The sequence below is a fragment of the Clostridium subterminale genome (assembly GCF_039521425.1).
In the GTDB taxonomy this organism is placed as follows: domain Bacteria; phylum Bacillota; class Clostridia; order Clostridiales; family Clostridiaceae; genus Clostridium_J; species Clostridium_J subterminale.
Window position 1 is genome coordinate 173,015 of record NZ_BAAACI010000007.1, and the last position, 57,671, is coordinate 230,685.

General features: G+C 29.3%; 50 protein-coding genes and 1 pseudogene (2 of these 51 running past the window's edge). 6 read left to right on the forward strand and 45 right to left on the reverse strand.

What is annotated here, in order from left to right; translation table 11 throughout:
• The 19 genes from ABDZ93_RS14505 to ABDZ93_RS14595 form a co-directional block, all read right to left on the reverse strand.
• Positions 1-287, reverse strand: partial view of a DUF4358 domain-containing protein gene (locus tag ABDZ93_RS14505; protein WP_343827163.1) — the 5' portion only. 187 nt of this gene lie to the left of the window's left edge; only the first 287 of its 474 coding nucleotides appear in the window; the start codon lies at positions 285-287; its stop codon lies beyond the left edge, outside the window.
• A gap of 9 nt (positions 288-296) precedes the next feature.
• A complete protein-coding gene (locus tag ABDZ93_RS14510; RefSeq protein ID WP_343827164.1) occupies positions 297-1,085 on the reverse strand; it encodes a GDSL-type esterase/lipase family protein in 789 nt (262 codons plus the stop codon).
• A 385-nt stretch (positions 1,086-1,470) separates the two neighbouring features.
• Positions 1,471-1,998, reverse strand: coding sequence for a QueT transporter family protein (locus tag ABDZ93_RS14515; RefSeq protein WP_343827165.1), 528 nt, complete (start codon positions 1,996-1,998; stop codon positions 1,471-1,473).
• Between the two features lie 998 nt (positions 1,999-2,996).
• On the reverse strand, positions 2,997-3,440 hold the full coding sequence (locus tag ABDZ93_RS14520) for a hypothetical protein (RefSeq protein ID WP_343827166.1): 444 nt from the start codon (positions 3,438-3,440) through the stop codon (positions 2,997-2,999).
• A gap of 8 nt (positions 3,441-3,448) precedes the next feature.
• The gene (locus ABDZ93_RS14525; protein WP_343827167.1) at positions 3,449-3,778 is read right to left on the reverse strand and encodes a hypothetical protein; all 330 of its coding nucleotides are present in this window, start codon (positions 3,776-3,778) and stop codon (positions 3,449-3,451) included.
• Between the two features lie 78 nt (positions 3,779-3,856).
• A complete protein-coding gene (locus ABDZ93_RS14530) occupies positions 3,857-4,219 on the reverse strand; it encodes an RHS repeat-associated core domain-containing protein (RefSeq protein WP_343827168.1) in 363 nt (120 codons plus the stop codon).
• Positions 4,220-4,551: 332 nt separating this feature from the next.
• Positions 4,552-4,893, reverse strand: a complete 342-nt coding sequence (locus ABDZ93_RS14535) for a hypothetical protein (RefSeq protein ID WP_343827170.1) — start codon at positions 4,891-4,893, stop codon at positions 4,552-4,554.
• Positions 4,890-5,882 carry an RHS repeat-associated core domain-containing protein gene (locus ABDZ93_RS14540; protein WP_343827171.1) on the reverse strand — a complete coding sequence of 331 codons (993 nt, stop codon included), beginning with the start codon at positions 5,880-5,882 and terminating at the stop codon, positions 4,890-4,892. Before ABDZ93_RS14540 ends, ABDZ93_RS14535 begins: the two co-directional genes overlap by 4 nt.
• A 382-nt stretch (positions 5,883-6,264) precedes the next feature.
• Positions 6,265-6,561 (reverse strand): immunity 53 family protein, encoded by a 297-nt coding sequence (locus tag ABDZ93_RS14545; RefSeq protein WP_343827172.1) that lies wholly within the window; start codon positions 6,559-6,561, stop codon positions 6,265-6,267.
• A 52-nt stretch (positions 6,562-6,613) separates the two neighbouring features.
• Positions 6,614-7,327, reverse strand: coding sequence for an RHS repeat-associated core domain-containing protein (locus tag ABDZ93_RS14550; RefSeq protein ID WP_343827173.1), 714 nt, complete (start codon positions 7,325-7,327; stop codon positions 6,614-6,616).
• 479 nt (positions 7,328-7,806) lie between these two features.
• Positions 7,807-8,250, reverse strand: a complete 444-nt coding sequence (locus tag ABDZ93_RS14555) for a hypothetical protein (protein WP_343827174.1) — start codon at positions 8,248-8,250, stop codon at positions 7,807-7,809.
• 8 nt (positions 8,251-8,258) lie between these two features.
• On the reverse strand, positions 8,259-9,029 hold the full coding sequence (locus ABDZ93_RS14560) for an RHS repeat-associated core domain-containing protein (RefSeq protein WP_343827175.1): 771 nt from the start codon (positions 9,027-9,029) through the stop codon (positions 8,259-8,261).
• A gap of 651 nt (positions 9,030-9,680) precedes the next feature.
• On the reverse strand, positions 9,681-10,091 hold the full coding sequence (locus ABDZ93_RS14565; RefSeq protein ID WP_343827176.1) for a hypothetical protein: 411 nt from the start codon (positions 10,089-10,091) through the stop codon (positions 9,681-9,683).
• Positions 10,092-10,114: 23 nt separating this feature from the next.
• The gene (locus ABDZ93_RS14570; RefSeq protein WP_343827583.1) at positions 10,115-10,783 is read right to left on the reverse strand and encodes an RHS repeat-associated core domain-containing protein; all 669 of its coding nucleotides are present in this window, start codon (positions 10,781-10,783) and stop codon (positions 10,115-10,117) included.
• A gap of 225 nt (positions 10,784-11,008) precedes the next feature.
• Positions 11,009-11,311, reverse strand: coding sequence for an immunity 53 family protein (locus tag ABDZ93_RS14575; RefSeq protein ID WP_343827177.1), 303 nt, complete (start codon positions 11,309-11,311; stop codon positions 11,009-11,011).
• A 133-nt stretch (positions 11,312-11,444) separates the two neighbouring features.
• Complete coding sequence (locus ABDZ93_RS14580) at positions 11,445-11,999, reverse strand: hypothetical protein (RefSeq protein WP_343827178.1); 555 nt, start codon at positions 11,997-11,999, stop codon at positions 11,445-11,447.
• 15 nt (positions 12,000-12,014) lie between these two features.
• Positions 12,015-12,929 (reverse strand): RHS repeat-associated core domain-containing protein, encoded by a 915-nt coding sequence (locus ABDZ93_RS14585; protein ID WP_343827179.1) that lies wholly within the window; start codon positions 12,927-12,929, stop codon positions 12,015-12,017.
• 186 nt (positions 12,930-13,115) lie between these two features.
• Positions 13,116-13,310 (reverse strand): hypothetical protein, encoded by a 195-nt coding sequence (locus ABDZ93_RS14590; protein ID WP_343827180.1) that lies wholly within the window; start codon positions 13,308-13,310, stop codon positions 13,116-13,118.
• A gap of 145 nt (positions 13,311-13,455) precedes the next feature.
• Positions 13,456-14,085, reverse strand: a complete 630-nt coding sequence (locus ABDZ93_RS14595) for a hypothetical protein (RefSeq protein ID WP_343827181.1) — start codon at positions 14,083-14,085, stop codon at positions 13,456-13,458.
• Between the two features lie 402 nt (positions 14,086-14,487).
• Here ABDZ93_RS14595 and ABDZ93_RS14600 point away from each other — a divergent pair.
• Positions 14,488-14,768, forward strand: a pseudogene (locus ABDZ93_RS14600) (transposase domain-containing protein); the annotation flags it as partial.
• Positions 14,769-15,775: 1,007 nt separating this feature from the next.
• On the opposite strand, the gene ABDZ93_RS14605 reads toward ABDZ93_RS14600, so the two are convergent.
• The 13 genes from ABDZ93_RS14605 to ABDZ93_RS14665 form a co-directional block, all read right to left on the reverse strand.
• Positions 15,776-16,243 carry a hypothetical protein gene (locus tag ABDZ93_RS14605; protein WP_343827182.1) on the reverse strand — a complete coding sequence of 156 codons (468 nt, stop codon included), beginning with the start codon at positions 16,241-16,243 and terminating at the stop codon, positions 15,776-15,778.
• Positions 16,244-16,593: 350 nt separating this feature from the next.
• Complete coding sequence (locus tag ABDZ93_RS14610) at positions 16,594-17,049, reverse strand: hypothetical protein (RefSeq protein ID WP_343827183.1); 456 nt, start codon at positions 17,047-17,049, stop codon at positions 16,594-16,596.
• Positions 17,050-17,131: 82 nt separating this feature from the next.
• Positions 17,132-17,515, reverse strand: coding sequence for a hypothetical protein (locus tag ABDZ93_RS14615; protein WP_343827184.1), 384 nt, complete (start codon positions 17,513-17,515; stop codon positions 17,132-17,134).
• A gap of 165 nt (positions 17,516-17,680) precedes the next feature.
• Positions 17,681-18,112 carry a hypothetical protein gene (locus ABDZ93_RS14620; RefSeq protein ID WP_343827185.1) on the reverse strand — a complete coding sequence of 144 codons (432 nt, stop codon included), beginning with the start codon at positions 18,110-18,112 and terminating at the stop codon, positions 17,681-17,683.
• Between the two features lie 424 nt (positions 18,113-18,536).
• Complete coding sequence (locus ABDZ93_RS14625) at positions 18,537-18,920, reverse strand: hypothetical protein (protein WP_343827186.1); 384 nt, start codon at positions 18,918-18,920, stop codon at positions 18,537-18,539.
• A gap of 320 nt (positions 18,921-19,240) precedes the next feature.
• Positions 19,241-19,906 carry a hypothetical protein gene (locus tag ABDZ93_RS14630; protein WP_343827187.1) on the reverse strand — a complete coding sequence of 222 codons (666 nt, stop codon included), beginning with the start codon at positions 19,904-19,906 and terminating at the stop codon, positions 19,241-19,243.
• A 12-nt stretch (positions 19,907-19,918) separates the two neighbouring features.
• Positions 19,919-20,932, reverse strand: a complete 1,014-nt coding sequence (locus tag ABDZ93_RS14635) for an RHS repeat-associated core domain-containing protein (protein ID WP_343827188.1) — start codon at positions 20,930-20,932, stop codon at positions 19,919-19,921.
• A 341-nt stretch (positions 20,933-21,273) separates the two neighbouring features.
• Positions 21,274-21,561 carry a hypothetical protein gene (locus ABDZ93_RS14640; RefSeq protein ID WP_343827189.1) on the reverse strand — a complete coding sequence of 96 codons (288 nt, stop codon included), beginning with the start codon at positions 21,559-21,561 and terminating at the stop codon, positions 21,274-21,276.
• A 248-nt stretch (positions 21,562-21,809) separates the two neighbouring features.
• A complete protein-coding gene (locus ABDZ93_RS14645; RefSeq protein ID WP_343827190.1) occupies positions 21,810-22,238 on the reverse strand; it encodes a hypothetical protein in 429 nt (142 codons plus the stop codon).
• 15 nt (positions 22,239-22,253) lie between these two features.
• Positions 22,254-24,038 carry an RHS repeat-associated core domain-containing protein gene (locus tag ABDZ93_RS14650; RefSeq protein WP_486187760.1) on the reverse strand — a complete coding sequence of 595 codons (1,785 nt, stop codon included), beginning with the start codon at positions 24,036-24,038 and terminating at the stop codon, positions 22,254-22,256.
• Between the two features lie 380 nt (positions 24,039-24,418).
• Complete coding sequence (locus ABDZ93_RS14655) at positions 24,419-25,090, reverse strand: hypothetical protein (protein ID WP_343827192.1); 672 nt, start codon at positions 25,088-25,090, stop codon at positions 24,419-24,421.
• Between the two features lie 12 nt (positions 25,091-25,102).
• Entirely contained in the window at positions 25,103-32,983 is a 7,881-nt protein-coding gene (locus ABDZ93_RS14660) for a LamG-like jellyroll fold domain-containing protein (protein ID WP_343827193.1), read from the reverse strand.
• A gap of 242 nt (positions 32,984-33,225) precedes the next feature.
• Positions 33,226-33,672, reverse strand: a complete 447-nt coding sequence (locus ABDZ93_RS14665; RefSeq protein ID WP_343827194.1) for a hypothetical protein — start codon at positions 33,670-33,672, stop codon at positions 33,226-33,228.
• A 271-nt stretch (positions 33,673-33,943) separates the two neighbouring features.
• On the opposite strand from ABDZ93_RS14665, the gene ABDZ93_RS14670 reads away from it, so the two are divergent.
• Entirely contained in the window at positions 33,944-35,569 is a 1,626-nt protein-coding gene (locus ABDZ93_RS14670) for a Na/Pi cotransporter family protein (protein ID WP_343827195.1), read from the forward strand.
• Positions 35,570-35,801: 232 nt separating this feature from the next.
• A complete protein-coding gene (locus tag ABDZ93_RS14675) occupies positions 35,802-37,427 on the forward strand; it encodes a Na/Pi cotransporter family protein (protein WP_425544793.1) in 1,626 nt (541 codons plus the stop codon).
• Positions 37,428-37,578: 151 nt separating this feature from the next.
• Here ABDZ93_RS14675 and ABDZ93_RS14680 read toward each other — a convergent pair whose 3' ends face one another.
• Both ABDZ93_RS14680 and ABDZ93_RS14685 read right to left on the reverse strand, forming a co-directional pair.
• Entirely contained in the window at positions 37,579-38,430 is an 852-nt protein-coding gene (locus ABDZ93_RS14680) for a YjjW family glycine radical enzyme activase (protein WP_343827197.1), read from the reverse strand.
• Between the two features lie 99 nt (positions 38,431-38,529).
• Positions 38,530-40,038, reverse strand: a complete 1,509-nt coding sequence (locus ABDZ93_RS14685; RefSeq protein ID WP_343827198.1) for a YjjI family glycine radical enzyme — start codon at positions 40,036-40,038, stop codon at positions 38,530-38,532.
• Between the two features lie 358 nt (positions 40,039-40,396).
• On the opposite strand from ABDZ93_RS14685, the gene ABDZ93_RS14690 reads away from it, so the two are divergent.
• Positions 40,397-40,891 carry a metallophosphoesterase family protein gene (locus ABDZ93_RS14690; protein WP_343827199.1) on the forward strand — a complete coding sequence of 165 codons (495 nt, stop codon included), beginning with the start codon at positions 40,397-40,399 and terminating at the stop codon, positions 40,889-40,891.
• Between the two features lie 110 nt (positions 40,892-41,001).
• Here ABDZ93_RS14690 and ABDZ93_RS14695 read toward each other — a convergent pair whose 3' ends face one another.
• The 8 genes from ABDZ93_RS14695 to ABDZ93_RS14730 form a co-directional block, all read right to left on the reverse strand.
• Positions 41,002-41,982, reverse strand: coding sequence for a biotin--[acetyl-CoA-carboxylase] ligase (locus tag ABDZ93_RS14695; protein ID WP_343827200.1), 981 nt, complete (start codon positions 41,980-41,982; stop codon positions 41,002-41,004).
• A gap of 25 nt (positions 41,983-42,007) precedes the next feature.
• Positions 42,008-42,673, reverse strand: coding sequence for an HD domain-containing protein (locus ABDZ93_RS14700; RefSeq protein WP_343827201.1), 666 nt, complete (start codon positions 42,671-42,673; stop codon positions 42,008-42,010).
• Between the two features lie 272 nt (positions 42,674-42,945).
• Positions 42,946-44,451, reverse strand: coding sequence for a VanW family protein (locus tag ABDZ93_RS14705; protein WP_343827202.1), 1,506 nt, complete (start codon positions 44,449-44,451; stop codon positions 42,946-42,948).
• Between the two features lie 156 nt (positions 44,452-44,607).
• Positions 44,608-45,981 carry a VanW family protein gene (locus ABDZ93_RS14710; RefSeq protein WP_343827203.1) on the reverse strand — a complete coding sequence of 458 codons (1,374 nt, stop codon included), beginning with the start codon at positions 45,979-45,981 and terminating at the stop codon, positions 44,608-44,610.
• 304 nt (positions 45,982-46,285) lie between these two features.
• Positions 46,286-47,464: an acetyl-CoA C-acetyltransferase gene (locus ABDZ93_RS14715; protein WP_343827204.1), complete on the reverse strand. Its 1,179-nt coding sequence runs from the start codon at positions 47,462-47,464 to the stop codon at positions 46,286-46,288.
• A 405-nt stretch (positions 47,465-47,869) separates the two neighbouring features.
• Entirely contained in the window at positions 47,870-49,228 is a 1,359-nt protein-coding gene (locus ABDZ93_RS14720) for a sigma-54 interaction domain-containing protein (protein WP_343827205.1), read from the reverse strand.
• Positions 49,229-49,342: 114 nt separating this feature from the next.
• Entirely contained in the window at positions 49,343-49,882 is a 540-nt protein-coding gene (locus ABDZ93_RS14725) for a Gx transporter family protein (RefSeq protein WP_343827206.1), read from the reverse strand.
• 10 nt (positions 49,883-49,892) lie between these two features.
• Entirely contained in the window at positions 49,893-50,285 is a 393-nt protein-coding gene (locus ABDZ93_RS14730; RefSeq protein ID WP_343827207.1) for a NusG domain II-containing protein, read from the reverse strand.
• A gap of 315 nt (positions 50,286-50,600) precedes the next feature.
• On the opposite strand from ABDZ93_RS14730, the gene ABDZ93_RS14735 reads away from it, so the two are divergent.
• Together ABDZ93_RS14735 and ABDZ93_RS14740 are read left to right on the forward strand one after the other, a co-directional pair.
• The gene (locus tag ABDZ93_RS14735; protein WP_343827208.1) at positions 50,601-51,047 is read left to right on the forward strand and encodes an FMN-binding protein; all 447 of its coding nucleotides are present in this window, start codon (positions 50,601-50,603) and stop codon (positions 51,045-51,047) included.
• Positions 51,048-51,286: 239 nt separating this feature from the next.
• The gene (locus ABDZ93_RS14740) at positions 51,287-52,327 is read left to right on the forward strand and encodes an FAD:protein FMN transferase (protein WP_343827210.1); all 1,041 of its coding nucleotides are present in this window, start codon (positions 51,287-51,289) and stop codon (positions 52,325-52,327) included.
• Positions 52,328-52,361: 34 nt separating this feature from the next.
• On the opposite strand, the gene ABDZ93_RS14745 is transcribed toward ABDZ93_RS14740, so the two are convergent.
• From ABDZ93_RS14745 to yjeM, 3 genes are all read right to left on the reverse strand, one after another.
• On the reverse strand, positions 52,362-55,253 hold the full coding sequence (locus tag ABDZ93_RS14745; RefSeq protein ID WP_343827211.1) for a hypothetical protein: 2,892 nt from the start codon (positions 55,251-55,253) through the stop codon (positions 52,362-52,364).
• 72 nt (positions 55,254-55,325) lie between these two features.
• On the reverse strand, positions 55,326-55,898 hold the full coding sequence (locus tag ABDZ93_RS14750) for a helix-turn-helix domain-containing protein (protein WP_343827212.1): 573 nt from the start codon (positions 55,896-55,898) through the stop codon (positions 55,326-55,328).
• A gap of 389 nt (positions 55,899-56,287) precedes the next feature.
• Positions 56,288-57,671: the 3' portion of a glutamate/gamma-aminobutyrate family transporter YjeM gene (gene yjeM / locus ABDZ93_RS14755; RefSeq protein ID WP_343827214.1), read on the reverse strand. 134 nt of this gene lie beyond the right edge of the window; the window shows 1,384 of its 1,518 coding nt (coding positions 135-1,518); the start codon falls outside the window, past its right edge — the gene reads right to left on this strand; it ends in the stop codon at positions 56,288-56,290.

Below are 57,671 nucleotides of genomic sequence, written 5' to 3' on the forward strand. Positions count from 1 at the left end.
ATATCTTCTTCACTCTTTGCTTTCAATACAAGGACTTCATTAGCATCCATATTGCTTTTAGGTGCATATAAAATAAAATCTTCTACTTCATTTTTGTTAATATAATATAATTTTCTTAGTTTTGAACTATCACCTACATCCATATGTTCACCATCTATAACCTGTGAAAGACTCTTCCTTAAGCTATCCATATCTGCATCCTTAACTTTAAGAACTTGATAAAGGGCTATAAATGTAATCAATACCGTTGCTATCAATATGTAATAATAATTTTTATATTTTTTCATATTTATCTCCTAATTATTTGATGTAATCCCTTGTTGTAAATAAGTTAACCATTTCAAATAAAAATCATATTTAAAGTGAACTCCATCAGCCTCATATAATTCATCTTTATCTCTCACCAATATATCTATATTTACATAATTAACTCCCGTTTCTTCACTTACTTCATGAGCTAGTTTTCTAAACTCATCTAAATTAGCATTAGTAAGCCTTCCATTAGTTTCTTTAGCCCTATCCATAACTGGTAGTGGGGCTTGTATGTATATATTAGTATTAGGTAGTTTTGTCTTAATATCATTTATGAACTCTATGTAATGAGATTTAAACTTGTCTGGCCCCCCAGGTCCACCTCCATCAAATTCTATTACATCATTCATACCGTATAAAAGTACTACATTTTTGGGCTGCAAAGATACAACTTTATCTATGTTTTGTCTTCCTTTAACTACAGTGTCTCCCTTGTTACTTATTACGTTATATTGATTCACGAGCTCCATCTCCATAAGACCTTCGGTGATAGAATCTCCCATAAATACTGTATTTTCATAGAACTTATAAAAATCAATTTCTTTATCCTCTACAACAACCTCAGGCGTATGATGCTTTTCAATTTTCGCTTCTATTACACTTAAATCAGCCTGCTCTAACTCATTCAAGTGCTTTCTCCCTAAAAGTACCCTTTGCTTTTCATTCATACGAACTTTTTTATTATCTATAAAGGTATGTATACCTATTGCTGCTATTATCATTACTATTATTATTCCTATGAGTGTCATAATTCGAAAACTTCTTTTTTTCATGATATCTTCCTCTTTTGTCTAATATTTATCTTACCTAATCATTGTAATACAATGAATTTAATATTTGGTTACAAAATCCTTACGTTTCTAAAAACTTTACCTTCACACAAAGAAACCTAAGCATAGATATACTTAGGTTTTTTACATCATTATAATAATATATGTTTCTCAAATTCTTAATATTTATCCGATGACTACCAGCTCTAATACTCCCATCTTCTTTAAAGTTGGAGTAAAGAGCTGCTACGTCCCTGGATAACGATTTACCCTAAAGGACAACGAGTTCTAAGTATCGAAAATACTGATACTAAGAACTCTGTTAGTAACCTTCAGTGGGAGTAAAAACTCCCTCTGAAGCAAAGAACTCTGTTTATTATATATTATCCTAATTAAGCTTTAACTTATCACTTAAATTCTCATTTTCAATAATAAATTTAAAAACTAAAACTCCTATAATGGAAACTACCACAAATTCTCCTATGGCAACTTGTAATGCAGAAAGCCAAAACGGTAAATTTAACATGTAATAAAGTTCTGCTCCTATAATTAAAGCATTTGATATAGTTGCCCATAAAGATGCTATAAATAGTACAAGTGTTTTATTATAGCCTTCTTTTTTAGTTAAAAGCTTCTTAGTTTGCCAAATTAAAACTAAAGCTATTAAACTAGCTAAGCTTCCAAATATCATATCTACTATTGCCATAGGGCTAAGTAGAAAATTTGAAATGGCACATCCTATAGTTAATGCTGGAATATATAGTGGGTCTATAAATGCCAAAAGTACCATTACCTCTGATACTCTAAATTGAATATTTCCAAAGGCAAAGGGTGCGATAACAGCAGTAACTGCTACATAGGCAGCTATGATTAGAGCCATCTTTAATAATTTTTTAGTATTGTTGCTAGTATTCATAAATATAATACCCTCCTCATTTTTTAATAGTGTAAGCTCTTAGCCTTACTAGATTCATATATTGCCCTATTTAACCCCATACAAACCTACTAATAAAATAATGAGTCTAGCTATGTCACCTCACTAGCTCCGCACCTATCTTTAACTCAGCATTTTCTTTCTCTTTGTCTCAAAGAATCTCATCACATACTTATTGGTGATTAAAATATATACTCCTATAATATATATTTTCATATACCTTATAGAAAAATAAAGGCCGTCACCCAAATGACAGCCTTGTAATCTTTGCACATAAATAAAATCCCAAACTTTTCTTTAGGACCTAATTAAAAGATTTCAATGCCGTAGTTTTATTTAAAGACAGGAGGCTTACGAACTGTCTCACTAATTTTGTTCATACTTATTATATCTTCTAAGTTAAATAATTTCAAGTTATACTATGTTTATATTTTTATATAGTTTTAATCATACTATCCTAGCATCAAAATCTCTGAAACCCGCATGGATACAATAACTAGTTAAATAGTTATATATTTTTATAGTTAAATATTATCCTAGTTTTATATGTATATAGTTAGATATTTCTATATATAAATAATTACCTATTTTTCTATATACATATTATAATCTTAAAAAATATAAAAATAATAAAGGTAAAGCTTATAGAATTTTCTATTTTCTTTACCTTTATGTTATATATTATTTATTTTTTAATCTTACTTTGATATTTAATTATAATGCTAAGTTCCATTTATAGTCTTAATTTTATGAAATAAACTTAATGTTATTTTGTAGGGATATACTTTAAAATTATGATACTTTTAAGAACAATATTTATCTTTCAATTTTGGCGTAATTTTAATCATTATAGGTATTGCAATCATTAATGATATAAGTCCCATTCCACCTACGTATAGATTATCAATAAATATACCTCATCTTATCTCTCATATGAATCACCTACCATAATGATAATTTTTAATTTCTTTGCACCTTTATTATTTATTCCATTTATCCAGTAATTCCTTTATTCTTATATCTATAAAAACATCAGGATTATACTTTGTTCTTTCATATACGATTCTTACTATATCCTTATATCCTTTTATTGTATCACTAATAACCATATCATAAGCCTCTAACTCATTAGACCTCAGTATTATCCCTTTGAATAATTTATATGGAAGTACTGTAACTATAGTTACATCTTTCCAATACATTACTTCTTTTTTAGTTCCAAATTTACGCACACGGGTAATTTTGTCATCCTCTATAGTAAAATATTCAAATAACGCAAATACATATTGAACTGATGCTATAAAAGCCACTATTGTACCAAATATCTTATACGCAATTTCTTTATCATTCCAGCTAATCCACAAAACCCCTAATATGCTTACTAAGCCAATAAACATAACGATTTTTTTACATCTATAAATCATAAAATTATCTACTCCAATCCAAGTTTTCTATACAATATGTTCTGATCATAATTAATTGCTGTACATGCAACATAATCTATACCAAGTGCCCCTACCACACTAAGAGTACCTGGAATCGGTCCAGTAGCCATTCCCGCTGCAACCAATGGTCCAGTTATATATTTATCTACTAAATACGCAGCTCCTACCCCCAATACTTGTATTTCTGTTTTATATGCCTTTTTTTCTAAAGACATATTAGAATCCCATGTAGAAGCAATATCTAAACCTACCGATGATGATGCTATCATAGCTGATAACTTTTTTGCTGCCGCTACATATGGTTTAATTTTTTGCATTATACTTGATGCAGGATACAGTCTAATACTACCATTATATAAATATGACTTACAACTTCTTGTTACGTTTTCTACTGCTCATAAAACTGTTCCTGCTATTGAACCTATTAAATTAGGTATTGAAAAATAAGATCTTTCTACATCTCCACTATTTGATGGAGTCGATGTATAACTACCTCCACTAACTCCTTCTGTAATACAACTGGAACTTAATCCATTATCATCTCTTCTATTTACAGGACTATTTAAACAATAAGCAAACATGTTACTTGATAACATTCCTTGTCCTGTAGATACTAACCCATCCACATTCAAGAATCTTCCCCACTCATGATTATAATATCTTGATTGTAAATAGTAATATCCAGTCTCCGTATCATATCTGTATCCTCTATATCTATATGGATTCTTTTCTCCTAATGCCTTTAAGTGACACTCCAAATTTTAATTTGGTTAGTGGAACTTACTCATTTGAATGTATATGAAAAGGAGTTTCCTTTTTAATTCACAGATATTAGCTTACCCCAAGTGTCATAGGTGTAAGAAACAATTTGAGTTCCATCGGAATCTAGTATACCTATAATATCACTTTGTGCATTTCTAATATAGAAATATTCTGTACCATTTAAAGCGAATCCTACTAAACCACTATCTTTATGTAAATATTCGTATACTAAAACATCCTATAGAGTAGACTTTTGGTCAATTACTCCATAGGATGTTTTTTAGTTTATCTAAAATTGTATATTTTCTTATGATGTTTTAAAATACTTTTAATGATTTTTATTATTTAATTTAGGTGCAATTTTAACCATTATAGGTATTGTAATAAATAATGATATAAATCCACCTCCCATTAAGTACATATTATCCATATATATACCTATCCACATAACTATACCTGGTAATACCATAAATAATAGTACTAGTGTCTGTTTATATTTTTTCTTTATTACTAGATATATTATAGGTACTACTATAGCAATTAATGCTATTGATGCTATCATAACACTACCACTATTACCATATTTAGCTGTTAAAACTCTATTCATGAAAATACCTAAAAAAACTCCTAATATTGAAATAGTATTCATTTTCTTTTCTATGTTAATCATCTCCCATATATAAAATCTTTCATTACATTTGCAGCTTTATCTATAAAAACACCTGCGGCAACACTTAATCCAAATGCTCCTGTAGCTGACACCTGTGATGGTACTCCTACTTTAGTTGCTGCTACTGCCCCCGCAGCTAATAATTGCCCTGCATAAAATCCAGCAAATGCTGTACCTACATCAATTACTATACCGACATACTCTTCATCATCATAGCTCTTTTTCACACTCTTTAATGCAAATCCAACTGTACCTACTAGTCCAAGACCTTTCTTTGCAAATTTAGCTCCCCCGCTAAATTCCTCAACATACATACCCATTGTTAAATAGTCAAGGTCCTTCCAAACTTTTTTTCCTTTTATAATAAATCCAGCTACCACATTGCCTACTTTATCTGCTGCTGCTGATAATGTTCCTGTGATACCACTCTTAACGTAACTAAATCCTGAATTGTTATTTAATATTGAACTACTTTTATTAGTATAAAACTTATTCATAGCAGCATACGAAGCTCGTCTCATTGCAGCTGTTTCTTCACCTTGAGTATATATAGTTCTAAACCCAGATGGATCTTTTGCTATAACAGGATTATTATTACAATATGCAAATATGTTATGAGATAATAATGCCCCTACATTTCCACCAAAAGCATCTGCATTCAAGAATCTACCTATCTCAGGATTATAATATCTTGATTGTAAATAGTAGTACCCAGTCTCAGTATCGTATCTATATCCTCTATATCTATAAGGATTCTTTTCTCCTAAGACTTTGTCTCCTGTTATAGATATTAACTTACCCCAGGTATCATAGGTATAGGAAACAACTTGAGTTCCATTGGAATCTAGTATTCCTATAATATCACTTTGTGCATTCCTAACATAGAAGTATTCTGCACCATTTAAAGTGAAGCCTACTAAACCACTATCTCCATAATTGTAAACTAATTTATCTATTGTACTTCCATTAGTTATTTCTTCATAAACCACATTATTTCCTTCTAGGATGTATTTAATTGATACTCTAAATCTTCTGATCTAGCCAGTATAACTTACTCATAGGTTAGTAGATTTCCTATAGTGCCATGAGCTATCACTTTTCTATTATAGGTGATTAATCTATCGGATAACTTTATATTTTCATAACCTTAATTTATATTTTTTATTTATATACCTAGTATTTCGTCGTTTCTTAATGCATATCGTGTAGCCTTTAAAATACTTTCACTTTTATATAACAGAAAAGAAACGTCAGCATATACTATATATTGACGTTCTATTATTAATCCAATAATCTATTTTATAATGTTTTTACTTATATATATTTCTCATATTCTATTAATAGTTAACTTATTTAAATTAACTATTAATACTATCTTTTATTTTCAGTTGCCCATTGCCTAAATATTTTTAGTATTTCTTCTAACTTATCTATACTACCTCCTCCTCTAAAAATTCCATCTACAACACTGCAATGAATCCAATTTAAATCATCAACATAGATTTGAACTGTATTAAATTGTACATCCTCTAAATAAGTATCCACCAAATCTATATCTAATTTCCATCCTGGATTATCAAGTGTATCTATTTTTATTCCATAATAGTGTTCCCAATCACCATCACAATTGCTTTTGTACCATTCACCTAACCATGCTATCATATCCATCTTATTTACACCTCTTTATATTATTAATTTGTTAGTGATTACCTGGAATTTCTCAAGGTAAAGGACGTCTAACCCCTCCTGGCACTATCTTATCATGCACATGCGGCATAAGATCCTCGCCAGTAATAGAATTCTTATGTGACTTACCAATTCCATCATATCCTTTCTCTAACTCAAACCCTGTAGGATTATTTAGATTTGGTTGCCATGTCTTATAATTAGTTATCTCTCCTGTATTAGGATTCTGCTTAAATGTACTATGTGGTCCTTCCGCCTTAATATCTGGTTTAAGTTTATTTTTAGCTCTCCCTTGTTTTTCTGGCTTTGATTTATTATTTGAACTATTATTCTCCGATTTATTATTTGAACTATTATTTTGGGTGCCGCTATTAGAAAAGGTTATAATATTCCAAATAGCTCCTATTGTTCCAACAGTGCCATACCATGCTCCTTTTACAGTGTCTGCTAACACTCCACTACCACCAATAGCAGCGGCACCAAAACCGCCTCCACCACCATATTCATTTGACATACAATGTGCCAAACCTAATGGATCTTTAAAAACTACAGGATTATTAGCACAATATGCAAACATATTATGTGATAACATACCTTGTCCTGTAGATACTAACCCATCCGCATTCAAGAATCTTCCCCACTCAGGATTATAATATCTTGATTGTAAATAGTAGTATCCAGTCTCTGTATCATATCTATAGCCTCTATATCTATAAGGATTCTTTTCTCCTAAGGACTTAAGTGACACTCCAAATTTTAATTTGGTTAGTGGAACTTACTCATTTGAATGAATATGAAAAGGAGTTTCCTTTTTAATCCACAGATATTAACTTACCCCAGGTGTCGTAGGTATAACCGACAACTTGTGTTCCATTAGAATCTAGTATTCCTATGATATCAGTCTGTGAATTTCTAATATAAAAATATTGTTCTGTGTCATTTAGTCTGAATCCTACAATGCCTTTATCTCCATAGTTATATAAAATTTTATCTGATGGCTAGTACCCCTAGATAACGATTTCTAACCTTCTGTGAGACAAACCCCTTCTCACAAAAGCTATGAACTCTGTTAATCTACACAACTTCCATTAGTTATTTCTTCATATACTACAATATTTCCTTTAAAAACTGATTATATAATAAATTGATCCATGCTTTTGTTTTTTATTATAAAAAGTGATAGCATTCAATTATAGAATTAAATTGCTATCACCTTTTTTACATATATTATTTATTCCATTTATCCAGTAATTCCTTTATTCTTACATCTATAAAAACATCCGGATTATCCTTTGTTCTTTCATATGCTATTCTTACTATATCTCTATATCCTTTTACTTCATAGCTAATAACCATATCATAAGATACCAATACATTAGACCTCAATATTATACCTTTATTTAATTTATATGGAAGTACTGTAACTATAGTTACATCTTTCCAATACATTACTTCTTTTTTAGTTTCAAATCTACGCACACGAGTAATTTTGTCATCCTCTATAGTAAAATATTCAAATAATGCAAATACATATCTAACTGATGCTATAATAGCCACTATTATACCAAATATCTTATACTCAATTTTTTTACTGTACCATATACTCCATATAAAACCTACTATGATTACTAATGCAATAACCACCATGGTTTTTTTATATCTGTAAATCATAAAATCATCTACTCCATTCCAAATTTCCTATATAGAATGCTTTGACCATAGTTTATTGCATTACCTGCAAGATAATCTATAGCAAATGCACATATCACACTACCAGCAACCCCAACCGGTCCACCTTCAATTCCTGCTGCAACCATTGGTCCAGTTATCCTTGCACCTACTAAATAAGCTACACGTACACCAGCTAATTGTATTAATGTTTTCCCTAACTTTTTTTCTAAAGACATATTAGAATCCCATGTAGAAGCAATATCTAAACCAGCTGATGCTGCAGTTATCATAGCTGATGACTTTTTTGCTGCCGCTGCATATGGTTTAATTTTTTGCATTATACTTGATGCAGGATACAGTCTAATACTACCATTATATAAATATGCCTTACAACTTCTTGTTACGTTTTCTACTGTTCCTAAAACTGTTCCTGCTATTGAACCTATTAAATTAGGTATTGAAAAATAAGATCTTTCTACTTCTCCACTATTTGATGGAGTCGATGTATAACTACCTCCACTAACTCCTTCTGTAATACAACCGGAACGTAATCCATTATCATCTCTTCTATTTACAGGACTATTTAAACAATAAGCAAACATATTATAACCAATGAATCCTTGTCCTGTGGATACTAACCCATCCACATTCAAGAATCTTCCCCACTCAGGATTATAATATCTTGATTGTAAGTAGTAATATCCAGTCTCGTTATCATATCTATAGCCTCTATATCTATAAGGATTCTTTTCTCCTAATGACTTTAAGTGACACTCCAAATTTTAATTTGGTTAGTGGAACTTACTCATTTGAATGTATATGAAAAGGAGTTTCCTTTTTAATTCACAGATATTAACTTACCCCAGGTGTCGTAGGTATAAGAAACTACTTGAGTTCCATTAGAATCTAATATTCCTATAATATCAGTCTGTGAATTTCTTATATAAAAATATTCTGTACCATTTAGAGTAAATCCTACTAAACCACTATATCCATAATTGTAAACTAATTTATCTGATGGCTAGTATCCCTAATCTTCACTAAGGCCTACTACGCCCCTAGATAACGATTTCTAACCTTCTGTGAGAGAAAACCATTCTCACACAAGCTAAGAACTCTGTTAATCTACTGTACTTCCATTAGTTATTTCTTCATAAATTACGTTATTTCCTTCTAATGTATATCTAAATTCAATAGCTGAATTCCGGGATTTAGTTATTAAAACTTACTTATACTATTTAAGGTGAAATTTACCTAAAAATACTTTTCAAACTTTTTATATAGAATTAAGATGACAAATTTATAATACCGTATATAAAAGAAAGAAAATCCCAATATATTGAGTGTACTGGAATTTTCTTTCTAATTTTTTATTGAATATAAATAATCCTAAATTATAATTATATCTTTAATAATACCCTTCTTATATATCATATATAAGTTTTAATTATAGGATAACTAGTTTCGATATTTTTTTTAATTATCATTCCTGCAATAGTCATACCTAAAAGTGATAATATACTAATTATTAATAATATTAACAATAACACTTTATATTCTGCTACATTTTGTGGAAAATAACTTAAAAATATAATTACTATTATAGTACTAACAATAGCAACTGCGAATGAGATTGCACTTACTATATAACAAACCTTCTCTCCTCCTGTTAATTTTTTTTTAAGTATTCCTATTAAAAACATAGCATATGAAACTGCTAGTATCCCTATAATAATGGGTACTGGTATATTCTCTATTCCTAAATTACCAAGTATAAGCTTCGATATAATAAAAACAGCTATCCCTACTAATGCATATATACCTTTATTATTATCATTCATCTTTCATCTCTCCTTATAAAGCTCTAATCAAACTTTTTAATAATCTCTGTGGCTCCCCATTTAGCACCTTCCGTAAGTACACCAATACCTAAACCTACACCTATTGCTACCCATCCTCCACTGGCTGTAAATGCGGCTGCCGCTGCAAATCCAAGTATATCAATACCACTTCTAACTAATCCAATACCTAGCCCATAACTCCTATTATCATATATTGATAATCCTAAGCCAACAACACCTAGTTGTTTAAATGCATCATCAAAAACTCCTAAAGTTACTGGAATTTTAGCTGATATTCCATAAAGCTTTGTCCTCATACTACCTAGAACTATGTCATCACCAAAATTTTCACATATACTGAACATTGTACCAGACAACAGCCCTGGCGTTGAACCAATTATTGTATCTTTTAATTTATTACCCTTAGAGTTAGTTACAGTGCTAGTATTCGAGCTTTTTCTTCTCCCATATTTCTCCATAGCTTTATATGAAGCTTTTCTCATTGCAGCTGTTTCTTCTCCTTGAGTGTATATAGGTCTAAACCCTGATGGATCTTTTGATGTAACAGGATTATTATTACAATAAGCAAATATGTTATGGGATAACAATGCACCTACATCTCCGCCAATAGCATCAATGTTCAAGAACCTTCCCCACTCAGGATTATAATATCTTGATTGTACATTGATTATTTCCTAATGAAATACTCTTCTTCCTTCTATATAATTTTCTAACATTCAATATCTTGTATAATTATTTTATTTTTATAATTCTATTCATAATTAAAATATCTTTAAAAATACTAGTAGTTTTAAAAAGATAAAAAACGTCACAGATATTCTAGTCTGTCGACGTTATACTATTACTTTTCTAACTTACTCTTAGTACTTTTGATCTTATATATTTATACTACTTTATTAATGATATTTTTTATTTTCAGTAGCCCATACTCTAAATATTTTTAATATTTCATCTAACTTATCTATACCACCTCTGCCTTTAAATACCCCATCTGCAACACTACAATGGATCCAATTTAAATCATCAATATATATTTGAACTTTATTAAATTCTACATCTTCTAAATAAGTGTCTACCAAGTCTATATCTACTTTCCATCCAGGGTTATCTAGCGTACATATCTTTATTCCATAGTAGTGCTCCCAATCACCATCACAATTATCTTTATACCATTCATTTAACCATAATATCATATCCATCAATTTACACCTCTTATTTTAAATTGAGTTATATAAACACAAGCTTATATAGAAGATTACCTATAAAATATTAACTAAAAGAATATTTTATAGGTAATTATTAATCTAATTATCTTAAATTAAATATATAGCTTTAATCCACTTTCTCTATTGAATAGGGATAATATGAGTAATCATCTTGAAAAAGACAATTATACACACTTACTGGAGGTTCTTTTAGTTCAAGACATATATCCGGAACTTCTCTCATTAGGGTATTATCATCCAAAAGAATAAGGTGATAATCTGAAATAAAATTATTTATTATTTTATTAAACTCCATATGCTTTTCACAATAAGGTATAGAACTAGTTTCACATTTTGTCTGACCATCAATATAATATCTTGAATATTTAAATACACAATAAGAAGCTAATACAGAAATTTCTATAATTATCCCATATACATCTTTTTCATTTTCTATATGCTCATGAAACTCTTTAGATCCTATATCAGCTCTAATATCTGATAAATTGATATACATAGAAAAGCACTTAGCATAATTAAAATCAGTAATATTATTAATATAACTATTTGGAAAGTATTTCTGCAACTTGTCAATCCAATAATCTCTATCAACATATTTGAGCAACAAAGAAGATCCTGCTGGATTTCTATATAAACTTTTAACGATTTCTACAATATCCATTTAATCACTCCATTTCTATTTAACCGGATAACTGTGTATTGTATCTTTACTAGGTGCATATTTAACATTAACTTTTGTTTCTCCATTTGCTCCTATTGGCCTTCCTGTATCCCATACCCTTACATTAGGATTATTTAATTTCGGCTCACCTTTTAACCATCCTTCCTGTGTTAAATCTACTCCATTTTCTCCTTCAGGCCATAGTGATTTATTTATTCCTTCTGATTCAAGAAATTTATTGTTAGGATGACCTATTACATGTTTACCTTGCTTACCAGCATCTACAGGCGGTGCACCTTTTACATTTCCAAACACCTTTCCTTGATTAGGTAAATTAGATTTGTTATTATTTCTTTTAGCCTTAGAATTATCATTTTTACTGTTGTTACTAGAAAAAGTTATAATTTTCCAAATAACTCCTATTGTTCCAACAGTGCCATACCATGCTCCTTTTACAGTGTCTGCTAACGCTCTACTACCAACCATAGCAGCAGCTCCGAAACCGCCTCCACCACCATATTCATTTGACATACAACGTGCAAAACCTGACTGATCTTTAAAACCTACTGGGGTATTAGCACAATATGCAAACATATTCTGGGATAATATTCCTTGTCCTGTAGATACTAACCTATCTGCATTCAAGAATCTTCCCCTCTCAGGATTATAATATCTTGATTGTAAGTAGTAGTATCCAGTCTCGTTATCGTATCTATATCCTCTATATCTATAAGGATTCTTTTCTCCTAATTCTTTATCTCCTGTTATAGATATTAACTTACCCCAAGTGTCATAGGTATAAGAAACAACTTGAGTTCCATTGGAATCTAATATTCCTATAATATCACTTTGTGAATTTCTTATATAGAAATATTCTGTACCATTTAGAGTAAATCCTACTAAACCACTGTCTCCATAGTTATATACCATCTTATCTGATAGCTAGTATCCCTAAGTTTCACTAAGGGTTACTACGCCCCTAGATAACGATTTCTAACCTTTTGTGAGAGAAAAACACTCTCCCACAAGCTAAGAACTCTGTTAATCTCCATTACTTCCATTAGTTATTTCTTCATGAACTACCTTATTTCCTTCTGGGACGTATTTATAGTTTACTCAACCTACTGTTTTTTCTGTTCTTATTCCATCACTATTATACTTATAACTAATGTTCTTATCATTTCCTGTTATAGAAGATAATGTTCTTCCACCTTCCCATTTAAAGGTGTAGCCATCATAATTTAATGGATTTCCTATGGCATCATAGGTATAGGCTAAGCTTTTCTTAAAACAATTTTCCATTATATTCACATACGAAAATATCCTACAGAGTCGTTTTATAGTGAACTACTCTATAGGATATTTAAAATCTTATATACATTTCCATATAATACATAACACTGCAATTATTAACTCTTCTTAAAAAGCAATTTTACCTAATGATATCCCTAACCATCTATTCTTCAGGTCTCCAGTTTTTATTCAAGCTTTTTCCATATAAATTCCAACGCTTTTCATGGTAGTTAGTCTTTATTCCATTATAGAAATTTATATCATTTCTTCTACATCCATAATTCCATGTTAAATCTACTATAATTGAAAATATAGTAATTATTTCGCTTGGAATATTTTTATTAAATAAGATTATATAATCATATGCATTGTTAATAGATGAATTTATTCTTTCTATTAAGCCTACTTGTTCATTTTCTTTAAATATATGAACATATTTTTCTGTTTGCTCAATAATTTCATAATTAATGCCATTTATATCTGCAATAATATTGCATCCACCATTAGATTTTTCACGTATACTCCCCACATGAATATCCTCTTTGTATACTTCAAATGGACAAACGCTAAATTTTAAAAAACTCATGAAAGGTATTAATCTTAAAATTATTTTATTAAAATTTTGCTGAGCTACATTATATAATTCGTTACCATACTTATCGCATACTATTATCTTGCATAAACTTGCAAAAGTTCCTTTAGTTGCTTCTACTCTATACATTAATTGTGTTTCCGTATATATACTATACTTGTAATTTGGTCTGTCACATGTATTTTGCGTAATTAACTTCATAATATCCCCTTATTTGTTATCCTTAATTTTTTCTAGATAATCCTTTTGGCACTTTATAAGGTAAATACTAAAAATCGTACTTACAGTATAAATATAGAACAACCCAAATATGCTATCCAATATATAATCATACCCCAGTGCAGACATGATTATTGACCATAAGATAACAAATATTAATGTAAATATAAAAGTTGATATAATTGTTTTATTTACTTTTTTCATATCACCAATTAAGTAATAATTAAAGGAAATTGCAAAAGAAACAAAAAAGTATGTTAGTGGTAATAAACAAAATATATATTTAAACTTTATAATTTTATTCATATTTCCTCTCCTTACTATATTTTACGTTCTGTTAAGTTATATGGACATTGCACTTCTCAACCTTTGGAAATATATTAAATTCGCATAGTACCAAATATCATACTCACAGCTCTCACATTATATTTCCTTAAAAATTCATCAATTTAAGCTATATATCAACTTCTATTAGTTATATAAAATATTAAGGTATTCCATGTAACAATAGCAAATTTAAAAAACAAATTGCCCCATTTTTCAAGATAAAACCTGATGATTAGCATACTGATGATACTGTTGTATTTATCAATGATGAGCATTATTATTTATGGTTAGAAATAGATTGTGAAACTGGGTTTATTTTAGCTTTTCACCTAACAAAATTCCTATATTAAGGATTCTTTTCTCCTAATGCTTCATCTCCTGTTATAGATATTAATTTACCCCAGGTATCGTAGGTATAAGAAACAACTTGTTTTCCATTGGAATCTATTATTCCTATGACATCACTCTACGCATTTCTAACGTAGAAATATTCTTCAGCGTAATTTAGTCTCAATCCTACAAGACCACTATCCACATAGTTGTAAAAAATTTTATCTGATTGCTAGTATCCCTAGATAACGATTTGTAACCTTCTGTAATAGGAAGTCGTTTTCACAAAAGCTAGGAACTCTGTTAATCCTTCTAGTTGTTATCTCAATGGCTATAATATAATTACTTTAGAATTCAGCATATTATTGTGACATATAATCAAATATTTCAAATATTAATTTGCCTATATAAGAAATGCTAAAAATCATAGTAACAATCCCTAAAAATTTATAATAATTCATAAAGAATTTATGCCCAAGCTGCTTACCTTCTTGTTTTGCGCTTTTAGAGAATTCTTTAAATGCTATATATCCAAGTAATAGCAAAAATAATAGTAAAATTATATATGATATATTAATTATAATTTTATATACATTTTGATTTATATTGACCACCCCTCATTTAATAATATTAAGTTATAAATTCCCATTTAAAATTTATGTCATCTTATATAATTCAATTAATGTAAGACTATAAAAGAATATATAATTGTTATAATCAAATATTTTATTCCCTTTTTAAGTTCATCTTTTCTTTTCTTCTTTTCTAAACTATCATCAAATGGTTTAAATGCTCTTTGAAAAGATATAACCCATTTCCAATTTAAATATATACTTATACAGAAAATAATAATATTTTTAAAGATATTTATCATACTATTTTTCACTTCCCTTTTAGTAAAAGTTTCAACTCGATAATATATTTAACTCTATTAGTTAATTCTTCATAAAACACATCATTTCCTTCTAAGGTACATTTAGGGTTTACTTAATTACATCTTGAACAAAAATTTATTTTAACTTATCTTCTTAAACATAATTTTCTTAAACTCCATGTATGCACTATTTCTATTTGACATTAATATTTCATGACTAATTATAGCTTCATCTATTGGAATTATCTCACTATATAGCAAGACATTATTTTTGATGTTATTTTTAATACTTAAATTTATATTGTATTTAGTAACATTAATATATTTTATTAAGTACCTAATGTCATCATATCTAATTATTAATTCAACATTAAAAGCATCCTTTCTTTTTCCTTCATCTTTATAAAAGTTTATGGATTCTATATTATAGTCATGGAAAGCATGTGTACTGTATTCTTTTGCAAAAATATAAGGTAATCTATCCTCATATTTTTTAAAATTATTCCAATACGTTTCAAGATTTTCCATCCAAAGTCCGTCAGCAATTTCACGTTCTGACTCTATCGTGCTATTCGATTTATCTAATAGTTCTAAAGTAAAATACTTCATATAATATCCTCCTCTTATTATATATTATGGTGCCAAAGCATTGCCAGGAATAGTCCACCAAAAAGCTGGGATTAATGAAGGATCCTTCTTAACATGTGGGTTATCTGCTCTCCCATCGTATCCCTTTCCAAGGCCTACTTCCCATACTTAAGTTTCATTTCTTCATGAAATGCTCTTTTTCCTTCTATATAATTTACTAACAACTAATATCATATATTATCGAAAAATAATAGTTGTTCCATTTGCTTGGAACAACTACCCCCTTTTTAGGTATTTACTTTTAATTTTACAAGTTACTTATTTTTATACTTATGTCTACCAACCACGACTATTAATAATTTTCAACATAATTAACTATCTTGAAATACAGTAATATATAATGATTCATCATCTTCAATTATATCTACAACTATATTCATATCAGGGAATCTTTCATTAAAACCTAAAGTCCAAATTTTTTTTAATATATTTCCTAGTGCTTGTATTTGTTCATTTATATTTTTATCTTCAAAATCTGTATTCATATGAAAAAATTCTTTAATTTCATATGAATTAATAGCCTTCTCTAAAGTTTTTTTATCATTACACACAACTTTCCATTGTTCATACCTTTCGCTTGAAAAGTTATCCTTTATAAAGATACAGTTGTCTATCTCAATTATTTCGGGGTAGAAAAACTTAGCGAATCCCAGTGCAATTTGAATATCTGACTTCATATTTACATAATTCCACCATGAAAAACTTTTAGGATTAGCCTTTTGCCATACAATATATTCTTCAATTATTTTATCTTCGAATAATTCCATCTTTTCACTTCCTATCCCATTTTATTATTTCCTATTAAATTCATAACAATAAAGTCCATTTAACTCTTTTAACGAACCTTAATTACTTATCTCTAAATTTATTGTTTTTATATTTATAGAATCCTAAACTATATACAGTTGTTATGAGACTTAAAAATAGGATCGCCATTAAAGTTACAAATATGGGCTTGTATCTATAAGAAATATCCTGGTATTTATTTTGTACAGTTACTGCAACTACTAATATAATTACTAGTATTGCAGCTTGTATGGTCATAACTAATAAATATATTCGTTCTTTTTTATCACCTTTATACTTAAAAACAAATATAAATAAGTATAAAATAATCAATAGTAATATAGCAAAAAGCATTGGCTGTGGTATATCATCTATGCCCATAATCCTAATAAATGCCATTATTATAAGAATTATTATAGTAGCTAAAATATTTTTCTTGCTTATCATATAAATTTCCTACTTTCTCAATTTTATGGTATTGCAATTCCTGGCCACTCTATTGCATAATAGACTAAATTGCTCAGCGTCATTTAGTCTCAACCCTACAAAACCACTATATTCATAATATTTATTCATAAACTATTTTTATAATAAATTAAATGATTATATAGTTTATTCCTGATTTTTAAAATATTCGATGTTTTGCTTAGTTGCAAGATTTTTAATATCATTATAGAATTGTTCACTCTCTATATTAACTATATTAAACTTATAATTATCTGTTGATGTTTTTATGTACATGTATTTTACACACCCTTGAATCCTGCTCCCCGTAAAAGAATTGCCAATTTCTATTTCTACTATATTTTCTAATGGAATTTGTGTCTTTTTTATAAATGATTTATAGAGCACAATTTCTTCATCAGATATTACTAATTTATAATTATTATACCGTGCAATTAGAATTGGTACTGTTGCTGTTATGCTACTAATAATAGCAACTATCTTGGAAATATTTATTGTGTTAACAAGAATTATAGTTCCAATAATGTCTATTATAATCCAAATAACTATCTCTCTAATAACTGAATATTTCCTGTTCATATATCTTAATTCCCCCCACCTTTGACTTTATATTAAACTACAATTTACTTCATACTTCTCATACAAGCTAAAAACTCTGTTATTCTACACAAATTCCATTAGTTAATTCTTTATAAAATACATCATTTCCTTCTAGGGTATATGTAAGTTTAATATCAAAATTCAGGGATTTAGTTATTAAAACCCACTTATACTATTTAAGGTAAATTTACATAGAAATACTTTTAAATCTTTAAATCTTTTTATATAAAACTAAGATAATAAATTAATTCCATTATATATAGAATAAAGAAATTTATAATATATTAGGTATACCGAAATTTACTTTCTAATTTTTTATTTAATATAAGTAATTCTAGATTATAACCATATCTTTAATAATATCCTTCTTATATATCATATATAAGTTTTAATTATAGAATATCTAATTTCGATATTTTTTTATAATTATCATTGATATAATAATTATACCTAAAAGTGATAATATAATAATCATTAATAATATTAACAACAATACTTTATATTCTTCTACATTTTGTGGAAAGTAACTTAAAAATATAATTGCTATTATAGTACTAACAATCGCAACTGCGAATAAAATTGAAAATACTATATAACAAACCTTCTCTCCTCCTGTTAATTTTTTATTAAGCATCCCAATTAAAAACATAGCGTATGAAGCTGCTAATAAACCTATGATAATTGGTACTGGTATATTCTCTATTCCTAAACTTCCAAGTATAATCTTCGATATAATAAAGACAGCTATTCCTACTACTGCATATGTACCTTTATTATTGAAATTCATCTTTCAACTCTCCTTATATTACTCTAATCAAACTTCTTAATTATCTCTGTAACTCCCCATTTAACAACTTCTGTACCTATTACAATACCTAAACCTACACTAGCACCATATACCCATACTCCAATTTTAAAGATATAAAAATAATAAAGGTAAAGTTCATAAAATTTTCTATGTTCTTTACCTTTATGTAATATATTATTTATTTCTTTACCATATTAGTTTTCTTTGCAATAATTAAAAATATTACTACTCCCAAAATTGCTGCAGAAATCCCACTACGCATTATAAACCTCCTAAAAACGCTCCCGAACTTTATTAATTTAATATGTTTTGGGGAATTTTTTATCCTTAACACTATACAAATAGTTAGATATTGCTATTATATAAACAATACTTAAACATACAGTAACTCCTATCAAAAAAATACCTGAAATAAACTCATTTCCATTACCTTCTTCAATTATTATTGGACTAGAGTCTATAACTTTAGCAATTGTTAATAATATTGCAGTTACAATTAATGAAACACTTAAATCTCTCTTTATATATCTTCCATGGGTACCTTTTTTAACACTGCTAATATAGTCTTCATTTTTTACTATTATTCTTTTGTAGAAAATATATAAATTTACTAATATATAGTTTGAAAATATTATTATTTTTGTAACTGTGCTTTCTAATGTTAAACAATTTACTGCAAGGAGATATAATGATAGTGCTACTAGAATTCCTTGTATTGGAATTAAAATATAATCACTTTTATATATTCTTTTCTTATTAAAGTTTAATATTATAGTTATTACATTTAGTATTAAAGTAAGTACTAATAATACTGGGGCTATTCTATGGTACACTTCATCATCACTACTTAACATCAAATTAAAAAATATACTTCCTACCATAAGTCCTATTGAAATAAAAATATTTAATTTCTTTAAATCTCTAATTTCCATCTCATCTACTTGTTTAATTTTAGCTGATTTCATTTTTTCCTCCTTCTAAAACCCTGATATAACTGAGTTCTTTAGATTGGTTATTTTATTTTCTAACAAACTTGATGCTCCATAACTAATACTAGCTGCTAAAAGAGCAGTCCCCCATAATGGAGCTGTTATTCCAAGGTAAGCTACTCCAATTGCTATCAATGCTGCTGTTGCTGTCCCTATTGCTATATCTGCTAAAGTATCCACTGACCATCCTATTGCAGCATGTTTAATATTCCCGTCATACTCTGTATAATTATTAACCCCATTGGCTATCATTCCAACTGCAACAATTCCTTTTGCTGCTCCTTTAAATCCTTTTCCTTTCAAATTAAAGCTACCTTTAAATCCATCTATTGCCTCATCTAATACATAGCTACTTTTAGGAATAAATTTATCAGTCTTTCCAGGTCCATATGTCATTACTTTTCCCCTATGTGCTTTAGTTCCATTTTTAACAACACGAACTCCTCCTAGAGCCGATTTTCCTCCAAAGTAACCGCCATATGCAGCAGCTGCTGCTCCTATATAGTCTTGTGAGCTTTTATAACTTATTGCACTACTAGAAGTAGCTCCTTCTGTAATACAACCGGAACGTAATCCATTATCATCTCTTCTATTTACAGGACTATTTAAACAATAAGCAAACATATTATAACCAATGAATCCTTGTCCTGTAGATACTAACCCATCCGCATTCAAAAATCTTCCCCACTCAGGATTATAATATCTTGATTGTAAGTAGTAATATCCAGTCTCACTATCATATCTATACCCTCTATATCTATAAGGATTCTTTTCTCCTAAGGCTTTATCTCCTGTTATAGATATTAACTTACCCCAGGTATCATAGGTGTAAGAAACAACTTGAGTTCCATTAGAATCTAATATTCCTATAATATCAGTCTGTGAATTTCTTATATAAAAATATTCTGTACCATTTAAAGTGAAGCCTACTAAACCATTATCTCCATAATTGTAAACTAATTTATCTACTGTGCTTCCATTAGTTATTTCTTCATAAACCACATTATTTCCTTCTAGGATATATTTATAGTTTACTCCATCTACTGCCTTTCCTGTTCTTATTCCATCAATATTATAGTTATAATTAATGTTTTTACTATTTCCCGTTATGGATGTTAGCGTTCTTCCACCTTCCCATTTAAAGGTATATCCATCATAAGTTAATGGATTTCCTATAGCATCATAGGTTATTGTTTTTCCATTGTAAGAGATTAACTTATCCGATGACTTACTAGCTCTAAACCTCCAATAAATTAAATGAAGTTAAGAGCTAGTACATCCCTGGATAACGATTTCTAAGCTTCTGCGAGAGAAAACCATTCTCACAGAAGCTTAGAACTCTGTTAATCCTTCCAATTACTATCACCATAGCTATAATCTACAGCTTTAGTCGCTGATCCTAGTGTTGCGTTACTTGTTAGTGCATATTCTGCCGCCTTTAGAATGTTTCCGCTTTCATCATAGGTATAGGCTATAGTTTTATTAAGTTCTCCATTATCTTCTCTTACAACCTGTCCTAAACTATCATAATAATACTTTATCACTTTACCATTATTTACATTTTCAATTCTTCCTAAAGCATCATAGGTATATTTTATTTCGCTATTGCCATTTTTTATTGATGATACCATTGAAGTTGTTGAACCTTCATAACCAGCTTTGTATTCATATCTTGTATCATAAGTATAAGCAGCATCTAAGTTTAGTGTTCTAGATTTAGTTTTTCCTATAGAATCATAGCTATAAGATAAGCTTTTCTTAAATAACTTTTTCTTATCTTTAAATACTAAAATATCCTATAGAATAGATCTTTCAATCGATTACTCTATAGGACATATTTAAGTTTGTCTATCTATTCACATGTTTTTATAAGTTTATTTTATGACCACATAATACCTAGTACCATCATTAATATCAATAATATTATTGATATTATGCTACACACTATTGCAAGGTTCATACTCTTTCTATCTACTACTTTTCTACCCTTAATCAATAAAATTATAATAAAGGCTATTATTAATACAGAAATTGATAATGGTATAAACCAACTCCCAGAAACGTTACCATAATTTCCTTTATAAAATATCCCTATTATTAACATTAATATGGCTACTATATACATCATACTATCATAAGTTAAACTTTTAGATCTCTTGTATAGCTTACATATCTCATAAAGACTAATAACTATTAAAATAATAAACAAAGCTATAATAATCTTTGAATCTTTAAATAAGTTATACAATACTAATCCTAACATAACTAAGATTATTCCTGAGCTTGTTTTCATTCCATTTTCTTTCACAGATTTTCCTTCTTCCTAATTGCTTATTTTTTCTTTATAATAATCTGCAGCTATACCTATTGCAGCTCCAACTACTATAACTGAAACTACTGGTGCTGATAATGCGGTTGCTGCAATTCCTAAAATACAACCTAATCCGAATGCTACTCCATCAATCATACTTCTCTTAAATGCTATATCAGCATTATAATTCATATTATTATCCCAAATACTCGTCATTGTAGTACCAACCGAAATAGCTCCAATTCCCCATTTTCCAGCTTTATTTGCTACTTTTAATGCTTTTGGTGTGTGCTTAAATGTCTGTACATTAATTCCTCCTAATGATAAATTTACAGGTTTATATGATTTAGCTACACTCTTTTTATAAGCTTTGGCTATTGCATTTCCTATATAATAATCTCCAGTACCCTCTATTAATTTTCTACTGTAATAAATAACTTGGTTAATTTTAGCTGCATTAGACTCATTTTTCCAAGTAGTAGCTCCATCTACAGCTGAACTACATACAAATCCATTATCATCTTTATTTGACGCTGGACTATTTAAACAATAAGCAAACATATTATAACCAATGAATCCTTGTCCTGTAGATACTAACCCATCCGCATTCAAGAATCTTCCCCACTCAGGATTATAATATCTTGATTGTAAGTAGTAATATTCAGTCTCTGTATCATATCTATACCCTCTATATCTATAAGGATTTTTTTCTCCTAAGACCTTATCTCCTGTTATAGATATTAACTTACCCCAGGTGTCATAGGTGTAAGAAACAACTTGAGTTCCATTGGGATCTAGTATTCCTATGATATCACTCTGTGCATTTCTAACATAAAAGTATTCTGTACCATTTAGCGTAAATCCTACTAAACCACTATCTCCATAATTGTAAACTAATTTATCTACTGTACTTCCATTAATTATTTCTTCATAAACCACATTATTTCCTTCTAGGATATATTTATAGTTTACTCCATCTACTGCCTTTCCTGTTCTTATTCCATCAATATTATAGTTATAATTAATATTTTTACTATTTCCTGTAATAGAAGATAATGTTCTTCCACCTTCCCATTTAAAGGTATATCCATCATAGGTTAGTGGATTTCCTATAGCATCATAGGTTATTGCTTTTCCATTGTAAGAAGTCAGCTTATCCTTCCAATTACTATCACCATAGCTATAATCTACAGTTTTTGTTGATGCTCCTAACTGTGGAGTGGTTGCTAATGGATATTCTGTAACCTTTAGAATGTTTCCACTTTCATCATAGGTATAAACTATAGTTTTATTAAGTTCTCCATTATCTTCTCTTACAACTTGTCCTAAATTATCATAATAATATTTTATTATCTTACCATTATCTACAGTTTCAATTCTTCCTGATTTATCATAGGTATATTTTATTTCACTGTTACCATTTTTAATGGATGATACCATTGAAGTTCCAGACCCTGCATAACCCTCTTTATATCCATATTGTGTATTGAAGATTTTGCTATTACCTAAGTTCAAGGCTTTAGATTTAGTTCTTCCTATAGTGTCATAGCTATAGCCTAAACTTTTTCCTGAAGGTAATGCTACTTTAGTAGTTTTTCCATCTTTATCAAATTCAAAGCTGGTGGAATATAGTTTTCCTTCTATATAGTTTTCTTTTTTACTGGTTTTATCAGTCTTATCATATTCATATTTAAACCAGTTTCCATTTGAATCCTCTGTTTTTACTAATCTATCTGCTAAATCATAGGTATATTTATTAGTAATTCCACTTTCTAAATCTACGCTATTATTACTTATCTCATCATTTCACAATTCTAATTACACAGCTTTTTATGTTCTTTCACCTTCAAACCTTGATATGATTGTCATTATACATTCTAGGTCAAAATCAAATTTTATAAATAATATTACTTTTTTATCCTTACTTCAATTAATTTTATTTATTAGAAATTATATATAAATATCTATTTTAATATACTCATATTCTAATCTTAAAAATGTATAAATAATAAAGGTAAGGAATATAGAATGTTCTATGTTCCTTACCTTTATGTTATATATTATTTATCCTTTATCATATTAGTTTTCTTTGCAACAATTAAAAATATTATTAATCCAAAAATTGCTGCAAAAACTCCATTACGCATTTCAAGCCTCCTAAATATACTATTTAAATTTTATTTACTTAATTTTTGGAATGATTTTTTATTCTTTATATTATATAAATAATTAGATATTGCTGTAATGTATAATATGCTAAAGCATATTGTAACACCTATCCCTATAATACTTACAATAAATAGTTTTAATTCTCCTTTTTCAATTATAATTGGACTTGAATCTAGCATCTTAGCAATTGTTATTATTATCGCAGATATAATTAAAGATAAAACTAAATCTTTTTTAATATATTTTATATGAGTACCCTCACTTACACTAGTAATATAAGCTTTATCTTTTACTATTATTCTCTTATAAAAAAAACATAAATTTACAAATAGATAATTAAAAAATATCAATACTTTTGTAACTATACTTTGAGGCATTAGTTGATTTACACAAACTAAATAAATAGATAGCAATGCTACAATTCCATGTATTGATCCAAATATATGATACGTCATATATATTCTTTCTTCATTTAGGCTTAATATTAACATTACTATACCTAATATTATAGATAATCCTATTAATATTGGCGATATATTAGAATACACCTCTTTATCCATTAGTAATGCTCCATTAAAAAGTAAACTTGCTATCATAAATGCTATAGAAACAAAAATACTTAATTTTTTTAAATCTTTAATTTCCATCTCATCTGCTTGTTTAATTTTAGCTGATTTCATTTTCTCCTCCTTCTAACTTCCCGATATTATTGAAAATTTTATCTTTTCTACCGTCTTATTCAATAACAGACTTCCTCCCACTGCTAATACACCAACTGCAATACCAGTGGCCCAAACAGGCGCTGTTATTCCTATTGCCGTCACTGCAAATGCCACAATTCCTGTAGCCGCTACACCTATTAATACACCTGCTAAAGAATCTACTGCCCACCCTATTGCAGCGTGTTTAATATTTCCATCATATTCTATATAATTACTAGCAGCACTTGCTGCTAGTCCAACTGCAGCAAATCCTTTTATAGAACCTCTAAATGCATCTATTGTCTCACTTAATATATATTTACTTTTGCCGATAAAAGCATCAGTAATCCCAGCTCCGTAGCTCATTACTTTTCCGCTATGCGCCTTAGTTCCATTTTTAACAACACGAATACCTCCTTTACCAAGATTGATTCCAAAATCATAGACGGCCTGTCCCCAGAATGATCCTGATTTTATTCCATCTCTCACTCCCTTGGTATCTTTAGTACCAACCCCCTCAGTGATTGAACTACAAAGGAATCCATTGTCATCTTTATTAGATGATGGATTATTTAAACAGTAAATAAACACATTATAGGATAATAATCCTTGTCCTGTAGATACCAACGCATCCGTATTCAAGAATCTTCCCCACTCAGGATTATAATATCTTGATTGTAAGTAGTAATATCCAGTCTCGTTATCATATCTATATCCTCTATATCTATAAGGATTCTTTTCTCCTAATGCTTTATCTCCTGTTATAGATATTAACTTACCCCAGGTATCGTAGGTATAAGAAACAACTTGTTTTCCAATAGAGTTTATTATTCCTATAATATCACCTTGAGCATTTCTAACATAAAAATATTGTTCAGTGTCATTTAGCACGAAGCCTACAAGTCCTTTATCTCCATAGTTATATAGAATTTTGTCTACATTACTTCCATTAGTTATTTCTTCATATACTACGTTACTTCCTTCTAATGTATATTTATAGTTTACTCCATTTACTGTTTTTTCTGTTCTTATTCCATCACTATTATACTTATAACTAATGTTCTTATCATTTCCTGTAATAGAGGATAGTGTTCTTCCGCCTTCCCATTTAAAGTTGTATCCATCATAGGTTAATGGATTTCCTATGGCATCATAGGTTATGGCTTTTCCATTGTAAGAAGTCAGCTTATCCTTCCAATTACTATCACCATAGCTATAATCTACAGTTTTTGTTGATGCTCCTACCTGTTGAGTGGTTGCTAATGGATATTCTGTAACCTTTAGAATGTTTCCACTTTGATCATAGGTATAAACTATGGTTTTATTAAGTTCTCCATTATCTTCTCTTACAACTTGTCCTAAATTATCATAGTAATATTTTATTACCTTACCATTATCTACAGTTTCAATTCTTCCTAAGTCATCATAGGTATATTTTATTTCGCTATTACCATTTTTTATTGATGATACCATTGAAGTTGTTGACCCTGCATAACCATCTTTATATTCATATCTTGTATCATAAGTATAAGCAGAATCTAAGTTTAATGTTCTTGATTTAGTTCTTCCTATAGAGTCATAAATATAAAAATAAGTTTTTCCTGAAGGTAATATTACATTTTCAGTTTTTCCGTCTTTATCAAAATTAAAGCTTGTGGAATATGATTTCCCTCCTATATGATTTTCTTTCTTACTGGTTTTATCAGTCTTATCATAATCATATTTAAACCAGTTTCCATTGGAATCCTCTGTTTTTACTAGTCTGTCTGCTAAGTCATAAGTATATTTATTAGTAATTCCACTTTTTAAATCCTGAGATATAGCTAAATTTCCTGAATTATCATAGGTATATTTTGAAGCTGTCTTACCATCTAAGGTTTTACTAGTTACCCTATTTAAATTATCATAAGCAAAGGCTACTGTATTGCCGTTTCCATAGGTAGCATTTTTTAATAATCCTGATATATTATCATAGTTATTAGTTATAAGGGTACTGTTTCCTACTGCTACAGATTTTTGATTTCCATTTCCATCATAGACAAAGTTATAGCTTGCGCTATTACTAGAAACATTTGATAGCCTATCATTATTATAAGTGTAATTGTTTTGTCCAATCTTATCAACTATTTTTCCTCTACCCTTAGTATACATTTCCTTTATAGTATTATCATCGTAACACTTGCTTGAAAGAATTAATTCATCTAATCCTCCCTCTATTGAATAACCACTTGAATGTTGTCCCATGGTTATTGTAGAACCTGAGAAATCCATATAATTACTTATAGTTTTGCTTTGCTTGGTTCCATTAAAATACATGTTAAATGTAAGTGAATTGTTACTTTTACTCCAGGACACCGTTAACATATGCCACTGATTTGTGGCTATTGGTGTAGTAGAGCTAAAAATATCCATCCAGTTTGTACCACCATCTCTGATTGCTAATTTAAGCTTATTATCTGCCGTTAGATATGATGTAATCAGTGCATTATTCTTGTTCGTTCCTGAAAATACATATCTTACATCTGTACCATTAGCTGGATTAAACCAAAGATTAATTGTACCTGAACTATCACGTAGCCCTGTATTATAAGCTGCATATCTACCTTCTGTGACTTGCATAGTTAAATCATTAGCTGAATCATATTTACCCTTATCTTTAATTGCTTTAAGTCCATTAATTCCAGATGTGTTTCCTCTTAAAGGAAGATATTCATCCCAATCTTCATAATATCCATAACTTTTAGCTTTTACCTTATTGTAATGAGCCTTTAATTTAGCTATATCCTCTAATTCTGATGAACAACGTAGCTCTTCTATTTCGCCATTTAAAGAATCTTCATTAGACTGAGATGATCCTACCGTTGTAAATCCTCCAGAGAAATCTAGTAGTCCTCCAGTAAATGTATTGCTCTTAACCTCATCATCCACAACTAGTGTAGCTTTTAAACCTGCCTTTGTATTTTCCCACTGAACTGTTGTGGCATATAAGTTATTTTGTGTAATACTTTTAGTTGAAGTAATTATTTCCTTCCAAGCTGCACCGCTATCTCTAACTCCTAAGCATAGCTTATTACTTCCATTTAAGTATAGTGCTAAAAGTCCTCCATTTGTAGATGTTGTATGAAGTATATATCTAGTAGTTCCACCTCCATAAGGCTTAAACTTCATTGAGATAGTTCCTTTATTTTTACTAAGTCCAAGGTTATATAGAGGTGCTTTGCCATCCTGTGCTTTAAAGGTGTAATGACCGCTAACATCTTTTATAAAATTATTTGAATCTCTAAGGGGCTTACTTCCTAAATCTCCACCACTATTACCGTTGATAAGAAAAGTTTCAGCTTTCATTGGATTTCCATACTGCTTGTATCCAGTTGTATTTACTAATTTATCTGTTTCATCATAGCCATAATAAGTAGAAACTCCATCCGGATTAATAGTTATATCTAAATTATCTTTAGATTCACTATATACATTTAATATTTCCTTCCCACTGGTATCTATAGTTCTCTTTGCATATCCTCCCGTATCACTTGAAATATTACTGCTTTCCATAAACAATCCACTGCCAGATATCTTCGATGATACAGAATTACCGTAACTATCATAAGTAAAGGAGCTTACAACATTCTCACTTGTTGTCATCTTATTTAAATTTCTATTATTATCATATTCATATTTTGTTATGTTTCCCTTTGGATCTTTAACTTCTGTTAGTTTATCTTCACCATCATACTTGAAATCACTTTGTTGCTTTGCTAAGTCCTTAGTTGATATAATATTTCCCTTAGAGTCATATTGGTAACTATTGCCAAATTCTTCCTTGTATAATTGAAATCCATCAAAATAAGCTGTATTAGCATTTTTATAATAAAGTCCATATATTTTTATACTTGTATAGTCACTATCTGCTATAACCTTACCAGATACATATTGCCATGTAGACGAATCTCCATTAAATGGAATTACAGCCCACTGATACGTTCCATCAGTTCTTCTTATTCCTACATCTAAAGCAAAGTATCTTCCGCTAACATCAACTGGAAGGGATTCTCCTTTTGCCCAACCAGATGCTACAAAAACATCATCTTTCTTACCTGAAATATTTATAGTTTGATATATATTCTTATCTTTATTAGGATTACCTGGTATTTTATAAACAGCCTTTATTTTATCTAAACTTAAAGGATAAGTTGCGTCTGTAGAAATATCTAGACCCATACCATTTTCCCAATTGCTGGCATCCCAAAAGCTAGCACTTTTACCTCCATTTTCTGCAAAGTTGGCATTCTCCACTAGATTATATCTATTAGCAATTTCTCCATCTTCTACTTGTAGATTATCAAAGTATGCAGTCCCCGTTTCTTCAACTACTCCACATCTGATATATACAGTATTAGATACTGAATCTGCTGGCAGTGTAAATGTAACTGACTCTCTATTCCATCCAGTAGTTCCACTTATATGTTTAGATTCTATTGTTGAGTATGCCCCAGTATTATTCTGATAGTTTACAAATAAAGCAGCACCTTTTTTATTAGTATCACTTATTCCATCAGTGGATACATATCCTGAAAATGTATAAGTCTTACCCTTTTCTAAAGTAACAGCTTGACTATAAAATCTTCTACTAGTTTTATTTGTCATAGTTACCTTCAACGAGTTGCTTCCCATATTAGCTTTTGTAGTAGTAAATTCATTAGTGCCTGTAGAACCTGTCCAGTAATCATTTGCCCAATATTTATCCTTTAACTCACAATTATGGTTCATTAAATAATTACTACTTGTCTTTTGAACTTTAGATTCTAATTCTAGTCTATTTCTAGCTTTATCTTCACTATTATATTTATAGTATTGTGCACTTCCATTAGAATCTTTAATAGATACTGTGTTTCCCAAATTATTAAATTGATAAGTATTGGTTCTACCCTTAACATCCTTTATTTCAGTTTCATTATAACTGTATTTAAAGGTTAGACTTTGCCCCTGTGTCCCAGCTGAATCTACATAAGTGGCAGTTTTAACTCTTGAAGTAGAACCTCCATAATAGGTATAAAGCAATTTAGCACCATCTAAACTTTTAATAGAAGATAAATTGTTATTACTTTCATAAGTATAATAAGATGATTTACCATCTGAATAAGTTATTCTACTTAATTGTATTCCATTATAAGCATAGCTAGTTTTTCTTCCTGCTGGATCAGTTATGCCAATTAATGTTCCGCCTGATGTATATTGTAAAGTAGTAATTCTTCCTAAACTATCCTGTACACCAGATATTGTAACTCCCTCATAAAGTATAGTGTTAGTGTTATTATTAGTGTCTGTTATAGTTTTAAGATAACCACCAGGAACAAAATATAATTTATTTCTATCTTTATCCGTAATCATATAGCTTCCATCACTATTTTTAGTGAATTTAATACCTTCAAGACTTTCGCATTTATAATTTTTAGATGCTGAATCATAATAAAAATAATGATTAGTTCCATCACTATCAAAATATTTATAGTAAGTTGTACCATTTATTACTTCTTCAGTTATCCTTTGTTGAATGTTTAGTTTCCACCCTTTTCCGTATCCTATATCAGTATCTTTATCATTACTATTATAAACATGTTCAATTTTCAATGCTAGTCTACTATCTGATGCTGTATAATCATTATGGGTAAAAACAACATTACCATTATAGTCATTTATATATCCTATTCCACTTCTACCCATATCCTGTGAATGATATGTCCAATAGTTCTCCAATCCTGTATTATTAACATATTGAATTGATACTAATGGCCATCCAGCGCTATAGGCACTATGACAATCAGAAGATAAAAATGCCGTATTTCCAGATGCAGGATTATCTCTTTTTAACGCTATACCATAATTATTTCCTTCTGTATACCAACCTTTTACAGCTTTGGTGACATTCCAGGAATACCAACCATTCTTAACAGTTTGAATATCTAATATTCTACTTTCAACTTTAGGTTTAGTTTTCCATATTACTCCATTACTTTGTGTTGCAGCCCAGGGACTAGTAACAGTATATGCATTTATTTGACCATCAGCCCCACTATAGCTATTTTGCTTAAGTAATGCTAGTTCAGCATTTACTACCATATCGCCAGCATTTAATTTTGGTAATTTAGTAAACTTAACATATGTTTCTGTAGTTCCTATAGTTTGAACATTTCCAACCCTTAGAAATAAGTTGTTCCACTTATTCTCAGTATCTGTTGATGCTACGAAAGTATCTTCTATATAATTAGTATTAGTATCTGTTCTTACTATTGGGTCTACTGTAATTGGAAATTCTCTTTTATCATCATTAATCCATTCATTATTTGGAACTATTTCTAAGGTATATCCTCCTTCTTCCGCTTCTTTAAATATTAACTCAATATCCTCAGATATTTCTCCCTTTGCATCATACATAAAAGGCTTATCTAATTGGAATACTTCAGCTCCAGTCTCTATGTCTTCAAATATAACTATATTTCCTTCAACTCTAGGTTTTAGATTTTCTATATTCAAGTTAAACAAAATTGAAGGATTATCTATTTTTTCATTTAATATTATATTTTCCTTTACTGTTTTTCCTATCAATTTATACTCTAAGTCAATATTTTTGTAAATAGACTTAAATTCTACACTTGATTTAACATTAGGTAAAAACTTCTTATCAATTTCTTTTTTAATTTTGTCTTTTAAACTCTTATTATTAGCTGATCTTTTTACCCTTCTATTACTTCCTAGTTCTTTTTCTATCATTTCATCAATAACTTTGTTTATATCTGTATTTTCTACTGCTGCTTTACTTAGCTTGTTTATATTTTTTATTTTTTTATCTTTATTTAATTTCTTATCAACTTTCTTCTCATTCTTTTCACTACTATTAGATTTTTTTTCATCTTCATTAGCACCTTTATTGCTATTGTCTTTATTATCTCCTTTATTGTCTTTATTATCTCCTTTAGTGTCTTTACTTCCTTTTCCATCTTCATTTGAATCTTTTTTTTCTTCTTTTTCTTTATTATCTTCTTTTTCTTTATTATCCTCTACTTTTTCATTCTCATTATTTACAGTATTAGGTATTGTTGAATTTTTTGATGCATTGCCTACTAAATTAGTTTTTTCTTTTAATTTATTATTTTTACTATCAGTAGTTGAATTATCTATTTCATCATTTACCTTTTCATCTGTAGTTGGTTTTTCTGTCCCTCCACTATTTTTATCATCTGTGGTTGCCTTTTCTGTTTCATCCTTTGTTTTGTCATCTTTAGGTGTATTATCTATTTCTCCATCTTTCTTATCCTCTGTTGATGGTTTTTCACTTTCTTCACTTGGTTTATCATCTGCTGATGGTTTTTCTGTTTTCTCGCTTAACTTATCATCTGTAGACGTTTTTTCTTCTTCAACATCTTTGTCATTTTTAATTGGTTCTTCCTCTATTTTTGCTCCACTGCCGACACCTATATTCCACCATAGCTTGTACTTATCTTTTACTACAGCGATAAGTTCCTTATCACTGGCATTTTTACCTATCCTAACAGTGAATTCATTTTCTTTATTTTCATAATATGTTCCTTTATCTTCTAAAGCATTATTAATATCCACCCATTTACCATTATTTAAATAATGTACAGGATCCTCATATAATATCGCTTCATATGTTCCATCATCCTTTAAAAAGTATTTTGTATTCTCTTCTCTCTTCTCTTCAATCTCCCTAACTATTTCTGACTCATCATTTTGTTTAGTAGTTATTTCTTCTGTGTCATCCGTAGCACTTACCATAATTGCATTTATCGGTGTCATTGTTACCAATAATGTAATTATAAGTAATTTACATATTCTCTTGTAAAATTTTGTCATAATTATCCCCCCAAATACTTATTATATCTTTAATATTTCTATTTATTTCACTTTTTACCTTTTTATTCACATGTACTTTTAGGTACGAAAATGACCATTTCGTGTGCATTTATAGATATTTATTTAATATAATTAAATGTAAATTCTCCTCAATTTATTTTATATTTTAGTAATAAAAAAAAGCCAAGAACTAAATTCTCAGCTTTCTCTCTTCTAAAATATCTTTCAGAATTTTTATATAATTAATTAAGTCTTCTTCCAATTTCTTCGAGGCAAGCTTTTGCTTTGTTCATTATTGGAATTAACTTACCCTTTTTATCTTCTTTAATTTTACTAATACTTTTATCTAAATCTTCATACTTTCTTTCTATAATTCTTTTTGTAATGTCTGGATATTCCTTTAGTAACTCTACATCACTTTCATTTATATTATCATACATAACCATGTCATTTATGGCGTCTGCCACTCTATTAAATATATTTATTTTAACTAAGGTTGGTGAATCATCCTTTGCACGATTAAACTCCTTTTTTCTTACAAACCATGGTTCAGGAATATCTTTTTCAAGTTTATCAGCTTCACTTTCAAAAATAACTAGGTTTTTAATGCATTCCCTATGTTCGATCACATCAAAATATCCTAAATATTCAGTCTTTTTAACTTTTTTTATTATATCTTTAAATTCCATAAGCCCACTTCCTTTCTTATATTATATAATTCTAGACTTCTCTTAACATTCCTTCTATATTATACACATTATTTTTTACTAAAATACACAAAATAAGTTTATTGAATCTTTTTGGAATATATACTTTGTTAAGTTTAAGTTAACTTTAATTTAAATATTGTTAAAATAAAGAGTTTTGTATTACTATTAAGTTAATTTCATTGTATCTTTAATATTGTGTGTTTTAAATCAATATTATTCAAGTACATATTATTTACTGGAGGTTTACCATATGGAATCATTATTTTTAATCATTAACCTTTTAGGAGGTCTTGGAATTTTCCTATTTGGTATGAAAATCATGGGGGACGGTCTTGAAAACCTAGCCGGTGAAAAATTAAAGGGGATTTTTGATAAAATTACCTCTAATCCACTTAAAGGTGTAGCAACAGGTGCTATAGTTACTGCTATAATTCAAAGTAGTAGTGCTGTAACCGTTATGGTAGTTGGATTTGTTAATGCAGGTATTATGAACTTATCTCAAGCAGCTTATGTAATTATGGGTGCTAATATTGGAACTACTATAACAGCTCAATTAATTACCTTTGACTTTGATGCTATAATTCCTGTTTTTATTGCAATCGGTGCCTTTTTAGTATTATTTACTAAAAAGAAAAATCCTAAAGAATTAGGTCATATTATTTTAGGATTTGGTATTTTATTTTTAGGTCTTATTTTAATGTCTGATGCTATGGCTCCACTTAGAGAGTCACCAGTATTCACAAAACTTATTCTAAGCCTAAAAGGACATACATTCTTAAGTCTTTTCTTAGGAATAGGTATGACTGCTATAATTCAAAGTTCCTCTGCCGTTACTGGAATTTTAGTTGCTTTAGCTTCTGTTGGAAGTCTTCCAATTGATGTAGCTATACCAATGTTATATGGTACTAATATAGGTACTTGTGTTACTGCTCTAATATCTTGTTTAGGAACTACTAAAACTGCTAAGAAGGCGGCACTAATTCACCTGTCCTTCAATGTAATAGGTAGTATGATATTCCTAATCCCACCAATCTCTAATCTACTATTAAATGTAGTAACTACTATTACTCCTGGAGCAACTGGTGAAGTGGTATCACGACAAATTGCTAATGCACATACAATATTTAATGTAGTTAATACTATATTAATATTACCATTTACAAAGTACTTAGTAGCTTTAGTTAATTTCATACTTCCTGGAGAAGATGAAAAAGAAATTACTGGAGTTAAATATATAGATGATAGATTACTAGAAACACCTACTATAGCCTTTGGCCAAGCAACTAATGAAATCATTAGAATGGGTATCTTAGCCAAGGAAAATTTAGAATCTGCTTTAAAAGGCTTTACTGACAATAATCAAGATTCAATAGACAGAGTATATAAGAATGAAGCTTTAATAAACCTATTAGAAACAGATATAACTAGATATCTAGTTAAACTATCTAATTCTGATATTGGAGATGAGCAAAGAACTACTATAGCTGCATATTTTCATGTAGTTAATGATATAGAACGTATCGGAGACCATGCAGAAAATATTGCTGACTTAGCTAAAGATAAACTTTCTAAGAATGTTAAATTTTCTAAAGATGCCATTGAAGAACTTAAAGTAATGGTGAACACTTGTATAGAAGCATTAGACCACAGCATAGAATGTTTCTCTGATTATAGTGATAAAAAGGCTTTAGATGTACGAGGCTTAGAAGAGAAGATAGACTTATTAGAAAAAGATTTAAAGGTATCTCACATTAAAAGATTAAATAGCGGTTCATGTGATGCTATTGTTGGTACCATATTCTTAGATCTTATTAGTAACCTTGAAAGAGTAGGCGACCATGCTGTTAACATCGCTGAAATACTTTCACAAGCTTAGCCCAAAAAAATATTCTTATAAAAGCTATAATTTTAAGATTTTTAATCTTAGGATTATAGCTTTTTCTATTGTAGTGTATTTCCCTACATTTGTTAAATTCAAGTTAATTTTTCTTTATGCCATGTTAAATAGCTTAAAATTCTATTAACATTATGATTTTTATGTTGTATTTTAATTATAGGGATTATTCATACAATTTATAAAATTTAGAAACCAGTGGAGGTTAATTATGTTGAAAACGTTAACTTTACTTATTAATCTTTTTGGCGGAATCGGATTATTTCTTTATGGTATGAAAATCATGGGGGATGGTCTTGAAAATCTAGCTGGAGAAAAACTAAAGGGTATTTTTGATAAGATTACGTCAAATCCACTTAAAGGAGTATTAACTGGAACTATAGTTACAGGAATAATTCAAAGTAGTAGTGCTGTTACCGTTATGATAGTTGGATTTGTAAATGCAGGTCTTATGAACTTATTCCAAGCCGCCTATGTAATTATGGGAGCAAACATTGGAACAACAGTTACTGCTCAGCTCATAACCTTTGACTTTAGTGCAATTACACCAGTATTTATTGCCGGTGGTGCTATTTTAGTACTATTTAGTAAAAATAAAAAACTTAATGAAGGTGGTAGTATAGCCCTTGGCTTTGGTGTACTTTTTCTAGGTCTTACTTTAATGTCTGATGCCATGACACCATTAAGAGATTCTCAGATATTTACACAACTTATATTAAGCTTAAAAGGTAAAACAATTTTAGGCCTTTTATTAGGACTATGTATAACAGCAATAATTCAAAGTTCTTCTGCTGTTACCGGAATCCTTGTTGCTCTAGCTTCTGTTGGAAGTCTTCCAATTGATGTTGCTATCCCTATTCTTTATGGTACAAACATAGGTACTTGCGTAACAGCCTTACTATCCTGTGTTGGAACCTCAAGAACAGCTAAGAAAGCAGCTTTGATTCACTTATTCTTCAATATAATTGGTAGTATTATATTTATAATTCCTCCAATTTCAAACTTACTATTAACTACTGTTACCACCCTTACTCCAGGAGTTAGTGGTGAAGTGGTAGCTAAGCAAATTGCTAATGCTCATACAGTATTTAATATAATAAATACTATACTACTATTACCTTTCACTAAATACTTAGTAGGTTTAGTTAACTTTATATTACCTGGCGATGATGAAGAGGAAGTTGCTGGAGTTAAATATATAGATGATAGATTATTAGAAACCCCTACAATAGCTTTTGGACAATGTACAAATGAGATTGTCAGAATGGGAAATTTAGCAAAAGAAAACCTAGAAATAGCCTTAAGGGGATTTAATGAAGGCAATCTAGATGTTATAAATACAGTATATAAAAATGAATCCCTAATAAATATTCTTGAAACTGATATAACCCGATATTTAGTTAAACTATCCAATTCTGATATAGGCGATGAACAAAGAGCAATTTTAGCTTCTTACTTTCATGTAGTAAACGACATAGAACGTATAGGTGATCATGCTGAAAATATTGCGGATTGGGCCATGGAAAAAGCTTCAAAAAATATTGATTTATCAAGTGCTGCTATGGACGAACTTAATCTAATGTCCAAATTATGTATAAGCTCATTGGAGTATAGTCTAGATTGTTTTTCTCACTATACTATGGAAAAAGCTATGTCTGTTAGATCTATAGAAGGTGAAATAGATTCCTTAGAAAAGAGCTTAAAATCTTCTCATATTAGAAGATTAAACACTGGTATATGCAGTGCTACAGTAGGTGCTATGTTCTTAGATATTATTAGTAACCTTGAAAGGATTGGCGATCATGCTGTTAACATCGCTGAAATTCTTTCAGAACTATAATATCTCCCTAAAATAAATTTATAAACATTTTTAAAGCTACAATTCAATTAATTTGAATTGTAGCTTTACCCTTTTTCGTAATAGGTTAATTATTCTATTAAACATTTTACCCGTAGAATCAATGAAGTTTTTCCCTCTATAAATATTCTCACTATACTATGATAGTATTTGCGCATCCATTGGCTTTAGCTATAACCTCTAACTCTTTCATATAATCATTAGTAGGTACTGTGGTTTGAAGCAATTCTTTTCTAACTCCCATAGGCCTATATTTAATTAGCTTATATTGAATATTAGGGTTAATTTCAGCTAATAGCTTACTTCCCATGTCAACAGTATACTTATTATTAAGAACTCCTGGTACTACTACTGTTCTAATTTCATATATTTTATCAAGTTTTCCTAACTCTCTTATATTCTTTATTACTGTTTCATTAGTCATCCCTGTTAGCATCTTATTTTCTTCTGAAGCAAAGGCTTTTAAATCTATCATGGTCTTATCTGTAACTTCTAAGAGTTCTTTATCTTTATATATAGGAGTAGAGCCATTAGTGTCTATAAAGGTTGTTAATCCAAGACTTTTAACCTGGGTAAAGAGCTCCTTTAAGAAGTCTCTTTGAAGGGTACACTCTCCTCCTGAAACTGTTATTCCTGAAATAAAGTACTTTACCTTCTCAATTTTCTTTAGTAGTTCTGAGGCAGTTATTTTAGTTATCTTAGGGCTACTATTTTTCTTACAAGTAGCAACACAAGCGTCACAGTTAACGCATTTATCAATATTATACTCAACCTTACTATCTACCATAGATAGGGCTCCATATTCACAAGCTGGCACACATTCACCACAATTAACACATCTATTTATAGTTTCTGGGTTATGACAATAAAGGCAATTATAATTACATCCTTGAAGAAATATAGCCATTCTATTGCCTTCCCCATCTACATTACTAAAAGGTATTATTTTATTAACATAACCTATAGTTTCTTGTTTACTATTCATACTTCTTCCTCCAGTATTGATATATTTTCATTCCCTGATAACATAGTAGCCGCTCCAATACTATAAGCTTTTGCTAAAATTGTATCGAAGCGGCCTCTATTATAAATTCTGTTTATCAGAACTTCTTAATTTTCTCTCAAGAATCTTGGAGTTTTTAACAGCTCCATATCCAAGGGCTACTGTATCTTGAAGTACTTGCTCTCCTCTATCTAAAGCTTCTATATCAGAACGCTTAACAAGATATCCTGTAATTCTTATAACATCGCAATCATCACAGTACAAGGAGAAATATCTCATGTTTAATGCAAAGGCACCTTTAATTATATCTAAAATTGACTTTGGATTCTTCTTAGCCATTTCATCAAATTTAAATATATCACCTATTCCAGATGGGAAGTATTTGTGGAATACTGCACTTTGAATTAAGTGATCTGGTAATGATGGCTCTTCTCCTATTGGAATTCTACAACCTGGACTTGTTTCAGTATCAGAATCAATCCCAACTTGAGCATGGAGTAAATAATGATTATCTGTAACTTCACAATATTTATTTTCATGGACATTAACCATGTTATACATTTTATTTATAATAGCTTCACCTAGCTTGTTAGCTCTTTCACCATATCCAAATCTATCTTTTTGCTCTGTTTCTCCTAGAAGAGTATTTACACATTCTGCAAGGCCAACTAATCCAAACATAGCAGTAAATCTATCTCTTGATAATAAACCTTCTCTTACAAGGAAGCTTGATTCAAAGAAATTACTTTCTTCAACTATAAATTTAACTCTCTTATCCATATAATCAAGCATTGCTTCCACAGCATCTGGTAATATAGTGTTTAAGAAGTGCTCTTCATTGTATGCCATTTTAGCTAGTTTTGAAAGTAACATTCTTACTAGTGTATAACTTCCACCACCAAGATTAAGTCCGTTGTAGCAACTAACTATCCCATATTTTTCTCCTAATTCTGAGCTAAACATTTCATGGTTAGCAAAGCTTGGCTTAGCACAGGTAAGAGCTGTTTTTATTGCTTCAACTGCAAATTCATCACTAGTTTCCTTTGAGTATTTTAAAGTTATATTAGGAGTAGCATTTTGAAGTTCTCTCTCTACTTCTAGAATTATCCTTCCTGCTTTAGTATCCTTTGGTCCAATATTAGCATGACAGAATGAATCAGTTATAGTTCTATCTATATGCTTTAAGAAAAACTTAATTGCTTTATATGCTTCTTTCTCATCTTCTATATATGGATCTAAAAGAGTATCAATATTACCTACATATACTGGGAAAGATGTAACTGATGGTACGTGCTTATATAGAATAAGTAAATTATTTACTGCATCCCATATATCCTCTGCAGGAGTTAGGTTTAAAAACTGGCTCCCATTTTTCATAAATTTTTCATAGTCAGGTACAATGTATCTAGGTCTATATGGTGCATTACCTTCATTAAGGTCACAAATAACACCTGCATTTTCATACATTTTTGTTTTGTCAGATTTATTTAATACATCTAAACTATTTTCTGACTCCCTAGCTAAATTTAAAACTTTCATTTCATAAGTTAAAGTCTTGTCCTTAATAATATTCATTATACTATCTTTCATTTTATCACTCCTATGACATTTTGAAATTAAGTAAATATTATTATGTTATTCCTGCTTAACTATATCCATAAATTAAATATAATTAAGCCATACTTTATTACAATAATGCAATGTTTATAATAAATTTATCTTAATTATAGTATACTCGAATTTAAGAGTTTTTTCTACTATTTAATGAATAATAGTTATTGATTGCATTAACTTTTTAAATAACACTTTAATTTTATCAGTATTTTCAACTTATTTAGTTTTTCTAAAGAAAGTGTAATTTAACTTTTTAAATTTAAATTACACAAATAAATTTTTATGCTTATACTAATAATGTATATATATTTTTTATGTGGAGGTGAAACTTAAAATGAAGATTGGAATTATTTCTGATACCCATATGAATAAACATTATTCAAAGCTAAAACATATACTAGACGACAAATTAAAAGATGTAGATTTAATAATTCATGCAGGAGACTATACCTCCCCTGAAGTAATCTCCATGATTAAGGAAAAGTCAGAATTTATAGGTGTTTATGGAAATAATGATAAATCAAATTTAAGAAGTTTAGTTCCTGAAAAGCACATACTTACTTTAGAAGGCTATAAAATTGGTATTTGTCATGGTGATGGTACTAAAAAGCAAACCATAGATAACGTAGCTGAGACTTTTAAAAAAGATAAGCTTGATATAATAATATATGGTCACAGCCATAAACCTTGTATTTTTACTAAAGGAAAAACTATGTATTTAAATCCTGGCTCTTCTACTAGTAAAAGAAAAGAGCCTTGGTTTTCTTATATCATTCTAGAGCTTAATAAAAATTGTCCTATATCAGCTTCAGTAAACTTTTTTAAATAGCTATAAAATTTATTATTCCATAAAATATAAGGATTGAGCTGATAAACACAGACTTCAATCCTTTTAATTTCTATATTAAAATAAATATTTCACACTATGATTCTATTAGTTTAAACATATCCATAGATTCCTCTTACAGATACTTCTCCTGATATTACTCTGTTAACAGTACCATCTTTATGCTTTACTATTAACTCTCCATCATCATCAATATCTATTACAGTGCATATAACTTCATCATTTCCATTTATTACTCTTACTTCTTTATTTATAAGTATTGAGCCTTCTCTACAAATCCCTATAACTCTACTTATATCTCCTGTGTTTTTAAAGTCTTCATAAAAGTCTTCTAAATTATTTAATATATTAGCTACAAGTCTCTTTCTATCTACTTCATTTCCTAATTCATTTTTAAGGGATGTAGCTTTTTCCTTTAATTCTTCTGGAAAGGACTCCATATTAACATTTATACCAATTCCCATGATAACATAATTTACTCTTTCTATTTCTGCATTCATTTCAGTTAATATACCACATATCTTTTTACCGTTAATCACTATATCATTAGGCCACTTTATTCCTACAGAAATCCCCATATCCTTTAGAGCAGTATAAACTGCTGCTGCACCAATTAGAGTAGCTCTAGGGGCTATCATAGGCGATATATTAGGTTTTAATACTATGGACATCCATATACCTGTTCCTTTAGGTGAAACCCAACTTCTCCCAAGTCTTCCTTTACCACTAGTTTGTTCTTCTGCGGTTATCACCATTCCTTCTATAGGATTATTACTACACTCTTTTCTACACTGAACATTAGTAGAGTCTACTTCATCATAATGAATGAAGCTTCTCCCCATATACTTAGTTATAAGAAAAGGCAAAATTTCTTCACCATCTATAATGTCTGGAGTACTTACCAGTTTGTATCCTCTATTAGAAATTGATTCTATAACATATCCCGATTCCTTTAAATTTTTAATATGCTTCCAAATTCCGGCTCTAGTAATTCCTAATTCTTCACTAAGCCTTTCTCCCGAAATGTATTCATCCTTACTCTTTCTAAGTATACTCAATATCTTCTTCTTCATTAATTACTTACCTTCCTAAGCTATCTTATTTCTCAGGCAAATTATATGTGTCTGCCATTCTTTTTCTCTTATCAATATAATTTTGGCACCTTTCTAAGAAAATTTCAATATTTCTCTCTTCTTTTCTTACTTCATCTTCTGTCTTTGGCCCTCTCCCTAATCTATCACATATTCCAAGGAGTCCTATATCCTCAATGTATCCACTTTTTACAACTCTATTAAGGTCTGCAAACTCATTATTTTTTACAACGAAAAGAATCTGCATATGTAACCTTACTAGATTTACTACATAATCATAAAATTCCTTATCTTCATCAAGGTTTAAATGGGTTAAAAATTCTTCTACCATTTTTCCTCCAACTTTATCATGGTCATAGGCAGTGATCCAACCTCTTCTTAACTTTGTAGTAGTTAATTTACCTATGTCATGTAAAAAAGCAGCCCACATAAATCCCCTTGGTTCTTTACTCCTATCTCTTCTTTTAGCAGCTTCATCTATGACCATCATAGTATGAATCCAAACATTACCTTCTGGATGATGTTTAGGATTTTGATCCACATCCTTTAACTTTAAAACTAAGTTATAGGGATATATATCTGGATAACCATTATTTTTAACCAAATTATTGAAATATATGGATGGTCTTTCATCTTCTAAAAGATGCTTTGTAAATTCTTCAAAATAATTCATTTAGCTTTTCTCCTTTCTTTTCAAACCTATATAATTAATATTATTTACACATATAATACTTCCTATTAATATAGGTCATGAAATCTTTTCTTATGCTATAAAACACAATATATTTAAAATAACATTATCTTGCACCCAATTTTTTAAATTCAGCTGAATATTTACTATGATAAAATACCCTACAGTATAGACGAATATCTTGTCTATATATAGGGTATTGATTATTCAAGAATAAATATCTTTAATTTTTCTTTCATTTCTTTATCGTAATTTTAGTTACCTGCAGGTTTATCTGCTGGCTTTTCAGCAGGTTTATCTGCCGGCTTTTCTGCCGGTTTTGTAACAGGTTTTTCTGCTACTTTTTTAGTACCCCTTTTTATTATTTTTGGTAGTGGTACATAAGTATCAGTATTCATAAGTTCTGTTGAAACTACATTACCATTCTCATAAGTAGTTCTATATGCCTTAACCTTATATCCCTGAGATCCATTTTGAGTAACCTTTTCTGTTCCTACTGGTAAGTTTGGATCATCCTCATATTTTACTGTTACAGGAATTGTCTCGAAGGTTTCTGAGCTAAAGCTATAGGTTTTTCCACCCTTAGCTGCAGAGTTAGAATATATATTAAAAGTTACATTTCCACCACCAGCATATCCTTCAATATATATTGGATACTTGTACGGATTTGTAAATACATAATCTATTCCTCCATAAGCAATAGTTGCATCAAGCCCTAATGGAACATATCCCACTGACATGTTATGATTTAACCTCTCATCTGGAAGTATTCCTGAGTCTAATACAGCATTATGAAGAGTTGAGGATACCTGGCAAATACCACCGCCATATCCAATCTCAACCTTATCCCCTACATAAACGCCTCCTGGTTGATACCCTTTATCTGCTGTAGTATCACCAACTGTAGTATTAAAACTAAAACTTTCTCCTGGCATTAATACTATACCATTTACAGTTTGAGCTCCTAAAGATATATTCGTACTTCTGCTCCAATCTGAACTTCCAAAACTAGTAGTTTTAGTTCCAATTCTAGTGTCAATAGTTGATAATTTTTCCTTAGTTTTAGTAGGTGCCTCATCTTTTATCATTGCAGTTACTTCTATGTTTCCTGATTTAGTTTCCGATACCTTAGCATTTATATCATTAACCAACGCTTGTACATCTAAAGTCTTTCCAACTACTTCTTCAGTAACATTAAATCCTGAGCCTGATTTTTCTATAGTAGCATCCTTCTTAGCAACATTAATTTCACTTTCCATTTGCTTAGCAACAGTATTTATAATTTCGTTATTATAGGTAAATGTTATTGGAAAGTCTTTTTTATCAGAACTCTTTATTGCTTTAAACTTGTCTAGATATCCAAGATCTCTATTATATTTAAAGGCTTCATTTACAGTTTCATCTATATTAAACTCCACATGTAAGTCAGTGTAGTTAATAGCATACTCCTTATCTCCAGCTTTAATTTTAATATTTCGGTTACCAATTTCGTCGTTATATTTACTATTTAGTTCTTGTACTACTTGGTCCTTAGCTTTACCACCTACATCTATTCCTTCAATCTGCACACCTGGCATAATTAAATTCTCATATTTTGATACAGTTGTATTGATGTATGCTGTTGTCCCTATAAATACTAAAAGAACTATAGTTATTACGGAAGAAATTGCTATGATCTTAGCTTTCATATTAGATTTTTTAGCATCTGGGGCTGGTGAAAGCTTTGATCCATTATCGCCCTTCTCTAGATTCATATCCATAGTAACATTCCTTTCATTTTACAATTAAAAATCGATTTAACATATAAATTATATCATATGTTAATTATATTTTCATTACGATTTCATTACATAATTGCTTGCTATTGTAAAATCTTATTATTAATATTCTATACATGCAATTCCTTCCCTATACCTCTACCCATTTCTTCTAATAATCTTATTTATAGGCTTATATATCTCATCACATATTACCTCTTCTTTTACTTCCTTTTTATTTTCTAAGGTTTTTCTATAAACCTTTACCTTATAACCCTTACTACCTAGATTCTCAACTTTCTCCTCACCTTCATCTAAGGTTATATCCTTTTTATATTCTATCTTTTGAGGGATTTCTTCATATACTTTACTAATTATTTCATACTTTTTATTAGCTAATTCTTTATAGGAATATATATTAAATATTATTTTATTATTTTCTACTATAGCATCAATATAAATTGGATATGGTAAAGTGTTTTCAAACTTATAATCTACTAAATTATAATAAATAGTTGCATCCATGCCTTTATCAACATATCCTACTGGCATAGAATGATGAGTTATCTCTGTGGGCAGTATTCCAGCCCTTACTATTGCATTATGAAGAGTTGTAGATACCTGACATATACCTCCACCTAATTCAGATTGAAGCTTATTATCTTTTATAACTGGTACCTCTACATACCCTTTTTCTTTCGTACTCTCCCCTACTAGTTTATTAAAGCTATATTCTTCATCTGGCATTAAAACTATGCCACTCGCTGCTGCAGTTGCTACTTTAATGTTGGTAGCTATTACATCATCTAGAAAGTTTGTACTAAAACTAGATATTATTGTATTGATCCTTTGCAAGTCTTTAGTATTTATATTTGGCTCTTCTATACTAATAGGTAATTCGAGAGTAACATCACCTTTATTGTTCTCAGTATTACTTTTTACAACTTCTTCAACCTGAGAAATAAAATCTTTTCTATTTATTTCTTCTTTTGAAGAACTTTCACTAACTTTTAGTTTTCCATCTTCTTTGATTATAGTTGCATTTCTAACTTCCTTGCTAAAAGTTTTCTCAATTTCATCCAACAAAGAATCTACAGCTTTTATATTATAGCTATACTCAATATCAAAATCTACTTTCTTAGGATTTTTTATCGACTTATAACCTTCCCTTATAGATAAATCCTTTCCATGATTTAAAGCTTCTATAATAGTTTCCTGTAAGTTGCTTTTTATACTTAAGCTATCATAATCAATTTTATATTCTTTATCTTTCACCTTTATCTTAATATCATTATTAATAAGTTCTTTAGTTTTTTCATTTAAAAGCTTTATAGCTTCATCCTTAGTTTTTCCTCCAATTTCAATTCCTTCTACAAAAACTTGAGGATAAATTTTATCTTCATAGCTACTTACGGTACGCTTCATATATCCATAATAAAATAAAAGATATACCACTATAAAAACAATTATTAATGCAATAATAATTAAAAAAATATTTTTATTATCTTTTCTTTTTTGCTTTCTTTTTCCCATATAAAATTCTCCTCCCATGGTATTTAAATTAGCTTGTGTAGTATTTCATGAAATATTCTAGTCAAAATAAAAAATCAGCTCATTGTAAAGTTACAATGAACTGATTTTTTTATTTATACTAAAAAAGTTATAGCTAATTAATAATTCTCTTTCTCGCTTTGCTCGTAAGTACACTCCTTCTTGCATGCGTTCGAAATGTTAAATCAAAGATTTTCTTTTCTCGCTTTGCTCGCAAGGATACTCCTTCTTACATGCGTTCGAATGAGTAAGTTCCACTAACCAAATCATAGATTTGGAGTGTCACTTATCTTTCTACTACTATTGCGATTCCTTGTCCGCCACCTATGCATAGTGTAGCAAGACCTTTTTTATCATCTCTCTTAATCATTTCGTAGATAAGAGTAGTTAATATTCTAGCTCCAGATGCTCCAACTGGGTGTCCAATAGCTATTGCTCCACCATTTACATTTACTTTGTTCATGTCAAATTTTAAATCTTTAGCTACTGCTAATGATTGTGCAGCAAAGGCTTCGTTTGCTTCTATTAAGTCTAAATCTTCAACTGTTAATCCAGCTTTAGATAAAGCTTTGCTTGTAGCTTCGAATGGTCCATATCCCATTATTTGTGGATCAAGACCTGCTGATGCGTAAGATTTTATAGTTGCAAGATAGCTAACTCCTAATTGTTCAGCTTTTTCTTTAGACATAACTATGAACATAGCAGCTCCATCATTTATTCCTGAAGCGTTACCTGCAGTAACTGTTCCACCTTTTTTGAAAGCTGGCTTAAGTTTTCCTAATTTCTCTATTGTTGAACCAAATTTAGGGAATTCATCTGTATCAAATACAATTGGATCTCCTTTTCTTTGTGGTATTTCAACTGGTACTATTTCATCTTTAAATCTTCCTTCTTTTACAGCTTTTTCAGCTTTTAATTGGCTACTTAAAGCAAATTCATCTTGCATTTCTCTTGTAAGACTCCATTTTTCAGCTATATTTTCTGCAGTAACTCCCATGTGATAATCATAGAATGCATCCCAAAGACCATCTTTAATCATAGTATCAACCATTGTTGAATCGCCCATTCTTTGTCCCCATCTAGATGTTGGTAATACATATGGTGCATTACTCATTGATTCTGTTCCACCACAAAGGATTACGTCTGCATCTCCTGATTTTATTGCTTGAGCTGCAAGTGTTACAGCTTTTATTCCTGAACCACAAACTTTATTAATACTAATTGCTGTAGATTCTTCTTTTAAACCAGCCTTTAAAGCTACTTGTCTTCCAACATTTTGTCCAAGTCCAGCGCTTATAACATTACCTATAATAGCTTCATCTATAATAGCTGGATCTATTCCTGCTCTTTTTATTGCTTCTTTTGCAGCTACAGCACCAATTTCTGCTGCTGATAATTTTGATAATGAACCTCCAAATGATCCTACTGCTGTTCTAGCAGCACTTACAATAACAACTTCTTTCATATTAACTCCATCCTTTTCTTTAAATAATTTATTGTGTTAGATACTATTTTATCCCTTGTTTATATATCTACACTTGTTTATATATCTACATAGGGTTACTAAGTCTATGTTTATTACGCTTATTTATATAGCAGTTTCCATGCCAACTTCTACAACCCCCTAAATATCTAGTTTCTAGTTAATTGATGAAAATAAAACTGTAAACTCGAGTTTACAGTTTTTCCTTAAACAAATCTTTGTTAATATTATAACTTTAATGTTAAATAAATCACCTAAAGCAAAATCAATAATTAGCAGTTTTTTTTCATCATTTATTAATACATTAAATCTAATTAAAGGGTTAATTATCCAAAATGTTACACACATGTAAACTTAGTTTACATGTGTGCTTTAGTTTACACTATTTTAAAGTTCCATATTAAATCTATTAATCTTCTTGTAAAGACCTTGCCTACTAATACCCAAAACCTTAGCAGTTTCATTCTTATTCCCATTAAGTTTCTCTAAAGTTTCCATAATTACCTGCTTTTCTACTTCATCTACTATGTCTTTAAGTTGCTTATTTTCATAATCAATCTTTCTTTTATTACAATCTAATATCTTCGCTGGTAAATGCTCTGGTAAAATTTTAAGCTCTGTATTAAGTAAATTTATTGCTCTTTCAATAACATTTTCTAATTCCCTAACGTTACCCGGCCAGTTATAACATTTAAGATAATCTAAAGTTTCTTCTGTTATTCCTTCACTATATATTCCATATTTATTACATAGCTTAACTCTTAAGGCCTCTGCTAATGGTCCTACATCTTCAATTCTTTCTCTTAATGCTGGAAGTTTGACATGCATAACATTTAATCTATAATATAAATCTTGTCTAAACTTACCATCTTGAGTTAGCTGTAATAAGTTTTTATTTGTAGATGCTATAATCCTTACATCTATCTTCTTTACATCATTACTACCTACTCTTACAATTTCTCTATCTTGAAGAACTCTTAGCAATTTTACCTGCATAAAAAGAGGCATATCTCCTATTTCATCTAAAAGAATAGTTCCTCCATCTGCAAGCTCAAACTTACCTTTCATTCCAGTTTTCTTTGCTCCTGTAAATGCCCCTTCTTCATAACCAAACATTTCTGATTCAAATAGCTCTGTCGGTATAGCTCCACAGTTTATTTTAACAAAAGGCTTCCTTGCTCTTTTACTACTATTGTGTATAGACTGTGCAACTAATTCTTTTCCTGTACCACTCTCACCTGTAATTAATACAGATGAATCGCCCCTTGCAATCTTCTCTGCAAATTTTATAGCTGCTAAGAAACTAGAGCTATTTCCAATAATTTTATCAAAGGTATAGGTTGCTTTATTCTCAACAGTAAGTTCATTTTTATAAAACTGAACTTCTTTTTCTAAATGAGATATTTTACTACTTAAAATTTTAAAATTATCTATATCCTTAAACATAACTCTACCTATAGCACCTCTAATTTTCCCATTTATTACTATAGGAACTCTCATAGATATCATTTTATGTTCATTAACCTCTTGTATATCTCCAACTTCTTTAAATCCATTTTTAGCTATAAGATGTAATTTTGTATTAGGTATAACCTTAGTTACATGCTTACCCTCTGGTTCTTTACATCCCAAAAACTTCTTATATCCATCTGTCATCATTGTGATAATTCCATCTTCATTAACCACTACAATGTATTCATTTAAACTATTAAATGCAAAATTGAGTATTTCTTCATCAACCCTCATATATTTTCCCTCCTAAATAAAATACATTATTTTAAGTTTCCATATACCAAGTAAAATTATACCATTTCATAGATATATTTTTAGTGGTTTTTTCTCTTTTTATACAATTTACTCCTAAAACCATTGTCCATTTACACCAAAAATTTTTTTTAAATGTTCTACTGCAAAATTGCTTGTAATTCCAACAAATATACCAGTTCCTATACCTGCCACACTCATAATAGGCAAATATAGCATAATACTCATAGTTTTCACTATTAATGAAGCAGCAAGTAATTGGCCTACATTATGGAATACTGCCCCTGCACAACTTACCCCTACAATACTTACTTTTTCTTTTCCTAGATATTTTGTAAACACCATAAATATATAACTTAAAATTCCACCGGATAAACTATATATTAATCGAGATACACTCCCTCCAAACATTACAGAAAGTAAAATTCTTAAAAATAACACTAAAAAAGCTTCCTTATAACTTAAAGTGTATAATGCTATTACCGTAATGATATTAGCAAGTCCTAACCTTGTTCCCGGAGTTATAAATGGCACGGGAATCATATTTTCAAATATATGTAGAACTAAAGACATGGCCACTAATAGGGATATGTATATCATTTTTCTAATATTTTTACTAACTTCTTTATTGTTCATTATTTTCACCTCAACGAGAAATTACATCTTCTCCTTCACTACTCTTTTGTTCTCCTACAATTTCAATAATTAATCTATTAGGCAGACATACTATTCTTTCTCCAACCTCTCCTATAAATCCTTCATCTATGCATATTCTGTCCTTACAATCTGCATCTACAATTCCTATCTTCATATTATGAACCACAACTTTATTAATTCCATAGGATGAGTTAAATGTAAATTCTTCATCTAACGCCTCTTTTAATTCGACTCTCTTTTTCTCTTCACCATCTATAGAAATAACAGCATAATTTATTCCTTCATAACTCCTCTGATAATTTTTTAGCATTATGTAAGGTATAAATGATACTATTAGTAATATTACAATTATTACCACATCCATTTTTTTCATTAATTTCATATCCATTCTGCTCCTATACATTTAATAGTTCAAATAAAATAATTTTAATCTTTTATTCTTATTATATCAATATGTTGACCTAAATTCCTTAGTGATTAAAAAGTTTCAGAAAAATATTCATTAACTTATAATGAATATTTTTCTTTTATTGAATTTTATGTTATATATGTTAATTAAGCTCATAAATTGTAAATAATTTTTTAACAAACTATTGTGAAATATATTTACTATTTTTTTGTTATAGTTTATAATTAAATCATAAAAACAGTATATAATTTTTGTAAAAAACAAGAATATTTTTAGGGGGATTCAGTAATGAATAAAAAGGTTATAGCTTTATTATCTTCAGTAGTTTTAACTGCTGGAATGTTAGTTGGTTGTGGTTCAAAAGGAATGAAGGATGGAAGTTACAAATCTGAATTTGATACTTTTGATGACCATGGTTGGAAAGGACAAGTTGAAATTACAGTAGCCGATGGAAAAATCACTGATGCTAAATTTGACTACGTAAATGAAGCTGGAGATCTAAAGAGCAAAGATGCTAAGTATCAAGAAAGTATGACAAAAGTATCTGGAATTGGACCTGTTGAGTTCTCAGCTCAATATGCAAAAGCTCTTGTAGAAAAGCAAGACCCTGCAACAGTTGATGCAATAACCGGAGCAACTACTTCTGGAGATGACTTCAAAACTTTAGCTGACGCAGCTGTCCAATATGCAAATGATGGTAAAACTGAAACTGCAGTAGTTAAAGCTAAAAAATAGTATTTTCATAAATAATATAAAATATAAGACTTTAGGATATCCTAAAGTCTTATATTTATTTCTTCCGATTTATATATAATCAATATCTATAATAACTCTATTTATTTTATATTTAAAAATTCTTTATAATAAATTATAATGTTATTAGGATGATTTTATAATCTCCTTAACTAGGATATTATTTCCATTGATTAAGTGTCAAAATTTTATACTACTATTATATAGATAAGGAGGCTTATATGAAATTCTTCAAAAAACTTTCTTGCCTTTTAGTATTATCTTTAATTACTATTATTAGTGCAGGATGCGCAAATCAAAAATTACCTAAAAACCCAATTAGTAAAACAGAGCTAGTCATTGGTACAGTATGTACTGTAACCATTTATGATAAAAGTGACACTGCTATAATAGATGAAGCTTTTACTCGTTTAAGGGAACTTGAAAATATATTAAGTATAAATAAATCTAATACTGAATTAGATGAAGTAAATAAAATGGCTGGCATAGAGCCTGTGGAGGTTAGCAACGATACCTTTAATGTTATAAAAAAAGGACTTGAATATTCTAAACTCTCTAATGGTGCCCTTGATATTACTATAGGTCCTTTAGTAAAGTTATGGGGGATTGGTACAGACGACGCTAAAGTTCCTTCTGAAGAAGAAATTAATGAAAAGAAGGATTTAGTTGACTATAATAAAATTGAAATAAATGAAAGTAAGAAGAGTATATTTTTAAAAGACCCTAATATGATTATAGACTTAGGTGCAATTGCAAAGGGGTATGCTGCTGATGAAGTAGCAAAAATTTTAAAAGATGCTGGAGTATCTAGTGCAATCATCGATTTAGGTGGTAATATTTATGTACTTGGTGATAAGATAAATGGTACCCCTTGGAAGGTAGGAGTTCAAAACCCTGATAAATCTGGCAGTGATACTATTGGATTTGTAGATGTCAGTAATAAATCTATTGTAACTTCTGGAATATATGAAAGATACTTTGAGCACGAAGGTAAAAACTATCACCATATTCTAAGTCCAGAAACAGGATATCCATATGACAACAACATCTTAGGTGTATCCATATTATCTGATAAGTCTATAGATGGTGATTCTCTATCAACTACTTTATTTGCCCTTGGCGTAGATAAAGGTTTAAAACTTATTAACTCATTAAATGGTGTTGAAGCAATTTTCATAACTAAAGATCATGAGCTATATCTAACTAACGGCTTTAAAGAAGTATTTACCCTTACAAATAATAATTATGAAATAAAAGAATAGTAAATGGCTATGGGTAATCCCATAGCCATTTATTCTAAACTAATTTATAGCATTTACTCTTGTTATATACTATATTATAGTCAAGTTGTTTGGTATACTTTAGTACCTCTACATCTACAAATTTCATAAGAATTTCTAATTCCTCATTTTTCTTGGTAATTTCTTCATGAGCCTTTGTCATATCCCTGTCTGCTTGCTCTACTACATTTTTATCTAATGCAATATCCTCTAGAGTTCCTTCAAATATATCTTTTATTTCTTCCTTTAACTTGTCAGAAAGTCTGTTTAAGTTTTCCATTATGTTATTGCTTAATATAGCAGCTATATTATTCTTATTTTCTATAACTTGATTTTTAATTTTTATTCTAGTGCTTTCTGCCTTTTCTTCCGATTTCATAAACATTACCTTAATTCCATCAGCTACTGTACTTAAGAATTTCTCATTTGGAATTACAGTAACTTCATAATTAATACTATTTAAAAATTCATCATGTAATATTAAAAATCCCTTTAGCAATTCTTCTAGTGGTTTTATATCTATCGGTTTAACCTTACTTGTGAAATCACCATAGGCAGATATTACAGTATCTCTATTGTCATTTATTTTTTCTATAGTCTCTTGATGGTATCCATAAAGCTTTGAATACTTAGTTATATATACCTCAAATTGCTCTAACATTAAATCATATATATTTTTATTGCACCAATTTACAATAGTTTCACTAAATATTTTTTCAGCCTTATCCTTTAGTGTTGAAGTTTCTTCTAAGTCATCTATGGCATCTATCTTTTTTTCTATAAGATCAGGAATAATTACTGATATCTTTTCTTCAGCATATTTTCCTAAAAACTCCATATCGCCCTCTATTTTAGTAAGAAATTCACTGTAATTTGATTTAACTTCATCTTCTAAGTTTATATACTCTGACACACATTCCTTAAGGGTATATCTTCTTTCTTTATAAACTCCATTTTTAAATTTTATGTCTTCTCGAATTCCCTCTAGAGTTTCATTTATATTATTCTTAAAGTCATTAAATTTCATATTTATTATATTTTCTGAAGTTTGTCCTATAAGTGTTTCTAATAACACTCTTGAATCTGAAAAATCTATTAAGTCGAATAATCTAATGTCTTTTTTATAATCTAGCATATTTTCTAATAAAGCCTTATTATAGCTTAATGCTTCAGCCTTATAATCGCTACTTTTTGTATTAATAAGAATAACCAATATAGAATTATTACTATCTTCTAATATATGTTTAATATAAGTTACATCAATATCCCTTAACTCTTTATGACCATCTATTACAATGATATTTTTATCTGCCATTTTACCATGAATAGACTTATCATAAGTTATAATACATTTATTAGAATCCCTTAATAAGTTATTCTTTGCGATAACTTCACAACTATAATTATCTTTTATATATGATTTTAATTCTAGTTCTTCATTGCTAATAAACACAATATCCTTATCTTGTAGAAAAATCTTTTCTCCAATAATACTATTTAAAGTTTCTTCTACATCTCTATCTTGAATTGCATTAATACCTATTATAGTCTTTTTACTACAAGTTCGAATAAAATCACTAGTATTAAATTTAGATTCTATACCATAGCTTGTACATATATCTTTTACATTATTATATAAGTATATCCAAGGATATTCTATTAAATTATAGTTTTCCTGTTTAGTTCCTTCTATAGATATTTCCTTACATTTTTCTATATAATTAAGTAGCTCTTTATTTGTATTAAATGATTTAATTATAGAAGATAATTTAGTTGAAGCTTCAATTGCTTTTTCATAATTATCATTTTGAACTGCAACATTCATTAAATAAAATGCAAAATCAAACTCGTGCTCTCTTAAATATACTTCTTGGTATTTTCTTATTCTTATATCTTCATAAATTTCATTTAACACACCTATAGATTGAGAACAATTCATAAAATCTCCATGTTTATAATCAATAGTATTAAAACATTTTCTTAGATAATTTAATACTTTAACAAGTTGCTCTTCCTCTTGTCTAATACCTTTGTATAAACTTAAAATTACAGTACTCCACTCTACGATCTTAAGGTCTTCCATTAATATATTACAGAATTTTATAACCTTATCTACACATTCTATCTCTAATGATTGTGCTTCTGTACATATAATATTCATTGCATTTATCCAATGAGGAATACTATCCTTACAGTATTCCTCTATTGAGATATCTATAGCATTAGAGTAAGCTTTTACTGCTGTAAAATACTCTACAGCATCTATATTTATTCCTTTATAAGAAGATAATAATTTTATTACATTTCTAGCTGCTTCATTAGCTTTATCTATAAGGTTTAGTTCTTTGCTTGCTATATATATACAATAGTTTTTTTGTATGTATAGTATTTCTTCTTCTCCGATTATGCTTTCATATAAAGATAAAGCTTCTTCAACTTCAACCATATCCCCCAAATTTTTTCTTGCCCACATTAATAGTTCAAAAAATACTACTCCACTTTTGCATTGAATTTCTTCAGTTTGAAATTTATTTCCACCTTTAATAAATCCCTCCATAACCTCTATTACCTTAGAAAAGTAACTCTTTGATAATTCAAACTCTTTTCTTTCAAAATATATTTCTCCTAGTGAATAATAAGATACTATAAGATTTTTAAAATCCTCATACTCCATATTCCCAATTACTTTGTAATCTAACTTTTCTATAATTTTTTTAAAAAACTCAATAAAGTTTACTTCATTTACATCTACTTTAAATATATTTTTAAGACACCAGTTATAATAATGCTTCATCATTAAACATGGCTCACAGGTAATCTTACTGTCTGTAATATCTAGATAAAAATTCAATTTACCTAAGTTGTTTTCACACTGATGAAGGAATTTCATCTGTTTTTTTAAAGACAATTCATTCACTCTCCTTCTTTTATTTATTCATATATGAATTCATATGTACATTTTCATATAATTTATATGATCTTACTTTTGGTTAGTTGCTGCAGGATTAGGAACACTTACAACTAGAATCTTACATGCTTTATTAGTATAATTTGCATAGTTATGATTAATAGAAGATTTAAAATGTGCTGAATCTCCTGGGTAAAGATATTGCTTTTCATCATTTATGAATAAAGTTATAATCCCTTCTAATACATATATAAACTCTTCTCCTTCATGATGATAAGTATTTAAATTTTCATCTGTATTGGTAGGTAATATTTCAATTAATCTAGGTAATAAAGTTTTATCTTCAGGATTATTTGATAATATATAATTTATATGTAGAGCATTATCTATTTTATATATATCTCTTTCGTAACTCTTCTGTATAAATCTTTCTCTCCTTTTACTAGTTGATAGTAAAAAGTAAGATAATTCAACATCTAAAGCTTCTGCTATATTAAATAAAGAATCTGTAGCTATACTGGTAAGACCTCTTTCTAATTGAGATAAAAACCCAGTAGATAAAGATGTTTTTTCGCTTAGTTCCTTTAATGTCATCTTCTTATTAGTTCTGAGTTCTTTAATTTTACTTCCTATGACTTTATTCAACAATTCCACCTCTTTGTTTAATTTAACTTTTATCTATACCTATCCACTTTGACACTGTCACTGACCACTATGTAAAAAATAATAGTGTCACCAGCTAGTTTTACTCCCCTTTAGGGTATAAGTTCAACTAAACTTCAATGAGAGATAAAAACTCCCTCTTAAGCTAAGTTTCACTTGATATTAATATTATTACTCAATACCTAAGTATTGTCTAGCTAAGTTTATAATTTGATAAATAAATTTTATAAATATAAATAAACATTTGTAAAATTTTTACTAAAATAAAACACATATTAAAACTTTAAAAATAATAAACTTTATCTTTAATTCTTTTATGAAATAAAGTCCAGATAATATTTATCTGAACTTTATAGTCTATACAGTATTTTTTAATTGTTTTTCTCCATATTCTTTTCATATCTAGCAAACAGTACCAAAGCAACTATTGAGAAGAATATTGGTCCTGCAATACTCCATATAGTTTTAGCTATATCTCCATTCATAGCTGGCTCGATTATTGAGAAAAAGTTAGCAAATCCAACTGTAGCTGTTACTACAATAGTTACAAGTATTGTGAATGCTTTGCCTTTGAAAACTTGGAAAGATTTCTGTATTTCATCTCGTCTTTTAAATGATATAAAGGCTCCAGACAAGAACATATATGGAATTGTCATTGCTACGTTAGTCATTGCTACAAGGATACCAAAAAATTCTTCCATAGCCTCTCCACCAAATCCTACTAGCAATATCATAATTATTACTACAATAGCTTGAAGAACCATCGCATTTACAGGCATACCTTTTTTCATTTTTGCAATCACGTCTGGAAATAATCCTTTAGGAGTTCCTGCTATTAATTGCTTAAGTGGAGCATATGTTAAAGTAAAGAATGCACCTGTAAGTGCAAGTAACATTGATAATCCAACAAATCTTGCTATCCAATTACCAATTTGTATTGATATAGCTTCAGTTGCTCCTAATGCTGACCCTAATTGATAACCTAAGTTATTCATTATAAGATAACCTACATTTCCCATGTGAACTATATCTCCATACTTTCCATTAGCTCCAAGTATTGCATCCCAATTTGTAAATATTCCAACACAGAATAATCCTACTGCATATCCAACTGCTATTATTATAGCAGAAACTGCAAGTCCTTTAGGGAAGTTTTTTTCTGGTTCATCAGTTTGGTCAACTAATCCTCCAACTACTTCTATACCACCAAAAGCAAATAAAGCAAATACCATAAATGATAATATTGATATTGAACTTTGATAAGCTGGGTTAGGTGATAATATAAAAGATGTAGAATTAACTATTGGTTCTGCTAACTCTCCACCATTCCCTATTAATATAACTATGGAACCTACTATTAATAATATGTTAAGTGCTGCTACTGCCGTACCACCTACAGAAGTAATCTTTTTAATTTTTTCTATACCTTTAGTTGAGACAAAGGTAACAAATACAATCCAAATAACAGCAAGTATTGCAATGGTTTGACGTCCTCCCAATCCAAATATACTCCACGTACTAGTTGTATCTGTACCATAAATTGCATTGGATAAAGTTATCCATATACCTGAAGATACATTAACCATCCATATTACGGTTGAAGTATACCACATAAATGTACCAATAAATGCATACTTAGCATTTACAGACTTCTCCATCCATGAATATATTCCTCCAGTTTCATTTTTGAATGCTGCCCCATATTCAGCCATCATAAATGCAAATGGAATAAAGAATAATATTGCAGCTATAATG

Coding starts and splice junctions, on each gene's coding strand:
- ABDZ93_RS14630 (WP_343827187.1), bottom strand. CDS start 19,906: ATGAAATCAGCTAAAATTAAACAAGTAGATGAGATGGAAATTAGAGAT.
- ABDZ93_RS14710 (WP_343827203.1), bottom strand. CDS start 45,981: ATGGGAAAAAGAAAGCAAAAAAGAAAAGATAATAAAAATATTTTTTTA.
- ABDZ93_RS14595 (WP_343827181.1), bottom strand. CDS start 14,085: ATGAAGTTAATTACGCAAAATACATGTGACAGACCAAATTACAAGTAT.
- ABDZ93_RS14655 (WP_343827192.1), bottom strand. CDS start 25,090: ATGAAATCAGCTAAAATTAAACAAGCAGATGAGATGGAAATTAAAGAT.
- ABDZ93_RS14615 (WP_343827184.1), bottom strand. CDS start 17,515: ATGATAAGCAAGAAAAATATTTTAGCTACTATAATAATTCTTATAATA.
- ABDZ93_RS14715 (WP_343827204.1), bottom strand. CDS start 47,464: ATGAAAGAAGTTGTTATTGTAAGTGCTGCTAGAACAGCAGTAGGATCA.
- ABDZ93_RS14525 (WP_343827167.1), bottom strand. CDS start 3,778: ATGCAAAAAATTAAACCATATGTAGCGGCAGCAAAAAAGTTATCAGCT.
- ABDZ93_RS14620 (WP_343827185.1), bottom strand. CDS start 18,112: ATGAACAGGAAATATTCAGTTATTAGAGAGATAGTTATTTGGATTATA.
- ABDZ93_RS14580 (WP_343827178.1), bottom strand. CDS start 11,999: ATGGATATTGTAGAAATCGTTAAAAGTTTATATAGAAATCCAGCAGGA.
- ABDZ93_RS14535 (WP_343827170.1), bottom strand. CDS start 4,893: ATGATTAACATAGAAAAGAAAATGAATACTATTTCAATATTAGGAGTT.
- ABDZ93_RS14735 (WP_343827208.1), top strand. CDS start 50,601: ATGAATAAAAAGGTTATAGCTTTATTATCTTCAGTAGTTTTAACTGCT.
- ABDZ93_RS14515 (WP_343827165.1), bottom strand. CDS start 1,998: ATGAATACTAGCAACAATACTAAAAAATTATTAAAGATGGCTCTAATC.
- ABDZ93_RS14740 (WP_343827210.1), top strand. CDS start 51,287: ATGAAATTCTTCAAAAAACTTTCTTGCCTTTTAGTATTATCTTTAATT.
- ABDZ93_RS14660 (WP_343827193.1), bottom strand. CDS start 32,983: ATGACAAAATTTTACAAGAGAATATGTAAATTACTTATAATTACATTA.
- ABDZ93_RS14555 (WP_343827174.1), bottom strand. CDS start 8,250: ATGATTTACAGATATAAAAAAACCATGGTGGTTATTGCATTAGTAATC.
- ABDZ93_RS14625 (WP_343827186.1), bottom strand. CDS start 18,920: ATGAATTTCAATAATAAAGGTACATATGCAGTAGTAGGAATAGCTGTC.
- ABDZ93_RS14695 (WP_343827200.1), bottom strand. CDS start 41,982: ATGAAGAAGAAGATATTGAGTATACTTAGAAAGAGTAAGGATGAATAC.
- ABDZ93_RS14605 (WP_343827182.1), bottom strand. CDS start 16,243: ATGAAGTATTTTACTTTAGAACTATTAGATAAATCGAATAGCACGATA.
- ABDZ93_RS14705 (WP_343827202.1), bottom strand. CDS start 44,451: ATGGATATGAATCTAGAGAAGGGCGATAATGGATCAAAGCTTTCACCA.
- ABDZ93_RS14725 (WP_343827206.1), bottom strand. CDS start 49,882: ATGAACAATAAAGAAGTTAGTAAAAATATTAGAAAAATGATATACATA.
- ABDZ93_RS14680 (WP_343827197.1), bottom strand. CDS start 38,430: ATGAATAGTAAACAAGAAACTATAGGTTATGTTAATAAAATAATACCT.
- ABDZ93_RS14545 (WP_343827172.1), bottom strand. CDS start 6,561: ATGGATATGATAGCATGGTTAGGTGAATGGTACAAAAGCAATTGTGAT.
- ABDZ93_RS14685 (WP_343827198.1), bottom strand. CDS start 40,038: ATGAAAGATAGTATAATGAATATTATTAAGGACAAGACTTTAACTTAT.
- ABDZ93_RS14565 (WP_343827176.1), bottom strand. CDS start 10,091: ATGAATGATAATAATAAAGGTATATATGCATTAGTAGGGATAGCTGTT.
- ABDZ93_RS14690 (WP_343827199.1), top strand. CDS start 40,397: ATGAAGATTGGAATTATTTCTGATACCCATATGAATAAACATTATTCA.
- ABDZ93_RS14585 (WP_343827179.1), bottom strand. CDS start 12,929: ATGGTATATAACTATGGAGACAGTGGTTTAGTAGGATTTACTCTAAAT.
- ABDZ93_RS14700 (WP_343827201.1), bottom strand. CDS start 42,673: ATGAATTATTTTGAAGAATTTACAAAGCATCTTTTAGAAGATGAAAGA.
- ABDZ93_RS14610 (WP_343827183.1), bottom strand. CDS start 17,049: ATGGAATTATTCGAAGATAAAATAATTGAAGAATATATTGTATGGCAA.
- ABDZ93_RS14720 (WP_343827205.1), bottom strand. CDS start 49,228: ATGAGGGTTGATGAAGAAATACTCAATTTTGCATTTAATAGTTTAAAT.
- ABDZ93_RS14670 (WP_343827195.1), top strand. CDS start 33,944: ATGGAATCATTATTTTTAATCATTAACCTTTTAGGAGGTCTTGGAATT.
- ABDZ93_RS14575 (WP_343827177.1), bottom strand. CDS start 11,311: ATGGATATGATATTATGGTTAAATGAATGGTATAAAGATAATTGTGAT.
- ABDZ93_RS14730 (WP_343827207.1), bottom strand. CDS start 50,285: ATGAAATTAATGAAAAAAATGGATGTGGTAATAATTGTAATATTACTA.
- ABDZ93_RS14640 (WP_343827189.1), bottom strand. CDS start 21,561: ATGGTATCATCAATAAAAAATGGCAATAGCGAAATAAAATATACCTAT.
- ABDZ93_RS14510 (WP_343827164.1), bottom strand. CDS start 1,085: ATGAAAAAAAGAAGTTTTCGAATTATGACACTCATAGGAATAATAATA.
- ABDZ93_RS14520 (WP_343827166.1), bottom strand. CDS start 3,440: ATGATTTATAGATGTAAAAAAATCGTTATGTTTATTGGCTTAGTAAGC.
- ABDZ93_RS14665 (WP_343827194.1), bottom strand. CDS start 33,672: ATGGAATTTAAAGATATAATAAAAAAAGTTAAAAAGACTGAATATTTA.